48 protein-coding genes, 1 pseudogene and 1 other annotated feature (1 of these 50 running past the window's edge) are annotated in these 57,671 nt (G+C 42.8%); of the genes and pseudogenes, 28 read left to right on the top strand and 21 right to left on the bottom strand.

Translation table 11 applies throughout. The annotated features are described in order from the left end of the window. The 4 genes from PSI17_RS04355 to PSI17_RS04370 form a co-directional block, all read right to left on the bottom strand. Positions 1-955, bottom strand: a 955-nt coding sequence (locus tag PSI17_RS04355) for an ABC transporter substrate-binding protein (RefSeq protein WP_273550794.1), incomplete at its 3' end; no start/stop codon positions are given. Between the two features lie 107 nt (positions 956-1,062). After that, positions 1,063-2,697, bottom strand: a complete 1,635-nt coding sequence (locus PSI17_RS04360) for an ABC transporter substrate-binding protein (RefSeq protein WP_273550795.1) — start codon at positions 2,695-2,697, stop codon at positions 1,063-1,065. Between the two features lie 153 nt (positions 2,698-2,850). Continuing rightward, a complete protein-coding gene (locus tag PSI17_RS04365; RefSeq protein WP_273550796.1) occupies positions 2,851-4,485 on the bottom strand; it encodes an ABC transporter substrate-binding protein in 1,635 nt (544 codons plus the stop codon). A 290-nt stretch (positions 4,486-4,775) separates the two neighbouring features. Further along, positions 4,776-6,746, bottom strand: coding sequence for a bifunctional 2',3'-cyclic-nucleotide 2'-phosphodiesterase/3'-nucleotidase (locus PSI17_RS04370; protein WP_273550797.1), 1,971 nt, complete (start codon positions 6,744-6,746; stop codon positions 4,776-4,778). A gap of 450 nt (positions 6,747-7,196) precedes the next feature. Between PSI17_RS04370 and PSI17_RS04375 the strand changes: the two genes are divergently transcribed. Then, positions 7,197-7,949 carry a M48 family metallopeptidase gene (locus PSI17_RS04375; protein ID WP_273550798.1) on the top strand — a complete coding sequence of 251 codons (753 nt, stop codon included), beginning with the start codon at positions 7,197-7,199 and terminating at the stop codon, positions 7,947-7,949. 77 nt (positions 7,950-8,026) lie between these two features. On the opposite strand, the gene mak is transcribed toward PSI17_RS04375, so the two are convergent. Next, positions 8,027-8,935: a fructokinase gene (gene mak, locus PSI17_RS04380; protein ID WP_273550799.1), complete on the bottom strand. Its 909-nt coding sequence runs from the start codon at positions 8,933-8,935 to the stop codon at positions 8,027-8,029. 168 nt (positions 8,936-9,103) lie between these two features. On the opposite strand from mak, the gene rdgC reads away from it, so the two are divergent. Further along, positions 9,104-10,015, top strand: coding sequence for a recombination-associated protein RdgC (rdgC, locus tag PSI17_RS04385; protein WP_273550800.1), 912 nt, complete (start codon positions 9,104-9,106; stop codon positions 10,013-10,015). A gap of 116 nt (positions 10,016-10,131) precedes the next feature. Here rdgC and PSI17_RS04390 read toward each other — a convergent pair whose 3' ends face one another. Both PSI17_RS04390 and PSI17_RS04395 read right to left on the bottom strand, forming a co-directional pair. Continuing rightward, on the bottom strand, positions 10,132-11,280 hold the full coding sequence (locus tag PSI17_RS04390) for a porin (protein ID WP_273550801.1): 1,149 nt from the start codon (positions 11,278-11,280) through the stop codon (positions 10,132-10,134). Positions 11,281-11,889: 609 nt separating this feature from the next. Next, complete coding sequence (locus PSI17_RS04395; RefSeq protein ID WP_273550802.1) at positions 11,890-13,371, bottom strand: YadA-like family protein; 1,482 nt, start codon at positions 13,369-13,371, stop codon at positions 11,890-11,892. Between the two features lie 643 nt (positions 13,372-14,014). On the opposite strand from PSI17_RS04395, the pseudogene PSI17_RS17380 reads away from it, so the two are divergent. Next, a pseudogene (locus tag PSI17_RS17380) lies at positions 14,015-14,176 on the top strand (hypothetical protein); the annotation flags it as partial. Positions 14,177-14,356: 180 nt separating this feature from the next. Here PSI17_RS17380 and PSI17_RS04400 read toward each other — a convergent pair. Continuing rightward, on the bottom strand, positions 14,357-16,282 hold the full coding sequence (locus tag PSI17_RS04400) for a BglG family transcription antiterminator (RefSeq protein ID WP_337927202.1): 1,926 nt from the start codon (positions 16,280-16,282) through the stop codon (positions 14,357-14,359). Positions 16,283-16,449: 167 nt separating this feature from the next. Here PSI17_RS04400 and PSI17_RS04405 point away from each other — a divergent pair, with 167 nt between their 5' ends. The 7 genes from PSI17_RS04405 to PSI17_RS04435 all read left to right on the top strand — a co-directional run bounded on the left by PSI17_RS04405 (position 16,450) and on the right by PSI17_RS04435 (position 21,517). Further along, positions 16,450-16,764 (top strand): PTS sugar transporter subunit IIB, encoded by a 315-nt coding sequence (locus PSI17_RS04405; RefSeq protein WP_273550803.1) that lies wholly within the window; start codon positions 16,450-16,452, stop codon positions 16,762-16,764. Between the two features lie 64 nt (positions 16,765-16,828). Next, the gene (locus PSI17_RS04410; protein ID WP_273550804.1) at positions 16,829-18,073 is read left to right on the top strand and encodes a PTS transporter subunit EIIC; all 1,245 of its coding nucleotides are present in this window, start codon (positions 16,829-16,831) and stop codon (positions 18,071-18,073) included. 29 nt (positions 18,074-18,102) lie between these two features. Next, on the top strand, positions 18,103-18,444 hold the full coding sequence (locus PSI17_RS04415; RefSeq protein WP_273550805.1) for a PTS lactose/cellobiose transporter subunit IIA: 342 nt from the start codon (positions 18,103-18,105) through the stop codon (positions 18,442-18,444). A gap of 12 nt (positions 18,445-18,456) precedes the next feature. Continuing rightward, complete coding sequence (locus PSI17_RS04420; protein ID WP_273550806.1) at positions 18,457-19,896, top strand: glycoside hydrolase family 1 protein; 1,440 nt, start codon at positions 18,457-18,459, stop codon at positions 19,894-19,896. 27 nt (positions 19,897-19,923) lie between these two features. Then, on the top strand, positions 19,924-20,184 hold the full coding sequence (locus PSI17_RS04425; protein ID WP_273550807.1) for an HPr family phosphocarrier protein: 261 nt from the start codon (positions 19,924-19,926) through the stop codon (positions 20,182-20,184). Between the two features lie 147 nt (positions 20,185-20,331). Beyond that, positions 20,332-20,721, top strand: coding sequence for a cytidine deaminase family protein (locus PSI17_RS04430; RefSeq protein ID WP_273550808.1), 390 nt, complete (start codon positions 20,332-20,334; stop codon positions 20,719-20,721). A gap of 154 nt (positions 20,722-20,875) precedes the next feature. Beyond that, a complete protein-coding gene (locus tag PSI17_RS04435; protein WP_273550809.1) occupies positions 20,876-21,517 on the top strand; it encodes a hypothetical protein in 642 nt (213 codons plus the stop codon). Between the two features lie 118 nt (positions 21,518-21,635). On the opposite strand, the gene exbD is transcribed toward PSI17_RS04435, so the two are convergent. Both exbD and exbB read right to left on the bottom strand, forming a co-directional pair. Then, entirely contained in the window at positions 21,636-22,058 is a 423-nt protein-coding gene (gene exbD / locus PSI17_RS04440) for a TonB system transport protein ExbD (protein WP_273550810.1), read from the bottom strand. A 6-nt stretch (positions 22,059-22,064) separates the two neighbouring features. Continuing rightward, positions 22,065-23,072 (bottom strand): tonB-system energizer ExbB, encoded by a 1,008-nt coding sequence (gene exbB, locus PSI17_RS04445; protein ID WP_273550811.1) that lies wholly within the window; start codon positions 23,070-23,072, stop codon positions 22,065-22,067. Between the two features lie 341 nt (positions 23,073-23,413). On the opposite strand from exbB, the gene metC reads away from it, so the two are divergent. The 4 genes from metC to PSI17_RS04465 all read left to right on the top strand — a co-directional run bounded on the left by metC (position 23,414) and on the right by PSI17_RS04465 (position 26,988). Beyond that, positions 23,414-24,613: a cystathionine beta-lyase gene (gene metC, locus PSI17_RS04450; protein WP_273550812.1), complete on the top strand. Its 1,200-nt coding sequence runs from the start codon at positions 23,414-23,416 to the stop codon at positions 24,611-24,613. A gap of 44 nt (positions 24,614-24,657) precedes the next feature. After that, positions 24,658-25,329 (top strand): DedA family protein, encoded by a 672-nt coding sequence (locus PSI17_RS04455; RefSeq protein ID WP_273550813.1) that lies wholly within the window; start codon positions 24,658-24,660, stop codon positions 25,327-25,329. Positions 25,330-25,542: 213 nt separating this feature from the next. Further along, positions 25,543-26,373 carry a 2,5-didehydrogluconate reductase DkgA gene (dkgA, locus tag PSI17_RS04460; protein ID WP_273550814.1) on the top strand — a complete coding sequence of 277 codons (831 nt, stop codon included), beginning with the start codon at positions 25,543-25,545 and terminating at the stop codon, positions 26,371-26,373. 336 nt (positions 26,374-26,709) lie between these two features. Then, on the top strand, positions 26,710-26,988 hold the full coding sequence (locus PSI17_RS04465; protein WP_273550815.1) for a hypothetical protein: 279 nt from the start codon (positions 26,710-26,712) through the stop codon (positions 26,986-26,988). A 37-nt stretch (positions 26,989-27,025) separates the two neighbouring features. Here PSI17_RS04465 and PSI17_RS04470 read toward each other — a convergent pair whose 3' ends face one another. Further along, positions 27,026-27,694: a YtjB family periplasmic protein gene (locus tag PSI17_RS04470; protein WP_273550816.1), complete on the bottom strand. Its 669-nt coding sequence runs from the start codon at positions 27,692-27,694 to the stop codon at positions 27,026-27,028. A gap of 116 nt (positions 27,695-27,810) precedes the next feature. Between PSI17_RS04470 and serB the strand changes: the two genes are divergently transcribed. From serB to PSI17_RS04490, 4 genes are all read left to right on the top strand, one after another. Then, positions 27,811-28,788 carry a phosphoserine phosphatase gene (gene serB / locus PSI17_RS04475; RefSeq protein WP_273550817.1) on the top strand — a complete coding sequence of 326 codons (978 nt, stop codon included), beginning with the start codon at positions 27,811-27,813 and terminating at the stop codon, positions 28,786-28,788. A 39-nt stretch (positions 28,789-28,827) separates the two neighbouring features. Continuing rightward, positions 28,828-30,210 carry a DNA repair protein RadA gene (gene radA / locus PSI17_RS04480; RefSeq protein ID WP_273550818.1) on the top strand — a complete coding sequence of 461 codons (1,383 nt, stop codon included), beginning with the start codon at positions 28,828-28,830 and terminating at the stop codon, positions 30,208-30,210. A gap of 504 nt (positions 30,211-30,714) precedes the next feature. Beyond that, positions 30,715-31,941 (top strand): multifunctional transcriptional regulator/nicotinamide-nucleotide adenylyltransferase/ribosylnicotinamide kinase NadR, encoded by a 1,227-nt coding sequence (gene nadR, locus PSI17_RS04485; RefSeq protein ID WP_273550819.1) that lies wholly within the window; start codon positions 30,715-30,717, stop codon positions 31,939-31,941. Positions 31,942-32,617: 676 nt separating this feature from the next. Then, entirely contained in the window at positions 32,618-33,346 is a 729-nt protein-coding gene (locus PSI17_RS04490; RefSeq protein ID WP_273550820.1) for an ATP-binding cassette domain-containing protein, read from the top strand. Between the two features lie 94 nt (positions 33,347-33,440). Here PSI17_RS04490 and ettA read toward each other — a convergent pair whose 3' ends face one another. Further along, positions 33,441-35,108: an energy-dependent translational throttle protein EttA gene (gene ettA, locus PSI17_RS04495; protein WP_273550821.1), complete on the bottom strand. Its 1,668-nt coding sequence runs from the start codon at positions 35,106-35,108 to the stop codon at positions 33,441-33,443. 449 nt (positions 35,109-35,557) lie between these two features. On the opposite strand from ettA, the gene sltY reads away from it, so the two are divergent. Beyond that, complete coding sequence (gene sltY / locus PSI17_RS04500) at positions 35,558-37,477, top strand: murein transglycosylase (protein ID WP_273550822.1); 1,920 nt, start codon at positions 35,558-35,560, stop codon at positions 37,475-37,477. 57 nt (positions 37,478-37,534) lie between these two features. Continuing rightward, the gene (gene trpR, locus PSI17_RS04505; protein ID WP_273550823.1) at positions 37,535-37,858 is read left to right on the top strand and encodes a trp operon repressor; all 324 of its coding nucleotides are present in this window, start codon (positions 37,535-37,537) and stop codon (positions 37,856-37,858) included. Between the two features lie 96 nt (positions 37,859-37,954). On the opposite strand, the gene yjjX is transcribed toward trpR, so the two are convergent. After that, entirely contained in the window at positions 37,955-38,473 is a 519-nt protein-coding gene (gene yjjX, locus PSI17_RS04510) for an inosine/xanthosine triphosphatase (protein ID WP_273550824.1), read from the bottom strand. A 54-nt stretch (positions 38,474-38,527) separates the two neighbouring features. Between yjjX and gpmB the strand changes: the two genes are divergently transcribed. Next, positions 38,528-39,175: a 2,3-diphosphoglycerate-dependent phosphoglycerate mutase GpmB gene (gpmB, locus tag PSI17_RS04515; RefSeq protein WP_273550825.1), complete on the top strand. Its 648-nt coding sequence runs from the start codon at positions 38,528-38,530 to the stop codon at positions 39,173-39,175. On the opposite strand, the gene robA is transcribed toward gpmB, so the two are convergent. Both robA and PSI17_RS04525 read right to left on the bottom strand, forming a co-directional pair. Then, a complete protein-coding gene (robA, locus tag PSI17_RS04520) occupies positions 39,172-40,053 on the bottom strand; it encodes an MDR efflux pump AcrAB transcriptional activator RobA (protein WP_273550826.1) in 882 nt (293 codons plus the stop codon). The genes gpmB and robA overlap by 4 nt on opposite strands. A 77-nt stretch (positions 40,054-40,130) precedes the next feature. Then, a complete protein-coding gene (locus tag PSI17_RS04525) occupies positions 40,131-40,277 on the bottom strand; it encodes a hypothetical protein (protein WP_273550827.1) in 147 nt (48 codons plus the stop codon). 377 nt (positions 40,278-40,654) lie between these two features. On the opposite strand from PSI17_RS04525, the gene creA reads away from it, so the two are divergent. After that, positions 40,655-41,131 (top strand): protein CreA, encoded by a 477-nt coding sequence (gene creA, locus PSI17_RS04530; RefSeq protein ID WP_273550828.1) that lies wholly within the window; start codon positions 40,655-40,657, stop codon positions 41,129-41,131. 115 nt (positions 41,132-41,246) lie between these two features. Here the strand turns inward: creA and arcA are convergent, their stop codons facing one another. Both arcA and PSI17_RS04540 read right to left on the bottom strand, forming a co-directional pair. Then, positions 41,247-41,963, bottom strand: coding sequence for a two-component system response regulator ArcA (gene arcA, locus PSI17_RS04535; RefSeq protein WP_273550829.1), 717 nt, complete (start codon positions 41,961-41,963; stop codon positions 41,247-41,249). Between the two features lie 613 nt (positions 41,964-42,576). Then, positions 42,577-42,732, bottom strand: a complete 156-nt coding sequence (locus PSI17_RS04540; protein ID WP_273550830.1) for a hypothetical protein — start codon at positions 42,730-42,732, stop codon at positions 42,577-42,579. After that, positions 42,662-42,780 (top strand) — a sequence feature (Thr leader region). (Overlaps the previous gene by 71 nt.) 23 nt (positions 42,781-42,803) lie before the next feature. Here PSI17_RS04540 and thrA point away from each other — a divergent pair. From thrA to PSI17_RS04565, 5 genes are all read left to right on the top strand, one after another. Beyond that, a complete protein-coding gene (gene thrA / locus PSI17_RS04545; RefSeq protein WP_273550831.1) occupies positions 42,804-45,293 on the top strand; it encodes a bifunctional aspartate kinase/homoserine dehydrogenase I in 2,490 nt (829 codons plus the stop codon). After that, complete coding sequence (gene thrB, locus PSI17_RS04550) at positions 45,275-46,225, top strand: homoserine kinase (protein WP_273550832.1); 951 nt, start codon at positions 45,275-45,277, stop codon at positions 46,223-46,225. Before thrA ends, thrB begins: the two co-directional genes overlap by 19 nt. 2 nt (positions 46,226-46,227) lie before the next feature. Continuing rightward, positions 46,228-47,520 (top strand): threonine synthase, encoded by a 1,293-nt coding sequence (gene thrC, locus PSI17_RS04555; RefSeq protein WP_273550833.1) that lies wholly within the window; start codon positions 46,228-46,230, stop codon positions 47,518-47,520. 194 nt (positions 47,521-47,714) lie between these two features. Continuing rightward, on the top strand, positions 47,715-48,953 hold the full coding sequence (locus tag PSI17_RS04560) for a multidrug effflux MFS transporter (RefSeq protein ID WP_273550834.1): 1,239 nt from the start codon (positions 47,715-47,717) through the stop codon (positions 48,951-48,953). Positions 48,954-48,958: 5 nt separating this feature from the next. Continuing rightward, positions 48,959-51,217 carry an excinuclease ABC subunit UvrA gene (locus PSI17_RS04565; RefSeq protein WP_273550835.1) on the top strand — a complete coding sequence of 753 codons (2,259 nt, stop codon included), beginning with the start codon at positions 48,959-48,961 and terminating at the stop codon, positions 51,215-51,217. A gap of 96 nt (positions 51,218-51,313) precedes the next feature. On the opposite strand, the gene PSI17_RS04570 is transcribed toward PSI17_RS04565, so the two are convergent. The 4 genes from PSI17_RS04570 to PSI17_RS04585 are packed head-to-tail and all read right to left on the bottom strand — an operon-like array spanning position 51,314 to position 55,982. Beyond that, complete coding sequence (locus PSI17_RS04570; protein ID WP_273550836.1) at positions 51,314-53,323, bottom strand: chorismate-binding protein; 2,010 nt, start codon at positions 53,321-53,323, stop codon at positions 51,314-51,316. A gap of 50 nt (positions 53,324-53,373) precedes the next feature. Continuing rightward, positions 53,374-54,006 carry an isochorismatase family protein gene (locus PSI17_RS04575; RefSeq protein ID WP_273550837.1) on the bottom strand — a complete coding sequence of 211 codons (633 nt, stop codon included), beginning with the start codon at positions 54,004-54,006 and terminating at the stop codon, positions 53,374-53,376. Between the two features lie 24 nt (positions 54,007-54,030). After that, on the bottom strand, positions 54,031-54,816 hold the full coding sequence (locus PSI17_RS04580) for an SDR family NAD(P)-dependent oxidoreductase (protein ID WP_273550838.1): 786 nt from the start codon (positions 54,814-54,816) through the stop codon (positions 54,031-54,033). Next, positions 54,813-55,982, bottom strand: a complete 1,170-nt coding sequence (locus tag PSI17_RS04585) for a 3-deoxy-7-phosphoheptulonate synthase (RefSeq protein WP_273550839.1) — start codon at positions 55,980-55,982, stop codon at positions 54,813-54,815. The genes PSI17_RS04580 and PSI17_RS04585 overlap by 4 nt, the downstream gene beginning before the upstream one ends. A gap of 778 nt (positions 55,983-56,760) precedes the next feature. Here PSI17_RS04585 and PSI17_RS04590 point away from each other — a divergent pair. Then, a protein-coding gene (locus tag PSI17_RS04590; protein ID WP_273550840.1) for a non-ribosomal peptide synthetase crosses the window boundary here: on the top strand, positions 56,761-57,671 show its beginning. 931 nt of this gene lie beyond the right edge of the window; only the first 911 of its 1,842 coding nucleotides appear in the window; it begins with the start codon at positions 56,761-56,763; the stop codon falls past the right edge of the window.

Raw genomic sequence — 57,671 nt, forward strand, 5'->3', positions numbered from 1 at the left:
GCCTGACTCTGACATCATTAAAAGGTGGCTTTTTATTATTAAACTCATAGAAATAAACTGTTGCTTTGGGAGAAATACGTATCTGATCAGGCAATGATTTTTTTAATGATGGAAAAGATTCCGCTGCAATAGTATTGGTAATATCAATTTCCCCCGCCAGATAGCGGTTTAAATCCGCTTTTTCTGAAGACAAGGGAAGATAAGTGACTTTATTAATCACCGTATTCTTATCATCCCAATATTGAGGATTTCTGACACCGACGATCTTTTCATTGACCACCCATTCAGAGAGTTTAAACGGCCCACTGCCCACAAAGGTTTCCGGCCGGGTCCACTTATCGCCATACTTTTTGACTGCCTTTTCACTTATCGGAAACATAACAGGATGAACTAACATCTGTAGAAAATAGCCGATAGGTTTATCTAACTTCACCTCGACGGTAAAGTCATCCAGTGCTTTTACGCCAAGCTCTTGCGGTTTTTTCTTACCGGTCAATACGTCATTCGCATTCATCACAGCGGCATTTTCAAGATAACTGCCATAAGGTGAAATCGTATCGGGATCAATCAAACGCCGCCAACTGAATACCACATCATGAGCCGTAATCGGTGAACCATCTGACCATTTATTCTCTTTTTTCAAATGAAAAATCCATGTTTTATTATCAGAGGTTTCCCAACTCGTGGCTAATCGTGGTTCAATATTGCCCTGATGATTAACATGAATTAAACCTTCAAAAAAATCACTAATAATATTGAACTCGACATTACTGGAAACTTTATGCGTATCCAATGAAGCTGGCTCTGCACCATTATTGCGGACAATTTCTTGTTTAGCGGCCAATATTGTCCCCTCTGGAACCACCGCTGCATAAGAGAGTGAAATGTTTCCCCATATTAACGCGATGGCACAGGACAATAACTTTATTTTATTAGGGCTTGTTATTTTCAGCATATTCTAACCTTCCATAATTGTGTTTATTCTCGTCTGTTAAAATAATAACTTTATTAACTTAACGGCTTCTATATTCAGAGCCTGATAAAACAGGCTCTGATTTATTTTTAATGCTTGATAATATAGAGATCTTTGGTGGAAACATAATCCATTGGGCTAACATAAAACCCACCCACATAAGGTTTCACCATACGGTTAGTCACATAGTGATAAATAGGCATGACTGGCATATCGTTATTGAAAATAGCCATCGCTTTTTGGTAATACACCGTCTCATTCGTTTCACCCGCTTTAGTTACCATCTGGTCAAAATCACTATTGGCATATTGTGGGATATTATGGCTGCTTCCGGTCAGGAAAGTATTCAGAAAAGACATTGGGCTATTGTAATCCGCTGTCCATGCGTACCTGACAACATCAAATTTGTTCTGGTGCATATTATCCAACATCACTTTCCATTCCTGGTTTTGTAAGTTGGCCTGAACACCCAGATTCTGCTTCCACATAGATGTCACGGCAATGGCAATTTTTTTATGTGATTCTCTGGTGTTGTAAAGCAAGTAAAATTTAAGCGGATTTTTCTCGTTAAAACCGGCTTCGTGCAAAAGCACTTTGGCGTGTTCAATTCGCTGTGCTTGTGTCCATGACGCATATTCCGGCGGGGTTAATGTAAGCCCGCCAATATTGGGTGGCAGGATATCGTAAGCAGGCAGTTGCCCCATTCCCAATACCTTTTCAGCAATCACTTCCCTATCTATGGCTAAACTTAATGCCTTCCTGACTCTGACATCATCAAATGGTGGTTTTTGGGTATTAAAGACGTAATAATATGTGCTTAACATCGGATTAACATGAACTTGATCGCCCAAGGTTTTCTTTAATGAGGCGAAAGAATCCAAAGGAATGGAAAAAGTAATATCAATTTCCCCCGCCAGATAACGGTTTAAATCTGATTTTTCTGATGTGAGGGAAAGATAAGTGACTTTATTAATGACCGTGTTTTCATTGTCCCAATAAAGGGAGTTTCTGACACCAATGACGTTTTCATTCACTTTCCATTCGGATAATTTGAATGCGCCACTGCCAACAAAAGACGCTGGGTGCGTCCATTTATCGCCATATTTTTGGACAACCTTTTCATTGATTGGTACTAAAATCGGATGGGTTAACATCTGCAAGAAATAAGCAACGGGTTTATCCAGTTTTACTTCTAATGTGAGATCATCCAGTGCCTTAACACCGAGTTCTTCCGCTTTTTTCTTGCCCAGCGATATATCTTTTGCATTAATGACATGGGCACTGTCGAGATAACTGCCATAAGGTGATCCTATTTTTGGATCAAGCAGACGACGCCAGCTAAATACCACATCGTGGGCAGTAATCGGCGTGCCATCAGACCATTTCGCCCCTTTTCTGATATGAAAAATCCAGGTTTGGTTATCGCTGGTTTCCCAGCGCTCCGCCAGCCGGGGAATAATCTTACCCTCATTATCGGTGTAAACCAAACCATCAAAAAAATCATGGATAATATTCAGCTCAACGTTACTTTCTACTTTATGCACATCCAAAGAGGCTGGAAAAGAGCCATTATTCCGCACAATCTCTTGTTTGTCAGCCAATAGTGTGCCCGGCGGAACAACGGCAGCATGGGATGGGATAATATGGGTTAACAGTATTCCCAGCGAGCAGGTAAGAACTTGGGTGAGTTTATTTTCAATTAAACTCGCCATGATTTTTTTCATATTTTTACTCTCCATTAACGACTTGTTTTATTATTACATTGCGATACCATTTTCATTTAGATTATGAAGATCCCTTACTCTTCTCGGCGCGAAGAGTAAGGCAGTGATCGATAATTTTGGAATATCCTTTAACAGACTCAGATTATCGAAAACTCAATGTTTAATAACATAAAGATCTTTTGTCGGAAAATTTCCCATCGCATCAATGTGAAATCCGCCGATATAGGGTTTAACTAATTTTACCCGCACATAATCATAAACCGGAATGGCCGGTATTTCTTTATTGAGGATATCAATCGCCCGTTGATAATCGGCGGGATCGTTAGTTTCATCGGCTTTTAATGCCCATTGGTCAAATGCCTTATTTTGATATTTCGTGTAGTTATTGGTATTTCCCGACGTGAAAATGTCCAAGAAACTGGTCGGGCTATTATAATCCGCATTCCACGCATATCTTGTCAGCTCAAAGTCGCCTTGAGCCATACTATCATTCTGGGTTTTAGATTCCTGATTTTGCAAAACAACATCCACGCCCAGATTTTTTCTCCATGCTGAACTGGCAGCAATGGCAATTTTTTTATGGGCATCAGAGGTGTTATACAACAAAGTAAACTTGAGTGGGTTCTTTTCATTAAAACCCGCTTCACTCAATAACTTTTTGGCTTTAGCGACGCGCTGTTCCTGTGTCCATGAGCCATATTCAGGCGATTTTAAATAAATCCCCCCGGCTCCCGGAGAAACCACATCGTAAGCGGGTTTTTGACCATTCCCCAATACCTTGTCGGTGATAATGTTTCTGTCTAATGCCAAAGCCAGCGCTTGTCTGATCCGAACATCATCAAATGGCGGCTTTTGGGTATTAAACAGATAATAATAAACACTCATGACGGGCCTGACATGCAATTGATCACCATATTTTTTCTTCACCAGTGGCAGGAATTCCGATGGCCCACCGTTGGAGATATCAATTTCGCCTGTCAGGTAACGATTGAAGTCAGCTTTATAATCTGACAATGGCAAGTAAGTCACTTTATTAATGACGGTATTTTTATCATCCCAGTAATAGGGATTTCTGACACCGACAATTTTTTCATTGACTACCCATTCCGAGAGTTTAAACGGCCCATTGCTGACAAAATTTTGTGGCAGCGTCCATTTATTGCCATATTTTTTAATAACCTGTTCACTAACAGGAGATACCGCGGGATGTGCCAGCATTTGCAGAAAACCCGCTTTTGGCCTTGCCAGTACAATTTCTATCGTGGCGTCATCCAGCGCTTTGACACCCAATTCTGCCGGATTTTTCTTGCCTGAAAGAACATTCCCCGCATTCACAATCTGCGCTTGAATCAAATAGCTGCCATAGGGAGAAAGCGTATCAGGCGTGACCAATCGCCGGAAAGAAAAAACCACATCGTGGGCGGTAAGCGGTGTACCGTCAGACCATTTCACCCCTTTTCTTAAATGGAAGACCCAGATTTTATTATCTTTGGTTTCCCAACGTTCAGCCAAGGCAGGAATAATATTCTCCTCTTTATCCGTATCAACCAAACGCTCAAAAAAATCCCGCAAGATATCAAATTCACTGCTACCCTCAGATTTATGCGGATCTAAAGAACCCGGTTCAGAAAAATTATTACGGGTGATTTCTTGCTTATCCGCCAATTGAACATTGGGAGGAACAACAGCCGCATAAGAGAAAGTGACACTGCTTAGAATAAGACTAATAGAACAGATTAATATTTTGGGTAGTTTATTTTTTATTGTTCTTACCTGCATTTTCTGCATATTCGTGCTCTCCATAATTGTATTCATTATTAAATAATCATGGCATATATCACTATCACCTTATAACTATCACCTTATAACTATTACCAATATGAATATTACCGATATGAATATTACTGCATTGAGTTACATCTTCGATGTCATTAGAACGATTTGTTGGATTCACATAATTAAGTGCAACGCGTAATCATTAGCGTTGCACTTATGATTTGGATCAAACAACCATGACAGTATCTTTGATCTCTGGGTTTTATCTACGATGATCTACGTTATCTTTTATCCCCGTCACACTATTTTGCACCGCGATCACCCTCGGGGGTCAGATCAATTTGATAGACGGCAAAACCAACATCATCATTTTTCAGGTATTTCACGGGATACTGGGCGTGTTCTTTAATGAATTTTGCCGCTTTTTCTGACGGTGACGTTTCGAAACGGATATCTAATTTTTTATCTGTTTTGATTGGCAGGAATGACCAATTATTTTCAGCTTGGGTTGATACGACGCCTTTCTCTTTAGTGATCCGGGAAATGTAAGCCGCTAAAATAGTGCGGTTTTCATCCGGTGAAGCAAACGCAATATGATCTTCTCCGGTTCCGGCGAATTTGCCACTGTAACCACGGTAATTATTGGTGGCGATCAGGAAAGTGGCTTTCGGATCAATCGGCTTGCCCTGATAGGTGACGTCTTTGATGCGGTTCGCACCTTTATTGATAAGCTGGCAATCGGTGTCGTATTTTGCGGGTTGGGTCAGGTCTATCTGATAATTAACCCCCGTGATGGTATCGAAGTTATAAGTACGGAACCCATCCCAGTTCAGTAGTTTCTGCGGCTTGCTGGCGGTTGGGTCAACCTGGTTAAACATCCCTGCCGAACATTCCAGCCATTCCACCACATCCGCTCCCGTTGCTTTCACGACAACCAGGGTATTTGGGTAGAGATACAGATCGGCCGCGTTACGGAAAGTCAGATCCCCTTTTTCAACTTCCACAAAATCAGCCGGTGCATTTTTACGTCCGCCCACTTTGAAAGGTGCCGCCGCCGCCAAGACAGGCAGCCCATCCAGATTAGGATCACCCTGAATAAAGCGTTTGGTATAATCCACCTGCGCATCATTGACGATCTGGACGGTAGGATCACTCTGGATCAGGGCCAGATAGCTGTACATTTCGCCAGAGGCTTTACCAATGAATTTACCCACGAAATTTCGGGTTCCCTGATCCTCTTTTTCGATGATGGAGGCCAGCTTGCCATCGCGCGCAACCAGCGCTTTTTTATGCGCCTTGTCATAGATAGGGCGGGCTTCCGCTTTGGCGGATTCGACTTTCCATTTACCACTGTCGTTATTGATCACCATATCCACCACGCCCAGATGATCCCCCCATTGCCCCGGCATCACGGCAGGAATGCCATTAATCGTTCCGTTGGCGACATCAACGCCCTGAATGCCGGCATATTCTTTGTTTGGAAACACGCCGTGGGCATGACCAAACATAATGGCATTAATGCCGGGTACTTCGCTCAGGTAGTACACGGAGTTCTCTGCCATCGCTTTATAAGGCTCTTGGGAAAAACCTGAATGAGGAATGGCGATAATCAGGTCAGCGCCCTCTTTTTTCATTTGCGGAACGAATTTTTTCGCGGTCTCGGTGATATCATTGACAACCACTTTGCCCGCCAGATTAGCTTTATCCCAAATGCTGATTTGTGGGGGCACAAAACCGATATAGCCAACCTTAATGGTGTGCGTTTTACCTTCGCGATCTTTCACTGGCGTATCAACGATAATATAAGGCGTAAAGTAATTTTTGCCGGTTTTGGCATCCATGATATTGGCGTTGATATAAGGGAATTTGGCACCGGCAACGGCCTGTTTCAGAAAATCCAGCCCAAAGTTAAATTCATGATTACCAAAGTTACCGACGGTATAGCCCATCGTGTTCATCAGTTTATAGGCCGGATGAACCTCCCCCGATGCTAACCCCTTGGCCGCCATGTAATCCGCAAGCGGGCTGCCTTGAATCAAGTCACCGTTATCGATCAGGATTGCGTTGGTGGCTTCCGCTTTGGCGGCCTTAATTAAGGTTGCCGTCCGAACCAAACCAAATTGCTCAGTGGATTTATCTTTAAAGTAATCGAAATCCATCAAATTGCTGTGAATATCCGAGGTTTCCATTACCCGTAAATCAACGGTTGCCGCGTTCACATTGAATGCCACCAGCATTGCCAATGTTGACATTTTCCACACATTCTTCTTCATGCCCTGCCCCTTATAGAATCATGCAGGAGAACCCGAATAAGATCCCCCCGTGAAATTCGGATTATTGTACTTAAAAAACAACAGTACTTAAAAACCATAAAACGTTTGCATGAAAATCGTCGGAGGCAAGCGGATCAGAAAATTGGCGGAAAATATTTTGTCAACTAAATTTACCTTAAGTTAGCCTATTCCGCTTGCCCTTTGCTCTTTTTATTCAAGATGTTATCGAATTCACATGACCATCAATATTAGGGGTTTATTTCCATGACTATTTTTTGCAGAATTTGTCGTCTTTTAATGCCCTTAAAATCTTATATACCCTATAAATTTCAAGTCGCAGCTCACAAGACAAAAGCAACGCATTATCTCCCCGCTCAGCGGAGAGATACTCAATGCCTATTGACGTATAACAATTATAGTTGTGTGTATTGCAAAGGAAAAAATAACATTATGAAAATGAAAGCCCTTGTTGCAGTAGCTGTTTCTGCTGTGATCCTGACAGGTTGTAAAAATCTTGATCAAGGCATGCTGGCTCAATCCGGAATGCAATTATTCCAGGCGGCGACGCTGAATGATTCTGATGTCAAACAGTTTACTACCCAAGCATGTAAAAAGATGGATGAACAGAATAAAATTGCCCCTGCATCCAGCCAGTACACTAAGCGCCTGAACAAAATCGCCAAAGCATTAGGTAACGAAGTTGGCGGGACACCGGTTAACTATAAAGTTTACCTGACTAAAGATGTGAACGCATGGGCAATGGCTAACGGTTGTGTACGCGTATACAGCGGCCTGATGGACATAATGAACGACAATGAAGTCGAAGGCGTTCTGGGTCATGAAATGGGTCACGTTGCGCTGGGTCACAGCCGTAAAGCAATACAAGTTGCCTATGCTACGGTTGCTGCACGTACCGCCGTTGCCTCAGCCGGTGGTGTAGCAAAACAACTGGGCGACTCTCAATTGGCAGAGCTGGGCGAAAAACTGATCAACTCGCAATTCTCACAGCATCAGGAAAGTGAGGCAGATGACTTCTCTTATGATCGGCTGAAAAAACGCGGTATCAAAACAGAAGGTTTAGTCACCGGCTTCGAGAAACTGGCTAAACTGGGCAGTGATGAAAGCAGCATGTTTGATTCACACCCACCTTCACAAGAACGTGCCAAACACATTCGTGATCGTATCGCCACAGAACAGAAATAATCAGTTTTGTCATAGTCAGTTCTGTATAGATCGAAGCGGTGCCAATGACACCGCTTTTTTTATTTTTCAATACAGTGTTATTGCTGAGGCCATAACCAAGCCGCGCCACGCACACCACTGGAATCACCATGCACGGCCTTTCTGATTGGGGTTGCACACTCGCCACCAAACACCCACTCTTTGACCAAATCGGGTAATGTTTGGTAAAGGCGCTCAACGTTGCTCATGCCACCGCCAAGCACAATCACATCCGGGTCCAGTAAATTCATCACCTGTGCCAACGCTCGTGCCAAGCGTCTTTCATATCGGCGCATCGCCAATTCAGCGAACTTATCTCCCTGCGCCAAAGCCTCAATAATTTCATGGCCTTTTTTCTGCACGCCGCTCAAACGGAAATAATCCGTCATAAATCCGGTACCCGACACAAATGTCTCAGTGCAGCCCGGTTTGCCACAAAAACAGCGGACTTCTTCCTGATAAGCACGATCGTCTTCATCCATCCACGGTAATGGGTTATGTCCCCATTCCCCGGCTAATCCATTGCCGCCGGCATGCACCCGCCCCTCAAAGGCAATCCCTGAGCCACAACCCGTTCCGATGATAACGGCAAATACCATTGGCATGCCTTCACCGGCACCATCAATGGCTTCCGATACTGCCAGACAATTTGCATCGTTGGCGATACGGACTTCACGCCCCAACAACGCAGCGATATCCTTATCCAATCGTTGTCCATTCAACCAAACTGAGTTGGCATTTTTGACTTTTCCGGTAAAAGGCGAAATCACACCGGGAATGCCAACCCCCACGGTGCCTTGCTGTCCGGTTGCCTGTTCTGCATCACCAATCAGTCCAACAATGGCTGCCAATGTTTTCTGATAGTCATGTTGAGGCGTATCGACCCGTTTACGAAATAATTCTTCCCCCAGATCGCTCAATGCAATCACTTCAATCTTGGTGCCACCGAGATCAATGCCTATGCGCATAACTTACCTTTTCTATTTAACAGGATAACGCTTTTTATTATATGAGAATGAGAAAGTTATGATATGACACTGATGAAGTTCTAGGGCTTCGTCACATGATTCGTTATCATGCACCCTTATGTTTTAAGATAACCTTTGTCACGATGCGCAACAATATGGGGTAACCGCATGTTATGGTTTAAAAATTTAATGATTTACCGTTTAAACCGAGAGATCGCCCTTTCGGCGGATGAACTGGAAAAACAATTAAGTCCATTGGCATTCACCCCATGTGGCAGCCAGGATATGATGAAAACGGGCTGGGTTTCGCCAATGGATTCCCACGGTGAAGCACTGACCCACGCTTGTGGCAATCAGCTCCTTATCTGCGCACGCAAGGAAGAAAAAATGCTGCCTTCTCCTGTGATTAAGCAGGAATTACAGGCCAAAATAGCCCGTTTGGAAGGTGAACAACACCGCAAGCTGAAAAAGACTGAAAAAGATTCACTCAAAGATGAAGTGATCCACACGCTATTGCCGCGCGCATTCAGTCGTTTCAGCCAAACCTATATTTGGATCGATACGGTCAACCATTTGATCATCGTTGATGCTGCCAGCGCAAAACGTGCAGAAGATAATCTGGCGCTGCTGAGAAAAACATTGGGTTCACTGCCCGTTGTTCCCCTGACTTTCACCGATCCGATTGAATTGACGCTCACCAAATGGGTACGTTCAGGTGATCTTCCTGCCGGTTATGCCCTGATGGATGAAGCCGAACTAAAAGCCATTCTGGAAGAAGGTGGCGTGATCCGCTGTAAAAAGCAGGATTTGGTTTCAGACGAAATTGCCGCCCATATTGAATCCGGCAAATATGTCACTAAGCTGGCCTTGGATTGGGAAGAGCGCATTCAGTTTATGCTGTCAGATGATGGTGCTTTCAAGCGCATCAAATTCAGCGAAACCTTACGTGAGCAAAACGATGATATCGATCGCGAAGATGTTGCCCAACGATTCGATGCTGATTTTACCTTAATGACAGGTGAATTAAGTGCGCTAATCAAAAACACGATTGACGCACTGGGCGGCGAAGCCGAAAGATAGCCGCAGATGCAGTAATCACCGATGAACTGCCTCAACAGTGAGAACCATTGGGGCAGTTCGGCAAGAAAACACCCGCAGTTTTTCAGCCTGTGTCTCTCATTCAGTGACCATCTCAATTAAAAGCGGTAAACCAAGCCGACCCCAAAGACGTCATCAGTGTTAGTCTTCGTTGTCTTGGAAAAATCATTGTCTTTTAACAGGTTGAATTGATATTCAGCATAGGTGCCCATATTCTTGTTGAAATCATAGTAGGCACCGACGGAAACATATTTCACCAAATCTTCAGATCCCTTGCCAGCCAGTATGCCCTTGTCAGCCAGATCATTCCCCAAATCTTTACCCTTGGAATACACAAAAGCCAGCGATGGGCGTAAACCAAAATCAAACTGATACTGAGCCGTCAGCTCAATATTTTGGGTTTTATTGGCAAACATCGTGTAGTTGTCCACGGAACTACCAAATCGGGTCAAGTTACGGGTTTCACCATACATGGCTGCCAAATAGACGTTATTTTTGTCATACTTGGCAGAAACTATCCAAGCCTCGGCTTTATTCCCTTTCGCCAGAACCTTAGCGGAATCACTTCCCAGTTGCTGGGCTGAGGTACGGTTAGAATTGCCGTATGATGCAGCAACGCTGATACCATTACCAAAATCATAGCTACTGGAAAGACCAAACCCATCACCATTCTGCCTTGAAACATCGCTACGGCTATTTCTGGTGCCATTGTCATTTTTGGCTTGATATTGCAAGGCAAAATTCAGGCCATTCACCAAACCAAAAAAGTCCGTGTTACGGTAGGTTAATAACCCGGTTGAACGCCCCATCAGGAAGTTATCGGTTGCCGCCATGGAATCACCACCAAATACCGGCAATACGTCTGTCCATGCGTTGGCATCATAAACCACACCATAATTACGCCCGTAATCCAGCGAACCGTATTCGTCAGATTTTAACCCGGCGAAAGCCAGACGGGTTCGGGTATTTGCCCCACTCTCTACTTCTGTGCCATTGGCACCCATATTAAATTCCCAGCGTCCGAAGCCAGTCAGTTTATTCGTAATTTGGGTTGAACCCTTGATACCAATACGGCCAACAGAACCATCACCATCCTGACTATCAGCTTTGGAAAAGGTTCTTTGCACATCGGCCTTGCCATATAAATCTATTTTATTACCATCCCTATTATAAATCTCGGCAGCATTGGCTGCCCCCGTCATGAAAAGTACCGGAATTGCCATTGCTAATGCGTTGTGTTTTATCATTATCATCATCCTCATTCATCTTGTATTATTTAGCCACCACCAAGAGATCCCTATTTCAAGAACAACTTTCTCTGGAGTAATAAAGAATCGGGTAGGCAAAATATCTTACTCGCTTTAGTTAATCAGATGTTAAATTTGTAACAAGCAATGACAATATTAAGATCTAACAAAGCCTTTTGCTAACAAAAATTAGCGAAAAATGCCATCCTGTGAAGGATGTCACATTATAGAGATGTATCCCATAATCTAATTATATTAATTATGCTAATAATTTATTAAAAACAATAAGTTATAAATAATAAACGACGTAATAAAAAATGAAATTCCCATGAAGATAAGTTATTTTCTTATATCAATTTATATTTTTCGCCAATAATGGCCAAAAATTAAGTGATAGTCATGATTTGATATTATTGACAAGTATCTGCGAATTTTATAATCACGCCAGTACGGTACAAATATTACACCCCGCATTACTGCCGCGGTAACTTTGTTTAAGTATGAATTTGTAAAGGAATAGCCGTTATCAACAGCTGCTAAAAACAATATGTTTTTTATAATGATAAGGCTGAGAAATAGATTCCCAGCCTTTTGTGTTATATGACCCTATTACCACTCTATATTTACCGCTGTATTATACATTGCTTTTGAGGAGCCTGTTGTTGATACACCCACTTTAAAAGCAACGTTTTCATTAACCCGATACCCTGAGCCGACAGCTACAGCCTGATGATCGCCATATCCACCAAAAGCGACTGATATATTCGCTTTGCCGACGCCATAAGGCTGAAATAAGCCATTCATTGCCGCCGACATCGCTAAGCCCCTATTTACTTTTTTATCAATCTTGCCAAGTTCTTTATCTACAGCACTCATTTTGTTTTCCAGATTATCAATTCTGTTCGTATTATCATTAATCCAGCTCGTATTAGCATTAATCCTGCTTGTGTTAGCATTAATCCTGCTTGTGTTAGCATTAATTCCGCTTGTGTTAGCATTAATTCCGCTTGTGTTAGCATTAATTCCGCTTGTGTTATTATCAACTTTTTGATTTGTCGCGTAGAGTTGAGATCCTGTGACAACCTCTGTCGATGATTGGCTAACTTCGCCTTGTTTAACCCCAGTTATATTTTTATTTTCAAGGTTAAATGTTGTCGCATCGTCAGCAAGTTTACTGACCATAATTGTTTTATTATCCTCAGTGAGCTGAATAAGGCCGACTCCACTTTTCATGATATTTTTAAGCGACTTATCTTGTTCCGCGAATTTATCATCTGCGGCTTTCTTATTGGTGGTAATAGCAGTCGTGTTACTGTCGATAAATTTCTTGTGTTCCACGAAATTAGCATCCACGGTGTTCTTATTGTCGGTAATCACTTTATGTTGTGCTGTCAGGTTATCGTCAGCCTCCTTTTTGTTAGCCTCTATAGCCTTATCAAGAGTATCTCTAACTTTAAACAGTTGGGAACCATTGATAGCCTCGTTTGAGTCTGCCGCAAGAGCACCATCATCAAGATAAGTAATCTTCCGTTTTAAGTTGTCATTTCCGAGCGAAACAATATTGTCCTTATCTGCAACTGACTGACTACCTAACGCAACAGAATTTGCCTTATTTGCAACTGAATAACTACCTAACGCAACAGAATTTTTTGCTATTTTGTTAGGTTTGCCGGAGCTGCCGGCGGTTCCTACTTTAGCATTTGTTCCCAGTGCAATACCACCTTCTGCGTCACCGTATACAGCACTCTCAGCACCCACCGCAATAGAACGGTCAGCCCCTGATTCGTTGCCTGAAAATGTACCAATAACTATACTAAGTTGCGACTCAGCATCGGCTCTATAACCTATTGCCGTTGAACCATTATAACCATTGGCTGAAGCTCCTACTCCTATTCCCGCTACTTTTGATGGCTGCCCTGCGTCTCCATCAAATGTAACTGTAGCAGATGATACTTGAGGGGGGCCTGCATCATTAGGAGACATAGCAATAACCTGATCAAGAGTTAGTTGTGGTGGTGGTGTTGTTGCATATGAAACTATCGGCGTAAAAAGAATTAATGATATGGCAGTATAAAGATTGGTTCTATTCATTAATAATATCCTATTTATTGAGAAATTAACCACTGGGTTATAACTTCCTGACTTACTTATTTATGCAACTTATATAAAAACAGTAGTGGGTAGAAAGTCAGTAAAAAAAAGCACATTAATAAAATGTAATATATAAATTCTTTACTGCGATGAAATATTCCACCAAAGAATGCTCATTTATCGGGATTTTTATTCGTGATTTTTATATTATTGTTAATTTACAATTAGTTATTAATCATCATTATGGTTGCATTTTAAATAATAAGTTATTGTGATATTTTTCACCTCATGGTTTTTTATTTATGTAGCAGCAAACGTTGAATTTACCAGGGCGAGAGCGCGAACGTTTTTTGACCTTAATTTGTATGTAGCATAATCAATTATAGGGTGAATATCACTCAATTCGGTCTTGTTAAAGTATCAATCAGTATTTTATTTGCACGGATCGTTCAAAAAACAGGCTTTCATGCTCTCGCCCTGTTGAATTTACTCTTTAACCGATACCCATTATTGCGAATAACCAGATTTTATAATCCATTTCCGGATATTAATGCGCATTAAGCTCTGCGTTATGTATTAGATTGAATTAAATACCAACCATTTATTAGTAAGTATAAAATAGTTTGAACAAATAACACGCTGAGCAAATGCAGATCTTGTACAACAAGTCAGCAGATAACGCCTTCAAAGAGCAAAATCCGCTAACAGAGGTTATCTAAATCAAATTTTACCTAGAGAAATTGTCACACAAATCCAGTTAGCAATAATTAAATCTATAAATGCAAGTCAATTGCTATCAAAATAAAGTCTGCCTCTTGACCTTTCCGGTCAAATCGCAAATAAACTCGAACCGTAAAACATTCGGTTATTCAAAATAAGTTGTAATACATAACAAGACCATTATCATTTTCATTGAGTGAGGACATTATGAGTAAGGCTAACCAACACTTTAAATATATGACCAAAAAATCAAACATACCCTCATCTAACAGTATTTATATTCCGTCAAAATACCCCGGAACTTTTCAAAATCAGTGAGTTTACCGAGCGAACGAATAACACTATCGTGATGGAAGATATCCAACAAGGCATCATAACTCTCAGTAAAACAGGTTTTATCTACCCGATTTATTGCGCTCAAAAATATAACATGCACGCGTTCGTTTTTGCCCCAGCGTATACCTTTTGGGCTTATCACTACAGCGATACAGGTTTTTACCGCATCCAGTTTTATCGAATGAGGCAACGCTAAAATGCCAAAAGCGGTTGAAGAGGCATTCTCACGCTCATGGACATAATCGATAAAATCAGCTTCCACATAGCCCTTTGCTAACATCTGCTGACAAACTATTTCGATAAGTTCGTTCTGATCACGGAAATCGGGGTTAAAAAGAAAAAGATCGGGATCAAAGAATAAATCAATATTTCGTTTTAATGTTTCCCATTTCCGATTTGCTTTGGCAGTATCAATTTTGTCCATCAACTCCGAATGTTTATCCCTTAAATGGAAAGGCGAGATATAGACAGTTTCATAATCGCGCTCCGCAGAAATACTTATCGTCGTAATCAGTAGTTCAAACTCCATGCCTTCCAGTTCAGAAGGATGAGCAATCACACGAATAAAATTGATCTCTTCGCCAAAATCACGCAATAGCTGATGGTAAATTTTATTTTCAATTCCGCGATAACTCGGACACAGGAGCACCGCCTTAATTTTAGTGACATTGCTTTTCTGCCGTTCAAATTCCGCCCCAACATGTAATGCAATGAAAGAAATTTCGTCTTCATTCAATTTATTATTGAAAAACACATTGAGTTGCAAAGAAATAAAAATAGCAATATCAAAGATAATCCGGCATTCCTTTTTGATGGTTTCCAACATGGGGTTTTTCGTGTAGATCTTATATTTCAGCCTGGTTTGTAATCCCGATAAATGTAACGACAGTAAAGAAATAAAATCATCGGAGGCTAAGTCAATCAGATAATGTTCTTGCACGGACTGCGCAACTTGTCGCGTGAATTGGTAGAGTTCAGTACCAACTGAATCAATGACTTCATGATCTGCTTTATTAAAATTGGTGTTGGTTTTCAAAAACAGGTAACAAGATCTTCTTTCATTTTCAGGCACAAAAATACCAAAGCTGAATTGAAGTTGGTCGCATAATTCATCTGAGATTAATTTCAGATCACTATTTTCTATCGGTAATACCTGATCCTCCAGATATCTTCCCTGCTTTAATCGCTCAATCAGTATCAGGAAATGTAAAACCAAGTTAGTATAGGCAAAATCACTCAGATACCATTCCCATTGATCAAAAACGTTTGTAATGATTTCAGTTACCTCTTTGACTTGTTGACTTTCAAATGTTTTTTCCAATACTTTTAAGTCAATGAAACGATAACTTGTTTGCTCAAAGATGGTATAAGAAACCAATTTTCTGAGATCATGTTCAGCACCTAAGATTTCAATATGACTATTTTTACATAAAAAATTTACGTTGAAGCGTTGAAATGATGCGTTCATTTTATATACCAATGCCTTCAAGGTAGAATCACTGATACATAAATCGTTACTGAGATCATATATATTATTGCTTCTCTTAAATAACAAGATCGCTTTAATAATAAAGTGTGCCCTTTCTTGATAAGTTTTGGGTAAACTGTTTTTCTGGCAATGTAACTGCCTGACTATTTGTGTTGATAATAAATTGTGAGGTAATAAGTATCCCTGCCGGCCGGAAATAATAATCTTTTGTTCATGTCGTTCATTAATTTCCGCAACATAATTTTTTACAGATCTTATTGATACCGCTAAGACTTGAGATAATTTCAATGCTGAAACAGGCATATTCTGCGTGAGTAGATAATCTAATAATGCTTTCTGTTTAGTCCTTAGCATAATAACACCCATGAAATTCAAAATAACGTCACCATCATACTGTTAATATATTTATTTAAAAATAAAAACTTGCCCTCCATGAGTGCAAATCATCATTTGAATATGCAGTAAAAATAGGGGAGAGTGTATTTTTATCGAAAAAAATAAATTAATGAAAAACGTAACAATAAGAGGACAACATGAAGAAAACATTTATTATGCTATGCTGCGGGGCGGGTATTTCCAGTGGAATGCTGGCAACCAGAACCCGTCATGCGGCAAAAGATCAGGGTATCCCTGTTACCGTTGAAGCCAGAAGTGAAAGTGAGGTGGCAGACTATTTTTCTGTCATCGATATTTTATTCCTCGGGCCACACTATGCTTCACAACAGAAAGAATTCCAGAAACAAGCCGACCGTTATCATATTCCCGTCATGGTTGTACCACAAGAAATCTATGGGCGGCTAGATGGTAAAGCCTTACTTGAATTAGCCATCAATACCCTGAAAAATTAACCTGATCCTTTAAAATACAGTTACCCAGGAATTTTAGCGGAAAATAATTAAAGAGGGATACAAAATGCAAGCGTTTATGTCTTGGTTATCCGACTCATTTGCCCCTGCCATGCAGAATTTTACCAAACGACCTTGGGTAGCAGCCATTTCCGGGGCAATGCAAAAAAATATACCGTTTATTTTAGCCGGTTCACTTATCTTTTTTTATAACGTATTTCGTTCTTATTTTTTATTCCTGCCTGACCTTGGAAAAGTTGCCAATTATTCCTTCGGGATGCTCGGTTTGATTACGGCTTTTATGATCGCTAACCAAATGATGGAGAAGTTGTATCATTTTCGTTATACGCTGATCGCGGGGCTGACTTCGATTTGTGTTTACATGATGTTCATCAAGCCAGAATTTGCCGATGGCAATATGATCGTGAGTTTTGACCGTTTTGGCCCGGCAGGTATTTTATTAGGCATTGTTACAGGGCTGTTTGTTTCTTATCTCTTTCATTTATATACCAAGACAGGTTTTTTGAAAAAGAGTTCCCTGCCTGATTTCGTGGTCGGCTGGATACATGCGATTATTCCCATACTGATTTCCATCGGCCTCGGAACATTGCTGGTCTTTGCCTTTGATATTGATATTTTTTCCAAGCTGCTGTCGTTCTTTTCCCCCATTGCGGCGTTCGGGCAAACCCTGCCGGGCTTTATCCTCATGGCGCTCATTCCTGCAATCGCGATGTCGATGGGCATTTCCGTCTGGACGTTTACGGGGCTGCAAATGCCCATTTTCATGCTTGGGATCAGTGCCAATATTGCGCAGGTTGCTGCCGGACAACCACCGACCCATATTGTGACTTACGAAACCCTATTTACCGCGGCTTTGATCACGATGGGAGGAACAGGTGCCACGCTTGCCCTGAACCTTTTAATGCTGTTTTCAAAATCCCGGGAGCTGAAAACAACAGGCTATATCTGCATCGGCCCGTCTTTCTTCAATATTAATGAACCGCTGGTGTTTGGTACGCCGATTGTCCTCAACCCGCTCTTAATGCTGCCAATGTGGATCAATGCTATTACCAGCCCAATTATCGTCTGGATTTTCATGCGCTCAGACTGGCTGAATATACCGGCCAAAATGATCCAAGTGGGTCAGATACCGGCTCCGTTTTCCAGTGTCATTATTACGGAAGACTGGCGGGCGATTATTTGCTATGTGGTACTGATGGCTGTTTTCCTTATTACTTGGTATCCCTTCTTTAAGGTTTATGAAAAACAACGTATTGAGGAAGAAAATACCGCGACGAGCCAGCAGGATTAACTTGTTTAATATCATCAGGAAGTTTAAAAATGAACCGTGAGGACAATATTTTAACCCCCGTTGCTCTGGAAATCATTCTCAATGCAGGTAATGCCAGAGAAAAAAGTGAAGAAGCCATTCAATATGCCCATAGGGGGGATTTTGAAAATGCCCATTTATATCTTAAGCAAGCCAGAAAAATGATGCTCTCTGCTCATCATGCACAAACTGAGGTTATTCAAAAAGAAACGCAAGGTGAAAATTTCCATTTAGATCTTCTGTTTATTCATGCTCAGGATACATTAATGACGATACGCAGCGAGCTTAATTTAAGAAAAGAAATCATTAGCCTGTATGAACTTATTCATCATATGACCAATGCAAATCAATAAAAGGAAAGTATCATGACAAAAAATAACCCTTTATTTCCGGAGAATTTTCTTTGGGGAGCATCCACCAGTGCTTATCAGGTTGAAGGGGCGGCGGAAACATACGGTAAAAAACTTTCGCAACAAGATGTCATTAATAATAACCCCGGTTTTGCAGATACGCATATTACCAGCGATCATTATCATCGTTATAAAGAAGATATTGCATTAATGAAAGAGCTGGGTTTGAAATCTTATCGCTTTTCCATTGCATGGTCGCGTATTTTTCCAGACGGTATCGGGGAAGTAAATGATAAGGGCGTGGAATTTTATCATAATCTTATTGATGAATTGTTGGAAAATGACATAACGCCCATTCCGACACTGTACCATTATGATATGCCAATGGCACTGGTCGAAAAATATCATGGCTGGATCAATCGGCAAAGCGTAGAAGATTTTGCTTATTACGCCGAATTTGTGATCAAAGAATTTGGCAAGAAAGTGCAATATTGGCTGACCATCAATGAACAAAGTATTATTGTGCAATTCTGGACGAAAAAGTGTTTGATTCCAGATCACTACCTGCATGATGAACAGATCAAATATCAGATCAATCATCATATGAATCTTGCCCATGCCATTGCCTGCAAATTCGTTCATCAATGGGTTCCCAACGGGTTGGTCGGCGCTGCTTTAGGCTATTCCGCCATTTACCCGCTCACCAGCAAACCGGAAGATAATTTAGCGGCGCAAAATGCCAATGATCTGCGTAATTACTATTTCACCGATATCTATCTGAAAGGGCACTATAATCCATCCGCATTAATCTATCTGGAAAATCAGGGTCTGGCACCACGTATCGAAGCCGGTGATATGGCGTTAATCAAAGAAGGTTATTCTGATTTTCTGGCCATTAATTACTATTGCAGCCATGCGGCTGCCGCAGCGCCAAAAGGTGCTCAACGGCGGATGGATGGGTTTAATCCAACCGGGGTCAAAGGGCAAATAGATGGACATGAAATTCAACCGGATTTCTATCAAATCCATACAAACCCACATCTTGACACCACCGACTGGGATTGGACAATTGACCCCACGGGATTGGAATATCTGTTGCGTGATTTATATACCCGCTATCAGAAGCCATTGATGATCACCGAAAATGGCTTTGGTGCCGATGATCAATTGGAATCGGATGGTGCTATTCATGATGATTATCGCATTAACTATATTCAACAACATCTTCAGGCGATTAAGCGCGCGATGAATTATGGGGTTAAGGTTATTTCCTATAATCCGTGGAGTTTTATTGATGTGCTTTCCACCAGCAATGGTTATAAGAAAAGATACGGTTTTGTTTATGTCAATCGAACCGATAAAGAGATTAAAGATCTTGCCCGTTATAAAAAAGATTCGTTTTACTGGTATCAGGATGTTATTCAAACGCGCGGCGCTTCCTTAACAAAACACTAATCTTATTTTTATTGGCAGGTAAATTTTATGATTGAATATTCTGTTGTAGTGACGGCGCCATCAGGGTTACATACCCGCCCTTGTACTCAACTGTGTAATTTTGTCAAAAATTACTCTGGTAAAATTGAAATTATCCGGGGAGAGAAAAGCGCTAATCTAAAAAGCATGTTTAAGGTGATGTCAATGGGAATTAAAAATGGTATGGAGGTCATTATTCGGGTTGAAGGCGATAATGAGCAGGAGATGGCACAATCAGTTGTTGAGCTTATCCGTAATATAAAAGATTAAACCGTTTATATTCTATAAATTTCAAGTTGCAGCTCGCAAGACAAAAGCAATTTATTATCTCCCCATGGCGCGGGGAGATAATAAATTCATCTTGAAGTATGACGAGTATATTTATTATGTTGTTCAATCATCAGTAAGGAGTAGTTTGTGATTTCTTTCGACGAAATGGAACAGGTGGCACATCAATTAATATCGCCAACACAACTCAATAAATATATTAAATATGGTCATGTGGGTGCGGTTATTCAAAGCAAATCAGGTCATATTTATACAGGAATTAATATTGATACCGCTTGTTCCATGGGATTTTGTGCCGAACACGGTGCCATTGCGGAGATGATAAAACAGGGCGAAACCCAGATAATCAGGATTATTGCGGTTAACCGGCATGGCAATATCCTTCCTCCCTGTGGCCGTTGCCGGGAGTTTATCAGCCAAATACATCCGGACAATATCCATGCAGAAGTAAAAGTCACGCAAGAAAAAGTTTTGTTGCTCAGTGAGTTGTTACCTTTTGACTGGAAAAAGCAGTATTAGTCAGTTGCTGAAACTGCCCGATTAACTATTCGGGCAATACAATCAAAGAAGCAAGTTTTCTTGTTGAATTTAGGCTAGCTTAACCCTATTATTACCTCCAGTAATGAGTAAATATTAACCATCCACTTTAGGTCACCGGGTTTGAGGAGAGGATATGCCAAAGAGATTGGTCATTCCTGAAAAGATCAATGAAGTTTTCGCTCATTTGAACGAAAGCTCAGATAATCGCACCCTCTATGCCTCATTAATGGATGGGGAAGACATAGCGATCCATATAAAAGGATTATCCCTTGCTCCCGGCTATCGCATGGTTCGTGTTGATAATCGATTGGCTGATAAGATTAGTCAGTCTCATTTTGAGTTAGCTCTGATTAACGATATATCGAAAGAAGTTGCTTATTATAATCGAGTGGTTATACAGCCTGATATCGAGTTAAATTGCCGTCCTGTCACTCAAATTCTCGTTTGGCGTATTAGAACACCTCAACATCGAGCAGTTCTGCGTGACTTAGCGGGTAAGGTGTTCTTTGATTACTTGCTGGAGCACTATAGCGTAATAGTCTCTGACATGAACCAGACTAATGATGGCATGGCTTTTTGGCAGGATCGTATGTATGACGCTTTGGTGTATCATTTGCATGTTTACGCTTATGACATGATAACCTGCGAATTGCGCAAGATCCTAACCCAAGATGATGTTAGCCGGCAAGAGAGGTGGTTATGGGGAGATCCTGAACATCATCAAAATCGACTGGCAATCATTTCTAAAAACGAATTGCCAATACCGAAAGAATAAACAAGAACCCGCCCTGAACTGCTTGTTATCCATCTCCCCCCTAACGCTAAAAGCGCGTTTCACTCACAATTAGCATTCAGGAGGGAGAATTCCGCCGGTCTTGTTAAAAAAAGCGCTATTAAGCGGAAACGGACTCCATCCCCACCAATCCCACTTTGAGATAACCCGCTTTGCGTAAGGAATCCATTACGCTCATCAGGGTTTCATAATCCACCGTTTTATCCGCCTGAAAGAAAATCGTCGTATCTTTGTTGGATTGCGTGGTTTGATCCAAGACCAAAGACAAGTTTTTACGATCCACGACCTGTTCTCCCACATACAACTGCTTATCCGCTTTCACCGTCAAAAAGACCGGTTTTTCTGGGCGCGGTTGCGGTTTAGCGGTCGATGCCGGCAAATCAACTTTGATATCTACCGTTGCCAATGGCGCTGCTACCATGAAAATAATCAGCAGCACCAACATCACGTCAATAAATGGCGTAACGTTGATTTCATGCAATTCACCGTTATCGTCCAAATCTTCATTAAGACGTATTGCCATAATTGATTACCTTGCTTCTGCTTTTTCTGCTTTGCTTTCAGCCAGATCAAGATCACGCCCCAGCAACAGGACTGCCTTGGCTGCCATGTCGCCCACCTGACCACGGTATGATGAAATAACACGGGCAAAGACGTTATAAATCACGACCGCCGGGATCGCGGCCACCAGCCCCAGTGCTGTCGCCAACAGTGCTTCCGCAATACCCGGTGCAACAACGGCCAGGTTCGTGGTTTGTGAATGCGCGATACCGATAAAGCTGTTCATGATCCCCCAAACTGTACCAAACAGCCCCACAAATGGGGAGATTGCGCCGATGGTCGCCAGATAGCCGTTACCACGCCCCATATTGCGGCTGATGGCGGCAACGGCACGCTCCATGCGGAACGAAGTTCGCTCCTTGATGCCCGCTTTATCAATGCTGTCAACAGACAGGGCGCGCTCTGACTGCGCTTCCCCCAACAACAGGCGGCTAATGCTACGGTTGCCAAAATCTGCCGCGATTTCCGCTGCCGTATCCAGATTGGCAGCATCAACCAGCGCCAGTTGTTCCTTACGTAAACGGCGGCGAGCCATTAACAGCTCAAAGCCTTTGGAGAAAAGTAGCGCCCATGTGATAACAGAAGCAATGACCAGACCCACCATGACGATTTTTACAACGACGTCGGCGTTTTGGTACATGCCCCAAACAGACAGATCCGTTGCGAAACCACCGGACTCGCTGTCAGAGGCTTCTTCAACCGATGTGACAACCGTTTCTGTCGTCACGGTTTCTGGCGCGACAACATTTTCTGCGGTATCCGCTGCCACAGTTTGTGCGTCTGGAGTTGGGGAGGTATCCGTTTTCTGCATATCCGTGGTTGAACCAGCCGCTTGCGGCGCTGTGGAAGATGCCGGTGTTGCAGGGGCGGCGACTTGGGCAGCAGCCTGATTTTCTGGCGCGGCTGGCGCTGTGTCAGCCCATGCTGAACTTGTTAATCCGAGTGCCAATAGAATAGAAGCTGTCAAATTACGCATCAGTTAGCCTTACTCTCTTTCTTATAGATTCTGTTACTTAGCAGTGAATCACGTTTACTCATCTTGCTAATCCTAAATATTCCTGAGGAAAAATTCCGCTGTAAATGATATCAGACATTGGGCGATTTGATAGTAATTATCATTACTATTTAATAAAAAAGTACAACTTAATGCTGTTCTTTCGTTAATCGATTTTGGTCTACCCTCGGCAACTCACCTTGAATTTTCGTCAAGTTGCGCGAATCCCTTTGGCAAAACAGCGCCAAATCTTTTAACTTTCTAATCATTATTTGAGCGACATAATTGAGATTAGGCAGGAAATACACCTGAGGGGCAATGCGATGACAGAAAAAAAACGAGAAACCTTATTGGTCAGTGCAGGGAGAGACAAAAAATACACACATGGTGCCGTTAATCCCTTTATTCAACGGACTTCATCGGTCATTTTCGATACGGTTGAAGACTTAAAACATGCCTTGAAAAACTGTGACAAAGGGGAATTATTTTATGGACGCCGCGGTACACTGACTCATTTTTCCTTTCAGGCTGCGATGACTGAACTGGAAGGCGGTGCAGGCTGTGCACTCTATCCTTCCGGTACGGCAGCGGTTACCCATTCCATTCTGGCATTTGTAGAAACCGGTGATCATGTTTTAATGACCGGTACGGTCTATGAACCCACGCAAAAATTTTGCGATCACGTTCTGAAAAAAATAGGCATTTCTACCGATTATTTCGACCCCATGATCGGCGAAAATATTGCTGCGCTGATCCAACCCAATACCAAGGTTATCTTTCTGGAATCCCCCGGCTCCCTGACGATGGAAGTGCAAGATATTCCTGCTATCGTGCGTGCCATTCGGCAGGTCAACCCTGAGATTGTGATTATCATCGATAATACTTGGGCGGCTGGCATCCTGTTTAAGGCGCTGGAGTTTGGTATCGATATTTCCGTTCAATCCGCGACAAAATATATTATTGGTCATTCAGATGGCATGCTGGGTACAGCGGTTGCCAATGCCCGATGTTGGGATCAGCTCAGGGAAGGATCTTACCTGCTGGGGCAAATTGCCGATCCCGATACAGTCTATATGGCAAACCGGGGATTGCGCACGTTAGCAGTACGCTTAAAACAGCACGAAAAAAACAGTATCAAAATTGCTAAGTGGCTCGCACAGCGGCCGGAAGTCGCCGAAGTTTATCACCCTGCCTTGCCTTCTTGCCCGGGGCATCAGTTCTTTCAGCGTGATTTCACCGGTGCTTGCGGACTCTTTTCTTTTCTCCTGAATATCCAGCTTACACCTCAACAATTTGCTGATTATCTCGATAACCTGAACCATTTTAAGATGGCCTTTTCGTGGGGCGGCTTTGAGTCATTGATTTTGGGCACTCAGCCAGAAATGCTTCAGCGGCTGCGTCAGTATCCTTCGCCGCAGAAAACAGGCACCTTATTCCGTCTCCATATCGGGCTGGAGGATCCACAAGATTTGATTGATGATCTGGAAGCGGGTTTTAGCCGTTTGCGGTACACTGGGGGTTAATTTGTCTGTTAATTATTTTATTCGCAAAAACCACAGGATACACAATGGAAACGTTAAGCGAGATCATGCATGCACTTTGGCATCATGATTTTAACCAACTTGCCAATCCAGATGTCATCTGGATTATTTATGGCGTCCTCTTTGTCACGCTCGTGTTGGAAAACGGACTACTGCCAGCCGCCTTTTTACCCGGTGATACGTTATTGATACTTTCCGGTGCCCTAATTGCCAAAGGTGTCATGAGTTTCATCCCTACCGTGATCCTGCTTACCATCGCAGCAAGTCTGGGTTGTTGGTTAGGTTATTTGCAGGGGCGCTGGCTCGGTCATACCCGTATTGTCAAAAACTGGCTGGCTCAACTGCCCGTGCAATATCGCCAACGTGCCAATGTGTTATTCTCCAAACATGGTCTGTCTGCCCTGCTTATCGGACGCTTTTTGGCGTTTGTCCGTACTCTCCTGCCAACATTTGCCGGTATTTCTGGCCTGAATAATAAACGTTTCCAATTTTTTAACTGGTTGAGTGGCTTCTTGTGGGTCATTATTATCGTCGGCTTCGGCTATCTCTTGAACCAGATCCCTTTTGTTAAAGCCCATCAAGATATCGTCATGAATATTTTGGTTATTTTGCCTGTTATCCTGCTGATCAGCGGTCTGTCCGCATCCCTGCTGATGTATTGGCGTCACAAGAAAAGCTCGTCAAAGAAAAATCCGTAATGTACTTATCGTTTTAACGCGATCGCAAAAATCACTCTTTTTTCTATTTACTCGACTATCAATTTACTGGATTATCAATCTACTGAATTATCAATCCAAAGTTGAACAACAAGTGTCCATTCCGCCCTTTCCCTGAACGGGATGGACAACCTCATCAACCAACCAATATCGAAACCATCCCCACCAAGGTCATTTTGGCAGAAGGAGGTAAGAATGGGTCAGCAGACAATTATTAAACTCGTTGATGACAATCACATGCCACAGTTGGGGCTTGGAGTTTGGAAAGCGAGTAATGAACAGGTTGTTAAATCTATCCATACCGCGTTAGAAGTCGGTTATCGTTCCATTGATACGGCAGCAATGTTTCATAACGAAGAGGGCGTGGGGAAAGCCTTAAAGGAAAGTGATATCCCCCGCGAAGACATTTTCATCACCACCAAACTTTGGAATGATCGTCATCTGGATGCTCGTGCGGCATTACAAGAAAGCCTGGATAAACTACAGCTAGATTATGTTGATCTCTATCTTATTCAGTGGCCAGTGCCTGAACAGGGTCATTATGTTGATGCCTGGAGGCAACTGATTGAGCTAAAAGAAGCCGGTCTGACTCGCAGTATCGGCGTTTGTAATTTTCATATCGAACATTTACAAAAAGTGATACAGGAAACGGGGGTGGTTCCCGTCATCAACCAAATTGAATTGCATCCCTTGCTGCAACAGCGGCAACTTCATTCATGGAATGCCACCCATTATATTACGACCGAATCCTGGAGCCCGTTATCACGCGGCGGAAAAGGCGTATTTAATTCTTCACTGGTTGAACGTCTGGCGCTTAAATACGGTAAAACCCCTGCGCAAATTGTCATTCGCTGGCATCTTGATCGTGGCATGATTGCCATTCCTAAATCCGTTACACCTTCGCGCATTAAAGAAAATTTTGATGTGTTTGATTTCAAACTGGAAAAAGAAGACTTAACCGCCATCGCTGAATTGGACATTGGGAAACGGATAGGCCCGGATCCTGATACTTACAATCAATTTTAGCGGGGAAAACGCACAACATAGATTTAATTTATTCCGTTCATTCCATCCATCCCTACAGGCCTGAATTCTGTGTTTCAACGGAGTTCAGGTCATGTGCCTGAGCATTCATAACACGATACTCATAACACTCTATTCATAACACCATCATTGATTAACTAAATCAAAAATATTAATAATAACTATGTTTACTATTTATGTATGAATCATAATGTAGACTTTCTTCACAACGCTAAATAACTGCAATATTAAACAGATAACTGAAAAATTCGGCATGTTGACAGCATAAATCCACCTATTCACATTAACGTTTAAAACAGAAAACTTAAGGAAATGATAATGGTTTACATAGTTATTTCTTTATTAATGCTTATCCCTTTTTTCTTCACCTTAAAATGGTTCCTGCTGTCGCACCGGATCTACCATAATGCGGCGGGGATCTTGCTTGCAATAGCAGCAATGGCTTTTCATATGTATATCTTTCGTTTTGACCATATTCCCATTGTACATATTCAGGTTTCCCATCAGCCGATTGTGTTTTATGGGGCAGTCATGATTGCGCTTCTGCACGGTGTACTCTATTCCGTTTGTTTCAAGCGGTATTATGGGAATAAATAGGCAAATCATCCGGACAATAACCAACGGTAACATAACGTTACCGTTGGGGATTATCATCTTGATCTTTATTATCTGCTTCATCAGCAGGCTTAGTATTGGCCGTCAGCAAATAAGGGGATTGTTGCCAGCGGCTGGGCGACAATTTCAGTAAGTTATGAGCCAGAATAAACCCAATTGCCAAGGATAGCAGGAGCATTATCCTCAGTAAGTTCGTCGTGTTATCGACCTGCTCAGCCTCGGTTGACAATCGATGGGTATCCAGTGTCAGGCGAAGAAAACCTTGTGGATGATTTTTCCCCGGTATCGGCACCACGATTTGCCGATTAAAGTAACCACTGGATTTTTTGCCTTCCAGCGATAATCGTTCACGAACAGAAACCGGTTCACCACTTCGGGCTATCTGTGTTCCATTCTCCAGATAAACACTGACATCCAAAATGCGGCTGTTATTGCTCGTCAGGTAATCTAAATTAGCGACAATCTTTTTATTATTAAGATCTTTGCTACCATTCTCCATATAATCAGACAAACTGAATGCGACCTGTTTTGCCAATGTCTTCGCCAGATCTTCAAACTGCCCCATATGCGCCTGTTGTTGAGAACGGCTGAAATAGGAAACCCCCTGCATCAGCAGCACGAGCAGTGCTATACAGATTAATATTATCGCCGTCTTGTGCAGTCTAATTTTTAGCTTTGTTTTTATCATCGTTATCTCATCCTATGCCCAGAAAGCACATGTTGCCAGATGCCGTACTGATAGGATAGTTTGGGAAGCGTTTTTTGCCTGCACCGAATTATATGGAATTACAGGAGTCGATATTCATGTCTAATAATCTGGCCTATCGCTATTTACCGGATGAGATCCATAAATGGCCCGGATTACCCTTGTCCCTTAGTGGTGATGAAGTGATGCCACTGGATTACCGAGCAGGAGATAGTGGCTGGTTACTGTATGGCCGTGGTCTGGATAAACAGCGTATCAGCGATTTTCAACACCGATTGGGTGCCGCCATGGTGGTCGTCTCGTCATGGCGAATCGATGATTATCAGGTTGTCCGTATTGCCGGTAGCCTTTCGCCTCGCATTAAACGACTGGCAGACGAGTGTCGTTTGGATGTCGTTCCATTAGGGCAGATCCCTCGCCTTCGCGCACCGGGTTTATTGGTGATGGATATGGATTCTACTGCTATCCAGATTGAGTGTATTGATGAAATTGCCCGCCTGGCGGGAGTCGGTGATAAAGTGGCGGAAATCACAGAGCGGGCGATGCAGGGTGAACTGGATTTTTCAGACAGTCTGCGCGAACGCGTTGCCCAATTGGCCGGGGCTGACGTCTCAGTTTTGCAGCAAGTGATGGAAACACTTCCGCTGATGCCAGGGCTAACCAGTCTTGTTCGCAAGTTACAATCATTGGATTGGCATGTCGCGATTGCCTCCGGCGGTTTCACTTTCTTTGCCGATCATCTTCGCCAGCAGCTACGGCTTTTTGACGCAGTCGCCAATCAACTGGAGATCAAAGATGGCAAGCTGACCGGTAAGGTCAAAGGGCCGATTGTTGATGCAAAATACAAGGCAACCACCTTGATAAGGCTGGCAAAATCGCTGGATATTCCCCTGAGCCAAACTGTCGCCATTGGGGATGGTGCCAATGATCTGAAAATGATCCGCAAGGCAGGATTAGGCATCGCCTATCATGCTAAACCCAAGGTTTATACTCAGGCCAAAGTGGCTATCCGCCATGCAGATTTAATGGGCGTTTTGTGTGTGTTGAGCGGTGGTTTGAAACACGAAGAACGTTAAGGCCAACAGACAAAAATCATTATATTGAGGAAGTACACCGTGGCAAAAGCAGCAAAGCGGGCATTTGTCTGTAACGAGTGTGGCGCGGATTATCCCCGTTGGCAGGGGCAATGTACCGCGTGCCACGCATGGAATACGATTACAGAAATACGTTTGGCCGCAGCTTCATCATCCCGCAATGAACGTTTCAGTGGCTATGCCGGAGATGCAGGGATCAGTAAAGTACAAAAATTATCTGATATCAATCTGGAAGAGTTGCCCCGTTTTTCAACCGGGTTTAAAGAGTTTGACCGTGTTCTCGGCGGTGGTGTGGTTCCCGGCAGCGCTATTTTGATTGGCGGTAATCCCGGCGCGGGGAAAAGTACCCTGCTTTTACAAACCATGTGCCAATTATCGACCCAAATGAAAACCCTGTATGTGACAGGGGAAGAGTCATTGCAGCAAGTGGCGATGCGAGCGCATCGGTTAGGTTTGCCGACAGATAAACTGAATATGCTGTCGGAAACCAGCATTGAGCAGATCTGTCTGATTGCCGAGCAAGAACAGCCCAAACTTATGGTGATCGATTCAATTCAGGTCATGCACATGGCCGACATTCAATCGTCGCCGGGCAGTGTTGCACAGGTCAGGGAAACCGCAGCCTACCTGACACGGTTTGCCAAAACTCGTGACGTTGCCATTATCATGGTTGGGCATGTGACAAAAGATGGAACTTTGGCTGGCCCCAAAGTGCTCGAACATTGCATAGACTGTTCTGTCATGTTGGATGGTGAAACCGATTCCCGTTTCCGTACTTTGCGCAGCCATAAAAACCGCTTCGGTGCGGTTAATGAGCTGGGCGTGTTCGCGATGACCGAACAGGGGCTGCGCGAGGTCAATAATCCTTCCGCCATTTTCCTCAGCCGTGGTGATGAAATTACCTCAGGCAGTTCGGTCATGATTGTCTGGGAAGGCACCCGCCCGTTGCTCGTAGAAATTCAGGCATTGGTCGATCACTCCATGATGTCAAATCCACGCCGCGTCGCCGTCGGGCTGGAACAAAACAGGCTGGCGATTCTGCTTGCTGTCCTGCACCGACACGGCGGGTTGCAAATGGCTGATCAAGATGTTTTTGTGAACGTTGTTGGTGGGGTCAAAGTCACAGAAACCAGTGCTGATCTGGCGTTATTGCTCTCTTTGGTTTCCAGTTTCCGCGATCGACCGCTGCCCCGTGATGTAGTGGTATTTGGTGAAGTGGGATTAGCCGGGGAAATTCGCCCCGTTCCCAGTGGGCAGGAGCGTATTTCAGAAGCCGCTAAACACGGTTTTAAACGGGCCATCGTTCCTCATGCCAACATGCCGAAAAAATCACCGCCTGAGATGAAAGTATTTGGGGTCAAAAAGCTGGCTGATGCGTTAGCGGTTCTGGATGATCTGGATTAAGACACCATCCTTTATTCCTTTTCGATCTCTATAACCAATAGATTTCAAGTGATCGCTTGAAATCTATTGGTAAAATCGATAGAACACAATCTAAGTCATTTTCCTAATTAGAGGGAATATTTTTTGCCCGCCATCACATCTCCAATGAGATATTGAAAAATGTTATTCTCAACGTGAAAATTCGGATTTTTCCGAATTAAGATAACATGTCCGAAAAATATTTTTATTCATTTCACTTAAATAAAAAATCAATTAATTAATCACCATATTATTTCAATTTTTTCTATTTTTACCCTACGCTGTTATTTATTGATGTCAGCATATTGGTTAAATTTAAACCACAAATAGTGATGTAAGCATTTACACAGCGAATAAAGCCAAGCAATCTAATTAATAAAAATTCAACCAGCACCATAGCCGTTTATTTTAAACAATCAATTTTGCTTTTACCTTTCACAACAAGCATGCTATTTTGTTTAATATACTAAACAATAAGGAGGTTTTATGGGGCAATTTGACTATTTGAAAGAAGCGATCAAACAGGCAGGTTACACGTTACAGCAAGTTGCTGATGCCAGTGGAATGACAAAAGGCTACCTAAGCCAACTGATTAATGACAAGATAAAAAGTCCCAGTGCACAAAAACTCGCTTCTCTTCATCAATATCTAGGATTGGCGTATCCCATGGAAAAGAAAACCGTCGGCGTCGTGTTTGGTAAATTTTACCCATTACATACCGGACACATTTATTTGATTCAACGGGCAGCCAGTCAAGTGGATGAGTTACACGTTATTCTTGGTTATGACGAAGTGCGTGATCGTGAATTGTTCATCAACAGTTCGATGTCTCAGCAGCCTACTGTCAGTGACCGCCTGAGATGGTTGCTGCAAACGTTCAAGTATCAAAAAAATATTCATATTCATACACTTGATGAACAAGGACTGGAGCCTTATCCAAATGGTTGGGAAGCGTGGAGTAAAACTGTTAAGTCGTTTCTGGCAGCAAAAAACATCAACCCTAAATATATCTACTCCAGCGAAGCACAGGATGTTGCTCGTTATAAAGAATATTTCGGTATCGAAACGGCGCTTATCGACCCACAACGCTCATTCATGAATATCAGCGGTAGCCAAATCCGTCAGGCTCCTTTCCGCTATTGGGAATATATCCCTACTGAAGTTAAGCCATTTTTTGTGCGTACCGTGGCCATTCTTGGCGGAGAATCCAGTGGAAAATCGACATTAGTCAATAAACTGGCTAACACATTTAACACCACCAGTGCATGGGAATATGGGCGCGAATACGTATTTTCCCATCTGGGAGGCGATGAAATGGCTTTGCAATACTCAGATTACGATAAGATTGCATTGGGTCATGCTCAATATATTGATTTTTCAGTTAAATATGCCAATAAAGTGGCATTTATTGATACTGATTTCGTGACAACACAGGCATTCTGCAAACGCTATGAAGGTAAAGAACACCCTTTTGTTCAGGCGATGATTGATGAATATCGCTTTGATTTAGTTATCCTTTTAGAAAACAATACCCCGTGGGTTGCGGATGGTTTGAGAAGTTTGGGCAGCGATCGGGATCGCAAAGAATTTCAACATTTAATTGAAAATTTGTTGAAGAAAAATAATATCGATTATGTCTGTGTCAATTCACCGGATTATGATCAACGCTTCCTGCGTTGTGTTGAACTGGTTCAACACATGTTAATGGAGTAACTCACTGTTATCGGTAAAATAGATTACACTTATATTGTTATCATGATTTATTAATAGTAATTTATTATTCAGTGTAATCTTTATCGTTTTATATTTATCCCATTTAAACAGTGAGTTAAATGTTTAGCTAAGTTATTTTCACTATGGTAATAAAATAAATTGTGATAATAATATTTTTTGATACTTTAACTTTACTGTTTTGACTTGAATTACAGGGAAATACGTCATTTAATGAACAGGCCTATTGATTTATAAATATAAAATTTATTAACAACTAACAATTCCACAAATATTCTAGGTGTTTTTATCAAGAACGGAGGTAATGAAAGTAGTATTAGAACATTAACGATATATAAAATGGCCTTTTTCCTTATTATAAAAATGGAATAAAAATAGACAGATTTATGCTATTTTTATTTAGTTTGATCGCTGTTTTAAGCATAATTATTTAATATTCTTGATTTTTTATTCCAAGACTAAGAAACATCTCATTTATTAGATAGTCATTGTAAATAATAATTGACATAAGATGAGCATATCCTTGGTGAAGATGTTTCACATATAGACTATTTTTATTCGTACAATACCATAAGGATATCAGTGTTATTGCGAATTAATTTAGACAGCATATGTTAAGGAAAAAGCATTAACCTTTTAACCTAATTGTGTTGAGAATATGAACTTGAATCAATTTAAATCGATTGAGGTTATCAATATTTCATATGGTTTAACTGGTGCTACAGTTAATCATGAAATGATTTCAGATATCACATTTTCTATTATACCAGGTGAAATTACTTTGATAACAGGGCCGAAGGCATCGACTAACCGTACAGTGTTGTCGATTGCATCGGGTATGTTACAACCAGATCAAGGAGATGTATTAATTAATAATAACAAGTTAAAACTGATGGATGATGTAGCATTAGGAAAGTTTCATCATGAAAATAGTGGGTTTATTTTTCAGGATTTCAACTTATTCAGTGAACTGACTCTATTAGATAACTTATTATTATCAACATCTTATGGATTATCGCTTTCTCGCGAGCAAGCAGAAAAAATCGCTCAGAAGTCATTGGATATTGTGAAATTAGGCGATAAAAGCCGCTATTATCCGGGTGAACTGTCTGAAAACGAGAAACAACTGGCTGCAATGGCGAAAGCCATCGTCAGAAGGCCTGAATATTTATTTGCAGATGACCCAACACGCAATTTAGATCATCAGGCATTTCAGACATTCATTAATATCTTTAAATTTATTGCCCATGAGCAGAAAGGTACGGTTGTCATTGCTTCTCAAGACAGACGCCTGATGCAACATGCAGATAGCGTGATCACTTTAACCAGTGGGAAAGCAGTTAAGACTTATGAGTCCATGCTGAATCAACGCGTTTTGGCGTCGTAATGGTGTAGTCATCGCATAGTAACGACAAAACGTCATGACAGTGAGTGACTGTCAGTAAAAAAACGGCCTGCCAGCAGGCCGTTTTTTATCAGGCTTACTTGCTGATTTTTTTATATTTAATACGGTGAGGCTCTAATGCTTCAGCCCCCATCGTCCGCTTCTTGTAATCTTCGTATTCGCTAAAGTTCCCTTCAAAGAAGGAGACTTTACCTTCATCCTGATAATCAATGATGTGTGTCGCGATACGGTCAAGGAACCAACGGTCATGGGAAATAACCATCGCACAGCCGGGGAATTCCAACAGGGCGTTTTCCAATGCGCGCAAGGTTTCGATATCCAAATCGTTGGTGGGTTCATCAAGCAGTAACATGTTGCCGCCCACTTGCAACAGCTTGGCTAAATGCAGGCGACCCCGCTCACCACCAGACAATTCACCAACACGCTTGCCTTGATCTACGCCTTTGAAGTTAAAGCGACCAACATAAGCACGACTTGGAATTTCAAAGTTGCCGATACGCATGATGTCTTGACCGCCAGAAACTTCTTCCCAAACAGTTTTGCTGTCATTCATGTCATCGCGGAACTGATCAACAGAAGCCAATTTAACGGTTTCACCCAGTGTAATGGAGCCAGAATCTGGCTGCTCTTGACCGGACAACATACGGAACAACGTCGATTTACCTGCACCGTTCGGCCCGATGATCCCAACAATCGCACCTTTTGGCAGAGAGAAACTTAAATTGTCGATCAGAACGCGATCACCGTATGACTTGGCTAGATTAGCCACTTCCAGTACTTTGTCACCCAAACGCGGGCCAGGTGGAATGAACAATTCACTGGTTTCATTACGCTTCTGGTATTCGACGTTATTGAGTTCTTCAAAGCGAGCCAGACGTGCCTTACCTTTTGCCTGACGTCCTTTCGGATTTTGACGCACCCACTCAAGCTCTTTCTCAATGGATTTACGACGAGCCGCTTCTGACGCTGCTTCCTGTGCCAGACGCGCGTCTTTTTGTTCCAGCCATGACGAGTAATTGCCTTCCCACGGAATACCTTCACCACGGTCAAGCTCCAAGATCCAGCCAGCAACATTATCAAGGAAGTAACGGTCGTGGGTGATCGCCACCACGGTTCCTTCGTAATCGTGCAGGAAGCGCTCCAGCCATGCGACAGATTCCGCATCAAGGTGGTTAGTCGGTTCGTCGAGTAGCAGCATGTCTGGTTTTTCCAGCAACAGGCGACAAAGTGCCACACGACGCCGTTCACCACCGGACAAGTGTTCAATCTTGGCATCCCATGCCGGCAGACGCAGGGCATCAGCCGCTCGCTCAAGCTGATTTTCCAGATTGTGACCGTCATGAGATTGGATAATCGCTTCCAGCTCACCTTGCTCTTTTGCCAGCTTATCGAAATCCGCATCCGGATCAGCATAAGCAGCATAGACTTCATCAAGGCGAATCAGGGCATGTTTGACTTCGCGAACCGCTTCTTCCACAGCTTCACGAACAGTATGTTCAGGATTGAGTTTAGGTTCCTGCGGCAGATAGCCGATTTTAATACCCGGTTGCGGACGCGCTTCTCCCTCAATATCTTTATCAATACCCGCCATGATGCGCAGTAAAGTCGATTTACCGGCACCATTCAGGCCGAGCACACCGATTTTTGCTCCGGGGAAAAAACTCAGAGAAATATTTTTCAGAATATGCCTTTTCGGGGGAACGATTTTTCCCACCCGATGCATGCTATAAACAAATTGAGCCAATGTAGTTTACCTTTTGATTAATAAGTAAATTTTTAAAATCGTTTGCGTTTATAGATCTTGGATGGCGTATTTTACCCTAAATTTTACCTACCGTGTTTTTATGTATCATGCTACTACCTGATTAGGGTTAAATTCAGCCACTCCGTGGCGGCAAACGGTAAAGATTATCTGAGTGGAATGTCGGTCTGTTTATGGGGAGTCTCGCAATGGATAGTCTCGTAACGGATAGTCTCGTAACGGATAGTCTCACCATTCCAGTTTGCTGATTGTATTCAACACAGAGGAGAAAACAAATGGAATTGCAGATGCTCTGATAAGATAACGCTTTTCCAATGTTTCCTTTTAGCATTCACCGATTGTAATAACTCATATCAATAATATGATTATAATTACATGCTTTTTAATAATGCACTTGGGCACTAGATCGTCTTCTGGAGGGGTATGTGGCAATGAGTAAGTGGCAGCATTTCGCAATGGCTGTAAGTATGGTTTCGATTGTTGCCGGAGCGGCACATGCTGATTCCCTGGATGCCCAGCGTCAGCGATATCAAGCAATAAAGCAGGCATGGGATGCAAAAAATGGGGCGGAAGTAGCACGTCTGATGCCAACGTTAAAAGATTACCCACTGTATCCTTATCTCGAATATCGTCAGTTATCTCAGGATCTGGCAATAGCCACACCTCAGCAAGTTCAGCACTTTATTAATACTCACCCTACCCTGCCACCGGCGCGCTCGCTGACATCCCGATTTATCAATGTACTGGCAAATAATGGTGACTGGCACGGTATCCTGACATTGAGTCCCAACCCTCCACGTACAGTGGCAGAGCGTTGTGATTATTACTTTGCGCAGTGGGCCACGGGGCACCAACAAGCTGCCTGGAAAGGGGCACAAGAAATTTGGCTCAACGGCAGCGCATTACCTGATAGTTGCGATAAGCTATTCAGCGGCTGGGAGCAGGCTGGATACCTCTCTGCAAATTTAATTTTGCAGCGTATCGAATTGGCCATGAAAGCCGGTAACAGCACACTGGTTACCTATCTTGCCAAGCGTTTGCCATTACGTTATCAGGGCTTGGGTGCAAGTTTGCTGAAGCTACAACATGATCCTGCATTCATTGAACAATTTGCCACAACGACCACACCAACCGATTTTACCCGCTCGGTTATCATAACGACCTTTTCCCGATTTGCCCGTACAAAGGCCGAACTTGCCAGAGTCAGCATTCCCACACTTGTCCGCTCACAAAAGATGAATGACGACGAACGCCAGCAATTAAAAGATATCGTTGCATGGCAATTGATGGGAGACATCACGCCGGAGCAGGCAAAATGGCGGGATAATACTATTCGCGATTCACATTCTATCAAATTGATTGAAAGACGCACTCGTTTGGCATTGCGGGATGGCGATCATTCTGGGCTGGAAGATTGGATTGCCTTACTGCCCCAAAAAACCTTGCAACAAGATGAATGGCAATATTGGCGTGCCATGATCCTGCTCAAGCACGGGAAAACCGCAGAAAGCAATGTCATATTACGTAACCTGACCAAGCATCGTGGTTTTTATCCTATGGTGGCAGCCCAAAAATTACAGATCGCTTATCCCCTGACCCTCCATAAAGCAGAAAAACCCGATAGCACCGTTGCCACTATGCCGGCCATTAAGCGTGTCCGAGAGTTGCTGTATTGGAATATGGATGATTTGGCACGCTCCGAATGGGTGCTCTTGGTTTCTTCACAAGATCGCGTGAAGCAAGAACAACTGGCCCGTTATGCGTTTGAGCAACACTGGCCCGCTTTCAGTGTACAAGCGACCATTACGGGAAAAATGTGGGATCATCTTGAAGAGCGTTTCCCATTGGCGTGGCGAAACGAGTTTGCCAACTTCACGTCAAATAAAAATATTTCACAAAGTTATGCAATGGCCATTGCCCGTCAGGAAAGTGCCTGGAATCCACTGGCTCGTTCTGCCAAAGGTGCCAGTGGGTTAATGCAGATCATGCCCAAAACCGCCGAGCATACTGTGAAGAGCCAGAAAATTCAGGGTTATGCCGGCAGCAGCCAATTAATGAACCCGATTACGAATATTAAAATTGGCACGGCTTATCTGGACTCGGTCTATCAGCGTTTTGACAATAACCGTATTCTTGCCAGTGCCGCTTATAATGCCGGCCCGACAAATGTTGAGCGTTGGTTGGCCAATACCGCCGGCAACATCGACCCCATCGCCTTTATTGAGAGTATTCCGTTTGCTGAAACGCGCTCTTATGTCAAAAATGTTCTTGCCTACGATGTGTTCTATCATCATTTTATGGGGAAAATGCCGAACGTGCTGACGCATGCCGAATGGAAAAGACGTTATTAATTTCAGAAGATAACTATGATATGCTGCTGTACTAGTTAAATAGTATGGTAGTTAATTATGGCACAAAATCATTTGATTGATCCGGCTCTCTCCCCGGAAGATGGAGATAACTGGTTCGCTTTTGTCGAGCTGTTACAAATAGCATTTGAACAAAATTTGCAACATTCTATTTTGCAGCTATTATTGACTCCCGATGAACGTACCGCTTTATCAACCCGGGTTCGGATTATTCAGGAGTTGATGCGTGGGCAAATGAGCCAGCGCGAGCTGAAAAATGAGCTGGGTGTTGGTATTGCGACGATTACTCGTGGCTCCAACAGCTTAAAGAACGCACCGGCCCATGTTAAGAAATGGCTGGAGACTCAGTTATTAACTGATTAAAAAGGGCCACTATAAAATAACGGTTTAAATAATTCCGTGGGGGCCGTCCAATCGTGCCCCCAAATTTAAGTCGTCGTACCGTTAAGATTGATTATTTCACTCTTTGTAAACTTCATGATGGATAGGCACAAGAGCCAATATCAGAGCTTGATGATAAACGCTGGTACGCGTCAAAATACCGTTGGTAAAAAAGCCGATTGCACCACCTTTTTGCTTGATATTATCAATGCCAGCAACATCAGCCATTTCATGGCCAAGTTCGCGTCCCTGACGAATACCTTCCAGCACTTTTTCAGGCAGCATCAGGCTGGCAGAACGCGATTCTCCCCGAATTTGTTTATGTTCAACAACCATCCAGGCAAACGTCATGTCATCTTCAATTCCTGCTTCAACCCCAACCCAGAAATCAGCTTCTGGCCGGACTTGACGAGCAGCCATAACGCGATGACGAGCCCCTGTACGGGTTTCTGTATTCCCGATAGGTTGTTGAGGTACGCTGCTATCTACATTGACATCTTCTATGTGGTAAGTGCCCGGACCAAAAACATCATCGAATGCAAGGCTAATCGCTTTTATTTTCGCAGGGTTCGTTGTTGCTGCAATAACGTGGTACATATAAATAAATTATCCTTTGAATTATTTCATGATGCAGTATAACGGAAAATAACTATGTTACAGGTCTATCTTGTTCGTCATGGCGAAACCGAATGGAACGTGGCTCGTCGTATTCAGGGGCAATCTGACAGTCCTTTGACTGACGCTGGCCGGCGTCAAGCTCATTTGGTCGCCCAAAGAGTCAAATCAGAAAACATTACCCATGTTATCACCAGTGATCTTGGCCGGACACGCCAAACAGCAGAAATCATCGCTAAAGCCTGTGGTTGCGACGTCATACTGGAACCACGCCTGCGAGAGTTACATATGGGCGTACTGGAAAATCGCGAACTCAACTCCCTTACACCAGAAGAGGAGTCTTGGCGTAAAAGCCTTGTCGATGGTACACCAAATGGACGGATCCCAGAAGGCGAATCGATGCATGACGTGTCTACCCGTATGCGTGCCGCCCTGGACAGTTGCCTCAATCTGCCTGCGGGTAGCCGCCCACTGTTAGTCAGTCATGGAATAGCACTCGTCAGTTTGATCGGCTCTGTTCTGGGGCTTCCCGCTAACTCAGAACGCCGCCTGCGATTGAGAAACTGTTCCATTTCACGGGTGGATTATCAGGATAGCCCATGGCTGGCCTCAGGCTGGATAGTTGAAACAACGGGCGATATCACTCATTTGGATATGCCCGCCTTGGATGAATTACAAGGTTAACGTTCAATCGGGATGAGATACTCAAATTCCACAACATGATTTTGGGACTCATCCCCAAGATTTCTCCATTCAAGGTTAGTGAGGTAATACCGCTCGACATCGTATCCTTTTCTGCGCGTGACGTTTAATGTAGGCAGACAGACACCATAAACGGTAAAGAGAAACTCTTGTAACTGTTCTTTATCACCAAAATAACTGAATGAAATATAATCCCCACCGGGCAAAACAACCGGGTGGCTTTCTTGGGTATCAAAGGTCGCATATTCCGGCTCTATGGCCGTGGTATAGAACACCGTCTGTTCATCTTCATGCTCCATACTGAGGGTTGTATGGTGTAACCCATAAAGTCTCGGCGGTAATACCTCTGCATCCTGTAGATAGTTAATCCAAAAGTCATGGCGCATATTCTTGCAAGCCTCTGACCACTGTTCGAGAATATAACTGCAAGTGTGCTCAGTGCCGATAAGTAACTTATCTTCCAATGTGACATATTTGTGTTCTGGCAGGGGCTTATTGTCCAGCAAGATAGGAGGGCATATTCCCTTTGCGCACCACTCTTCACTTCGACGATAAGCGGCTGGCGTCCGGTCAAATTGTTTCTTGAAAGCTCTCGTGAAAGTTTGCTGAGAATCAAAGCGATATTGTAAGGCAATGTCCAAAATAGGACGGCTGGTTAAACGCAATGCAACGGCGGCTCGGGATAATCTTCTCGCACGAATGTAAGAGCCGATTGCCTGACCTGTGACATCCTTAAACATGCGCTGCAAGTGCCATTTGGAGTAACCTGCTTTTGCTGCAACGTTATCAAGAGACAATGGACGATCCAGATTGTTATCCACCCAATGCAGCAAGTCTCGAATGATGTTGGTTTGATCCATACATCTCCCTAAGTCATTAAGACAAAAAGAAAATCATATAAATATAAAACAACTGATTAGCCTGAAAACAAAAAAATTCAAACAGATATTATGCAATTTTCTCGATAATCAACACGATATTTTCCCCTAAAGCTTTCCCTAAAAATTCCCATAAAACTTTCTTTAAAAATTTCTTTAAAGCTTTCTCTAAAACAAACCCCAAGTTCAATTTCTCTGAGTGTCATGGCAATACGCCTATTCCAGCAATTGATTACTAAATCTTACTATAACTGGCGGGTATTTATTCAATGGGTGTAATAACGCCAAAATCTGGTATATTGACTGTTACATTTGTGTGATAAACAAACTATCAACAAAATTAAACAAGATTTGGCTTGGAATAAATTATTGGTAGATTTGATAATATGTCAAGCATTGTCTTTATCAATAAGCCAATGACATGAATTCAGCGACTCATCTTGGATGCATATTCAGCTATAATACCCTGATTTTTCATCACAAAGACATTCACAGTAAAAATGCTTTGATTAAATTCATTGGGTTGCATTATATGTGAATGATAGATATTTTCACTGTATTATTTAATTCAAGTGGACTCAATATGGTAACAATGAAGAAAGTAGTCATAGCAGCTACCTTACTCTTTTCTCCCGTGGTTCTGCATGCTGAAGAGATCGGTTCTGTCGATACGGTGTTCAAACTTTTTGGCCCTGATAACAAGATAATCATAGAAGCCTTTGATGATCCCGACGTGAAAAATGTCACCTGTTATTTAAGCAGAGCCAAGACCGGGGGAATTAAGGGCGGGTTAGGATTGGCAGAAGATACCTCGGATGCAGCCATATCCTGCCAGCAAGTTGGCCCGATTGAATTATCAGATAAGGTAAAGAAATCCCCCAAGAAAGGGCAAGTGGTCTTCCAGAAACGGACATCTTTGGTGTTTAAAAAATTGCAGGTGGTGCGCTTTTATGACCAAAATCGCAATTCACTGGTCTATTTGACTTATTCTGACAAAGTGATCGACGGTTCTCCTAAAAATGCGATCAGTGCCGTGCCGATTATGCCGTGGAAAGCGTGAGCCACTCACTAAAGCGAGCACTCACTCAACACTCACCCAAAAAAAAGAAAAGCCCTGATGCCATAGGACATACGGGGCTTTGCCGGATAGAAATAGACGAATGAAAAAGTCTTACTTAGTCTTCTAAATCACCACAGAAACGATAACCTTCGCCATGAATGGTTGCAATGATTTCTGGCGTATCGGGTGTCGACTCGAAATGTTTACGAATACGGCGAATAGTCACATCAACTGTACGATCGTGAGGTTTCAGTTCACGACCCGTCATTTTTTTCAACAATTCTGCACGGGTCTGGATTTTTCCCGGATTTTCACAGAAATGAAGCATCGCACGGAATTCGCTACGTGGCAGTTTGTAGTGATCTCCCATCGGGCTAACCAAAGAGCGGCTATTGATATCCAGCTCCCATCCATTGAATTTATAACTTTCAACCTGACGGCGCTCTTCACCTGAATGACTCAGGTTCATTGTCCGCGAAAGTAAATTGCGCGCACGGATGGTTAATTCACGTGGGTTAAATGGCTTAGTTATATAATCATCAGCACCGATTTCGAGACCGAGGATTTTGTCCACTTCATTGTCACGGCCCGTTAAGAACATCAACGCGACATTTGCCTGCTCACGTAATTCACGGGCAAGTAATAGTCCATTTTTACCTGGCAGATTGATATCCATAATGACTAAATTGATATCGTTATCTGACAGAATGTTGTGCATTTCTGAACCGTCAGTGGCTTCGTAAACAATATACCCTTCGGCTTCAAAAATGCTTTTAAGGGTATTGCGTGTGACAATTTCGTCTTCAACAATCAAAATGTGCGGGGTTTGCATGGTTGCTACCTAAAATCGCTAAAAAAAACAGAATCTGTATGGCATAAGCTGTTATTATTAAAAGAAAATATGCTGATCTTGTTCTGTGTTACAGAAAACCAGCTTATGCCCAAAATAAACGTTTTGATATGTTTTACGCTAAAAGCCAGCGTCGCTTTCCTAGAGGGTACATACCCGAAAAAACCCGATTCAAACGAGGCTTCTATATTAGTCTATTAACAGCAATATAACAGCTAGTAATGTATTCGCCGTCTAAAAAAACTAACTTTTGTTGATACATATCAAAATCAATTGTAGCACGTTAACATTAATTGTAATTGTTAATTTTAATTTAGGTCATTTGTTATTAACTTGAATAAATTATGTTAATGAGTATCAAGATGTCACGAATACTTGAAGCGATTGGTTCGATACTAAAATATCCGGACAGCATGTTTTTATCATAAAGATAAAATAATTACAAAATATGTTTTTTGTAAAATTAAATGCTAATAAATAACCTGACTAGCCAGATAATGATTTGTTCATTTTGTTATATTTTGAATAATTCCGATACGGGAAATGCCGGTTTTTTCTTCTTTTTACCTAAAAAATATTTGACATTGACCACAATTTAATTTAACCAATAGGGGGTCGGATAAATCGAATAGACAGACAGGAAACTATGCAGCACATCAGCCCGAAAAAAATGGTTCTCACAAATACCACGACAATCACCACTACGATTACCACCGGAACCCTGAGTTACGGTGCGGGCTGACGCATACATACAAAACAATCACAAGCCCGTATCCCACAAGATACGGGCTTTTTTTTGGACAGAAATCAGGAGAAAAGTTAATGCGAGTATTGAAATTCGGAGGAACCTCAGTTGCGAATCACCAGCGTGTACTGAGCGTCGCAGATATCGCCGGGAACGAGTTATCCCTTGGGCAAGTGGCCTTGGTTCTCTCTGCTCCCGCGAAGATCACCAACCATCTGGTGGCGATGATTGAAAAAACGGTTGCCGGGCAGGATATTGTTTCCAATATGCGCGATGCCAGCCAAATCTTTGCTGATTTACTGTCAGGATTGAAAGAGCAACAAACAGGGTTTGATTATGAGCACCTGAAAGGCGTTGTTGAGCGTGAACTCGCCAGCCTGAAACAGACCCTGCACGGCATTTCCCTGTTGAAACAATGTCCAGATAGCATTAACGCCTCCCTGATCTGTCGTGGCGAAAAGCTGTCGATTGCCATCATGGAAGCGGTGCTACAGGCACGTGGGCATAAAGTGACTGTCATTGATCCCGTCAAAAACCTTTGTGCACATGGGCATTATCTCGAATCTACCGTCGATATCCATGAATCTGCCAGACGCATTGCCGGGCTTCACATCCCTGCTGACCACATTATCCTGATGGCAGGCTTCACGGCGGGTAATGAAAATGGCGAACTGGTCGTGTTGGGACGCAACGGCTCTGACTATTCAGCCGCGGTACTGGCGGCCTGTCTGCGGGCTGACTGTTGTGAAATCTGGACGGATGTCGACGGTGTTTATACTTGTGATCCAAGGGCGGTTAAAGATGCCCGCTTACTGAACAGCCTGTCATACCAAGAAGCAATGGAATTGTCTTATTTCGGCGCGAAAGTGCTTCATCCCCGGACTATCGCCCCTATCGCCCAGTTTCAAATTCCTTGCCTGATAAAAAACACCGCCAACCCCGATGCACCCGGGACGTTTATTGGTGATAAGCTTATTGATGGTGCCCTGATTGATCATGAACAAAAAAATCAGAACATGCCGATTAAAGGCATTACCAATCTGAATCATATGGCAATGTTCAACGTTTCCGGCCCCGGCATGAAAGGAATGGTCGGAATGGCGGCACGGGTCTTCTCCGTGATGTCGCGCAAAGGGATTTCTGTCGTGTTAATCACACAGTCCTCGTCAGAATACAGCATCAGTTTCTGTGTACCGCAAAAGGAATTGGTCAACGCGCAGAAAGCACTGACAGAAGAATTTTATCTGGAGCTAAAAGATGGTGTGCTTGATCCCATTGACGTGATCGACAACCTGGCCATTATTTCCGTTGTTGGGGATGGCATGCGCACCCAGAAAGGCACTTCTGCCCGCTTTTTCTCCGCATTGACACGCGCCAATATCAACATTATTGCCATTGCGCAAGGCTCTTCTGAACGCTCCATTTCTGCCGTCATTGACAATGATGCAGCGACCACGGCGGTTCGTCTCTGCCACCAAATGCTGTTTAACACCGCTCAAGTGGTTGAAGTCTTCGTTGTCGGTGTGGGAGGCGTAGGCAGTGCTTTAATCGAACAAATTCGCCGCCAGCAAACTTGGCTCAAACAGAAACATATCGATCTGCGCGTCTGTGGTATTGCCAATTCCCGTGCTTTGTTGACGGATATGCAGGGCATCTGTCTGGATAACTGGCAACAGGCGCTTTCAGAAGCCACTGAGCCTTTCAGCCTGAGTCGTCTGATCCGCCTTGAAAAAGAGTACCATCTCCTGAATCCGGTTATTGTGGACTGTACGTCTAATCAGTCGATTGCGGAACAATATGCCAGCTTCCTCGGCGACGGCTTTAACGTTGTCACCCCCAATAAAAAAGCCAATACTTTATCAATGGCTTATTACCGCCAGATCCGTCAGGCAGCAGAAAAATCGAAACGCAAATTCCTGTATGACACGAACGTCGGGGCGGGCTTGCCGGTTATCGAAAACTTACAAAATCTGCTTCATGCCGGTGATGAATTAGTCCGGTTCAGTGGTATCTTGTCGGGTTCACTCTCCTACATTTTCGGGATGCTGGATGAAGGCATGACGCTCTCACAAGCGACTCTGCTGGCAAAAGAGAAAGGCTTTACGGAACCCGATCCACGGGATGATCTCTTTGGCATGGACGTTGCCCGGAAACTGTTGATTCTGGCACGCGAGGCGGGACATGAGTTCGAACTGGAAGATATCCATGTGGAGCCTGTTTTACCCCTCTCGTTCGACGCCAGTGGGGATATTGACAGCTTCCTGCAACGTTTGCCGCAACTGGATCAGGAATTTAGCCGACGTGCAAAACAGGCCGCAGAACAAGAAAAAGTGTTACGTTATGTTGGGTTGATTGAACAAGGCCGTTGTACAGTGAAAATGGTTTCTGTTGACGGCAACGATCCACTTTATAAAGTCAAGAATGGCGAAAACGCGCTGGCTTTCTATACCCGTTATTATCAACCCATTCCACTGGTACTGCGTGGTTATGGCGCAGGAAATGATGTCACGGCCGCCGGCGTTTTTGCTGATATATTACGCACTCTATCATGGAAATTGGGGGTTTAATGGTTGTCAAGGTTTATGCGCCTGCCTCTATCGGGAACGTTGGCGTCGGATTTGATGTGCTTGGCGCAGCGGTTTCTCCTGTTGATGGCTCGTTGCTTGGAGATTGTGTCTCCGTCAGTGAAGCTGAAAGTTTCAGCCTGAATAATAAAGGGCGATTTGTCGGCAAATTACCGGCTGATCCCGAACAAAATATTGTCTACCAATGCTGGCAGCTTTTTTGTCAACGGTTAGGGAAAGTACTGCCCGTGACCATGACATTAGAGAAAAACATGCCCATTGGTTCCGGCTTAGGTTCCAGTGCCTGTTCTGTGGTGGCGGGTCTGGTGGCATTGAATGAATATGCCGGCCGTCCATTTAATCAACACCAATTGCTGGAGATGATGGGTGAATTAGAAGGGCGCGTTTCCGGTAGTGTTCATTATGATAATGTCGCCCCCTGCTATCTGGGCGGATTGCAATTGATATTATCTCAGGAAGATACCGCCTGCCTGCCAGTGCCCACGTTTGATGATTGGCTATGGGTCATGGCTTATCCCGGCATTAAAGTTTCGACATCAGAAGCCCGTGCAATCCTGCCAACACACTATGCCCGTAAGGACATTATTGAGCATGGACGTTACTTTGCCGGCTTTATTCACGCCTGCCATACCCGGCAACCGGAACTGGCGGCCAACTTAATGAAAGACGTGGTGGCAGAGCCTTACCGCACACAACTGTTACCCGGATTTGCCAACGCCCGTGGTGCGGTTAAAAAATTAGGCGCACTGGCGTGCAGCATTTCCGGCTCCGGTCCAACACTTTTTGCCATTTGTCATCAAATGGCGGTAGCCGAAAAGGTTGCACACTGGCTGCAACAACATTACGTACAGAATGATGAAGGCTTTGTACATATTTGCCGTCTGGATCTCGCAGGCGCACGACAGGTAAAGTAACCATGAAATTATATAACTTAAAAGACAACAGCGAGCAGGTCAGTTTTGCACAGGCAGTAAAACAGGGATTGGGCAGACAACAGGGGCTATTTTTTCCACAGGCGTTGCCGGCATTCAGCCGTGATGAAATTGATGACTTATTGCAATTGGATTTTGTCAGCCGCAGCCAACGCATTCTCTCGGCGTTTATTGGCGATGAAATTCCCGCCGAGCCATTAGCCGCCCGCGTGAAAAATGCCTTTGCCTTCCCTGCCCCTGTCGTCACTGTCGAAGATGACATCGCTTCACTGGAACTTTACCATGGCCCGACACTGGCCTTTAAAGACTTCGGCGGTCGTTTTATGGCGCAAATCCTGGCGCAGGTCGCCGGAGAAAAACCCGTCACTATTTTGACCGCGACCTCCGGTGATACCGGCGCCGCCGTTGCCCATGCCTTCTATGGTTTACATAATGTACAGGTTGTGATCCTTTATCCCGAAGGCAAGATCAGCCCATTGCAGGAAAAACTCTTTTGCACGCTGGGCGGTAATATCCATACCGTCGCTATCGAGGGCGATTTCGATGCTTGTCAGGCACTGGTCAAACAGGCTTTTGATGACGAAGCGTTGAAGCAGGCTTTGCATCTCAATTCAGCCAACTCCATCAATATCAGCCGCCTGCTGGCACAAATCTGTTATTACTTTGAAGCGGTTGCGCAGATCCCGACAGAAAAACGTGAACAGTTGGTGATTTCCGTCCCAAGTGGCAATTTCGGCAATTTAACCGCCGGGCTACTGGCAAAATCACTGGGGCTGCCGGTAAAACGTTTTATCGCGGCAACCAATGTCAATGACACCGTTCCGCGCTATTTAGCCGAAGGTCAATGGCTGCCACAGAAAACCATTCCAACGCTGTCCAATGCCATGGATGTCAGCCAGCCCAATAACTGGCCGCGCATCGAAGAGCTGTTCAAACGCAAAGGCTGGGCGCTGAGTGAACTGGCAAATGGCGTGGTGGATGACGCAACCACCCAAGACACCCTGCGCGAACTGGCGGCAAAAGGCTATATTGCCGAACCCCATGCTGCCGTCGCTTATCGCGTCTTGCGTGATCAATTACAGGCCGGGGAATATGGCTTATTCTTGGGCACGGCGCATCCCGCCAAATTCAAGGAAAGTGTCGAAGCCACCCTCGGCCAGCCATTACCTTTGCCAAAAGCCTTAGCTGAACGCGCGGATCTGGATTTGTTATCCCACTTTATGCCGGCTGATTTCGCCACATTGCGTGAATTTCTGATGGAACGCGCGCCGAAATAATCCGGCATTGATCACTCCACTGCTTGGAGGTGGAGTGATCCCATGCTGGGCTTTATTGATTTTAGCGACAACTGACTTGAAAAACAGCGGTAATTACAGCGCCATCAATCAAATAAAAAAATGATTGCAAAATAGAAATCATTTTTCTGCGGTGTTATAGTCTTCATATTATTCATATTATGAGACGAATAACCGTGGAAAAATCAGAAAATAGACTCATTGATAGTGACTTAAAGCAACGTGTTTCACCTGAGCAAAAAGGTGAACTGGGATTCAAACTTGTACTGGTTCTGGGAATGTTGAGTGCCATTGGCGCGCTTTCAACTGACATGTACCTTCCTCTGTTTCCCAGCATGTCACACGCACTAATCACAACCCAGGCTGGTATTCAATTGAGCCTGACCTCATTTATGGCTGGCCTTGCGTTTGGGCAATTAATCATTGGTCCTTGGTCGGATGTTATTGGCAGGAGAAACCTTTTATTAGGTGGCATGATTTTGCTGACTGCCGCATCAATTGCTTGTGCACTCTCTTCAAATATTGACATGCTGATCATTAGCCGCTTTTTTCAAGGTGCTGGTGGTGCATCAGGTATTGTTCTGACACGAGCCATTGTTTCCGATCTCAGTTTTGGAAATAAATCCGCTTACTATTTCAACCTGATGCTGGCGATACAAGGTGCAGCACCGATAGTTGCTCCATTGATGGGAGGAATGGCTGCTCATTTTCCGTGGCAAGTCATATTTGTCTTTATGGCGGTTATTTCACTGATACTTACCATCTTAACGTTTATTTATGTGCCGGAAAGTTTGCCGGGTAAATCAGCATCTGGTGGGAGTAAGGGGAGTTTGGTTAAGCAGTTTTTAACACTGTTCAAAAACCGAGTTTATATGGGATATACGTTAGTCTTTTCTGCCACTTTTGGGGCACTGTTTGCTTACATTTCAGCATCACCTTTTATATACCAATCCATGTTTAAATTTACCCCCGGATTTTTTTCTATCTTGTTTGCAATTAATGCCGGAATTATGCTGATTAGCAGCATACTGAGCGCCAAGTGGGTTGAGCGGATCGGTGCCAAAACACTCGTCATAATCGGGGTTATAACAACCTTCGTCTTAGTTTGTCTGCTACTGGTTGTAAATTATCTCAGCCTCTATCGGCTTGAGTTAACAACAGCCATTTTCATGCTGCTTATGTTTGCGATGGCATTAGTTTTTGGTAATGCAGCGAGTTTGGCATTAACAGCAGTTCCCAATATAAGAGGGGCAGGTTCTGCTGTCCTTGGCGCTCTTCAGTTTGGAGTCGCTTCTTTGACCGCATTTTTAACGGGTCTTGGTAAATCTGTGTCTCTGTTTCCTGTATCTATTGTCTTAATCGGATGTGGGATTATCACTCTCTTTTCCCTGATGTTAGTGCGCGTAAGGAGATAAAAGAAATGAGAAGTCTTGAACAAAATGCGATTGAAATTCGTGGTGCGAGGCAAAATAACCTTAAAGGAATTGATTTACGTATTCCTAAGAATGTCATTACTGTATTCACCGGTGTTTCTGGCTCAGGTAAAAGTTCCCTTGTATTCGGTACAATTGCAGCGGAATCCCAAAGACAACTCAATGATACTTTTCCTCCTTATATCCGACATCGTTTGCCCTATTATGGTCAGCCAGATGTGGATGAGATAAATAACCTGACTACCGCGATTATTATTAACCAAAAGCGTATTGGTGAAAATGTGCGCTCAACGGTAGGTACAGCATCAGACATTTACACCTTGCTGCGCCTCTTATTTTCCCGCATGGGCAAGCCTTTTGTGGGATTCTCCAATATTTTCTCTTTCAACCACCCATCAGGGATGTGTTCCCATTGTGAAGGGCTGGGCATTGCCAGCACAATAGATGTGAAAAAACTGGTGAATGAAGACAAGTCGCTGAATGATGGGGCAATTGAGTACCCGACATTTGCTCCGGGAACCTGGCGGTGGCGTCGGTATGCCCACTCTGGTTTGTTTGATAATAATAAGAAAATTTCTGATTACTCCGCAGAAGAACGTCAGCTTTTACTTTACGCGGATAACATCGTGCCAGCGAATCCATCCCCTGACTGGCCTAAATCGGCTCGATTTGAAGGGATCATACCCAGATTCACGCGCAGTTATCTTGTAAAAAACAACAAAGAGTACAAGAGTGAAGAATTCAAGGACATTGTTTCAATGAAACAGTGTCCTATCTGTCATGGACAGAGGCTTAATAAACAGATCCTGTCATGTCTGATTCAAGGCAAAAGTATCGGAGATTGTGTCGATATGCCGATTGTCGAACTGAACCAGTTCATGGCAACACTGGCTGAACCTTCAGTGAGTACACTTATTAATGCGTTAAAAGAACGTCTGGCATCAATGTGTTCTGTCGGTCTGGGCTATCTCAATCTTAATCGTCCAACCACAACATTATCAGGGGGAGAGGCACAACGGTTAAAAATGGTGCGGCACTTAGGCAGCAGCCTCACCGGGATGACTTATATCATTGACGAACCCAGTACGGGGTTACATCCGGCCGATATCACTAAACTTAATACACTGATCCAACAATTACGTGACAAAGGTAATACTATCTTGATGGTCGAACATGACCCGGATGTCATTAAAATCGCAGATCATGTCATTGACCTGGGTCCGGAAGCAGGCGATAACGGCGGAACGATCACTTATCAGGGTGATCTGGATGGATTACGTACATCTGGGACATTAACCGGCAAATACCTGTTTCAAACAACCCGCCTTAATCGAACTCCCAAAAAGCCGATTGGTTATCTCCCTGTCAGGAACGCAACGCTGCATAATCTTAAAGAAATATCTATCGATATCCCGTTGGGTATCATGCTTGCGGTCAGTGGTGTGGCAGGTTCAGGAAAAAGCTCCATGATGGGAGAAGTTGTTCCTTTATGTGCCAATGCTATTGTTATCGACCAGAAACCCATTCACACCTCGAAACGCTCTCATATTGCATCATGGAGTGGGATTTTTGATCACATCCGGGAGCGCTTTGCATTGGTTAACCATGTGGATAAATCATGGTTTTCGCCAAATGCCAAGGGGGGGTGTCCGGAATGTAAAGGGTTAGGTGTGATTGAAACCGATTTGGCCTTTATGGATTCAATCTCCCTGCCTTGCGAAGCCTGTCAGGGGCAAAGATTCAATCAGAAAGCCTTAAATTATAAATACAAAGGAAAAACGATTGTTGATCTCATGAATCTGAGTATTACTCAGGCCACCGATTTTTTTGCAGGGGACAGCCAAATTCACCCAACGTTAGTGAGCATTCAAGATGTTGGCTTGGGTTATATGCGCCTTGGAGAGTCGCTTGCACATTTATCCGGTGGGGAATGCCAAAGACTGAAACTTGCCTCTTACCTTAACAATAAAGGTAATGTGTATGTCTTTGATGAACCGACAACCGGACTTCATCCTTCCGATGTGACAATACTTATTACGTTATTTCACCGCCTTGTCGAACAGGGAAATTCTGTCATGATTATTGAACACAATATGGAAGTTATTGCAGAGGCAGATTGGGTAATTGATTTAGGTGAAGGAGCGGGAACGGCGGGTGGTCAAATAATGTTTAGCGGTACACCACAGGCGATGTTTGAAACGGGTAATTCTTTAACCGCTGATTATTTACGTCAGCACTGCCGCTAAATAATAAAATAGCAATTAGTTAAGCGGGACAACCCAGTGTATTATTCAGCATGTTACTACATAGGTTGTCCCAACGAGATTCTACGACATATTATTTTATAATTCTTTACCTGCGTAACCTATAGCATTATCAATCATCCAGTTATAAATAGGAAATGCATCGGTAGTTAAAAAAGATTCGTTATGAAATTGTATTGACGCCACGTTATTAGATTTCAATGCAATAATTTCACTCTTATCTAATCGTTCAAGATAAACCAATCGATTGTATTTTGACGCAAACCAATGTGGTAATTTGTGCATCGCTGCAAAACTATTATAAAACCCAGCATTACAGGTTATATGCTCAATGGCTATTTTATATTGAGTTCCTTGACGTGTTTTTGGCAGCCGTTTGATGGGCAAACCAAATTCAGCACAAATGAGTTGATGCCCAAGACAGGTTCCAATTAGTGGTAAATTCTGTTTTAAACGATTTGTGATCAGTGCGCGTCCCGCTGCCATTTTGTCATGATTGACAGCGTTTGGGTCTCCTGGCCCTGGACCAATAAACAGAATATCTGTTTTACCTGAATTCATTAATTGTGGCAAACACACGCCAGACTCAAGCCATGAAACAATCGTCACATCATGCCCGATATAACGCAGTTGGTGGGCAATCATCTCCGTAAATGAGTCCTCCATATCAATGAGCGTAATAGAGGGGAGAAAATTGGACGCCAATGCTATTTTTTTAGACTTTCCTAACCAGAAAGATGAAGCTTTATGATTACGCTGCCGTAATATTGCAGTGATATTACTCAACACATGTTCAGATAATTGGGTATTATTGGTTGAATGAATGTCTTTTTTCTCATCAAAAAAAGAACTCATTAAACCACTCAATTTTGCTTTGGTTTCTTCAGCTTCATTTTCCGGGATCGAATCACGAACAATTGTTGCCCCTGATGTCAATCGGAAATGCCCATTTTTTGTAATATCAGCAGCCCGGATTAAGATAGCGGAATCCAGATAACGTTGGTTATTCTTAACTCCAATCATGCCAATAACACCACTGTAATACCCACGACCTCGATTTTCCCTGCGCTTAATAACCTGAGACGCATTTTCCACCGGGCTTCCAGTCACGGTTGGTGCGAACAAGGACTCTTTCAGGATAGTTTGAATTGTCTGTGATGTTGAACCGTGGATAAAATATTCCGTATGTGCAACCCGAGACATCATCTTTAACTGAGGACCGACTACCGTAATATCACTGTCACATATCCGGCTCATCATTTTCAATTCCTCATCAACGACCATGAAGAGTTCATTCTGTTCCTTTTTGTTGTTAATGAAGTGGTATAAAGCCTGTTCTACCTCTTTTTCCGGATATTTTAACGTGCCACTTATTGGGTTCATGGCAACCTCTTTACCATCCACTTGGATATGTTGCTCCGGGCTGCTGCCGATAAAATAGCGGTCACCAGTATAAACAATCCATGTCCAATAGGAACCGCATTCATTTATCAGTAATCGATTAAATAGTGAGAGCGCATCCTCCAATGAAAAGTTTTCAATATCACCTTCTAAACTTCTCGACATAACGAAATTACTGCCCTCTCCGGCACTAATCTCATCGTTGATAACATGTTCTACCATCTGAATGTAATTTTTGTCTGTGATATCAAAAAATATATTATCCGCTTTTATCTGCTTGCTATTCTCAATAAATCCCCATTTGCTTATTTGATAACAAACCTGTGTTTCGATGCTCATGATAATAACTGGCTCATTATCGTTATGGCATACAAACCCTTTTTCGGCAATTTGATTGAATGGAATGATAATTAATTGAGTAGCACTCAGCTCTTCAGGAGATATCACCCCCATTGTATCGAAACTGTCTGATGTTAATGGAGGAGTTGGTTCCAACGAAATTAGCTCTAGTGCTGAGAGTGAATGGCTGTATGTTATTTTCCCCTCAAGTAATAAAAAAGAATCTTTAGTATCAGATAATGGGCGATAAATACATGCAAAAGGTTTATTCGCCTTCACTAAACGGCTAAAGAGATTTTTTGCATCATCTGATTGCAGTTCTCCCTGTGGTAATTCTTTCTGCAACATGATTTCCCCTTATAATCTGTCATATCAGGTTTTTTAGCTTTCCCAACGTATCATTTTCTTAGATTTGCAATGACTTGTTCCGTCGATGCCACTACAGCGCATATTTCTGCCGCCATTTTCAATGCCATGTGGTGTTTTTCCTCTGAAAAGTCTGCCATGGCATCTGATACAAAGAAGGTTTCAATATCATGTGAATAAGCATCAATAGCGGTGGACAAGCATCCTATATGGGCATACACGCCACAAATGATCAGTTGACTACGGTTCAAATCCCTTAAATGGTTTAGCAGATTAGATTTAAAGAACGCACTATAACGCCATTTCGTCAGCACGGTTTCATCTTTAATGGGGGTCAGGAACGGGATAACTTCCCGATGCTCATCTATTGATTTCATGCCTTCACCCCATATATCTTTTAATAATCCGCGTTGTTCTGGGGTCATACTGCCGGGTTGAGCGGTATAAAACACGGGAATATTAAAATTTCTGGCAATATTCAATAGCATATAGATGTTGCTGATGACACCATTTATCGGGCTTGTTTCAGTTTCAAAAAAATCCACAAAATATTTTTGCATATCATGGATCAGCAAAGCTGTGCGATGCCGATCTGGGAACCAATTTGCTGTCGATTTGGGTAAATCAGCATATCCGGGCAATGGGTACGATAATATCTTTTTCATGTTGTATCTCTTGCTTGCTATGTACTAACAGCTACCTAATGCAGCCCCACCATCCACCAACAAAGTCGACAACGTCGTTTGACTAGATTCTTCACTTAGATAGAAACAAACAGCTGCGGCAATTTCGTTTGATGTGGCAACCTTACGTAATGGAATACCAATACGGAATTGCTCTGGATTACCGTCCAATGTGAAGCTTTTATCGTTTTCATTTTTCCACATACCGCGTAGCATTGGTGTATCTGTTGAGCCGGGAGCGACGACATTACACCGGATTCCAAATGGAGCCACCTCCAACCCAAGTGCATATGTAAAAGCTTGAGCAGCCGCTTTTGAGGCACAATATGCTGCCATCATTGCCCGGGGGACTCGTGCAGCATTTGAAGCAACAGTCACGATGCTGCCTTTTTTTTGCTCCGTCATATAACTGGCTGCGGCTTTGCTGACGTTGAATACCCCCGTCGCATTCACAGCAAAGATACGGTTCCATGCATCAATATCTGTGTTTTCAACAGAATCATGGTGTAACACACCAGCACCATTAACCAAATAACCGATGGGTCCAAGTTGATTTCTGATTGCAAGAAATGCGCTAACAACTTGTTGAGGTTCGGCAACGTCCACTGGAAGACTGATAATAGATTGAGAATATTCATGGCTAAGTCTAGTCACCAGAGATTGCAACGCATCTGCCTGTTTATCAATAAGTGCTAAGGTTATTCCTTCCCTCGCCAATTGTCTGGCGGTGGCTTCTCCGATACCACCACATGCACCGGTAATCACTGCAACATACTTTTTGTCAAATGTCATAATGCCTCCTGATTCATTGCCCATTGTTTAATGAGTTCAATTGCCTGTATTTTATTCAATCGTGGGTCACATACGATGTTTGATAATTCGGATTCTTTAGGATTAAATCCGCAGCCAAAACACTCAGCGATATCTTCGACAGTCGTTTCTAAATGAATACCTGCACAGCAAGCATGACGTTCGGCTAACTGGGTTTGAAAACGGGTAACTTCATCCACCATCTCTTCAAAAATTCGTCGCTTATTTCCATTCTCTGTTTTTGTTGTATTCCCATGCATGGGATCACACATCCAAAGCACGGGGATACCTGTCTCCAATACAGCATCAATGAGAGGGCTGAGTTTATGAATATGCTTGTGGCCAAAACGGGTGATAAATGTCAGCCTTCCGGGGATTTTGTGCGGGTTGAGTTTTTTGCATAGCCCAGTGATTAAATCAGGAGAAACTTGATCGCTGATTTTACATGCTACTGGGTTATCTATATTTGATAACATCTCAACATGGGGACTATTTAAATCAAGGGTACGAATACCGATCCAAGGCCAGTGGGTACTACCAAGATATTTCCGCCTATCAGATGTGGTTCTCAACTGAGAATGTTCGTAGTCCAATAGTAGGGCTTCATGGCTTGTCCAAACTTGTAAATTCATATCGAGTCTACTTCGAATATAATCATCAATCGTAGACAGAGTTTGTGAAGCCGCGTGATAACTGATTAACATCCGTTTGGGATCATTTATTCTGGCTTCCGGGACAGGTTCCGGGCTATTTACACAATCGCCGCGCCATACAGGTAATGTAGTATTCTGGTATTTTTCAATTGCATTAGAACGGGGTTTTGCATATTGACCCGCAATGCGGCCAACTGTGATCACAGGCTTATTCAGTAAAATAGAAAAAATGCCTGATAATTTATGTAAAAAATCAATTTTCGGAACAACCGATTGTCGATCACATTCAATGACCCGTTCGGCACAATCACCCATTTGAATTATTACTTCTTTGCCTAACCAAACTTTTTCCAATTGATTATAAAAATGCGCCAAATCTTTATGGTGAATTAATGGCGGCAATTTCAATAATTCGTTCTTTATGACAGATAATGTTTCCAAATTGTTCCAATTTGGTTGCTGCCATGGAGAGTTAATAATTTCTAATTCATTCATCTGACTCATACTCAGGGCGCGAGCATACTTTGATTAATATTTGAACTTAAAATGTCACTCTTGTTCTTTAATTCTTTAGTTTTCTATAAAAGTCTAAAGAATTGCCTGTGTGATTAAATTTCACTCGATAAAAACACTATTAAAACCGAATATTAAGAGATAATCATCTTCAAAACGCAGCTAAAATAGTGTGCTCGCGCCCTGACTCATACTCTACTTCTAATGAAGGGTGAATTAATAATTTAATCGAGAACATATTCCCTGTTAATAAGCAAGGAAACCGAATGAATGTTTTTCAAAAAAAAACCAAAAGTGAAATAAATACTTTCTTAGGCTGTATTTAAATCAAAATGATAAATTTTTTGCATAAAAATAGCGTATCAATCACTTGGATTGAACGATATTTACTCATCCATACGATTTTCCTGTATTAATAAGAATGGTGATCCTACATGAAACCAGATGAAATTAATCATCCATAATACACACACATACTGTCAACTATTAAAATTAAATTATCATTTAATAAAAATTAACATATTGTTTTTAAAGGGTTTAAATTAAACGAAAATGCAATTTCCAAAAATATGATTTTCTTTTGGAAATCATTTGACTGAATTCAGGGTTACATTGTAGACTTTGTCTCATCAGTATTTTAGGCTACAGAAACAAATCAAAATGAACAAAACCACCCTATAACATTACCGTAACATATCTTAAAGATTATTTAATATACATTCACATATTTAATTCACATTAAATATGGGGGGCTTCCCGCATGATTGAAAAACAAGTTGGACAGTTACGTACTATACCCAATATTTTGAGTGAAGTAGTAAATAAATACCCTAATAAACCAGCGTTAATATTTTACTCGAAAACATTATCATATCGTGATCTTTGGGAGCAATCGTCCCAGATAGCATTTGCTTTACAAAAAATAGAAATAAAAAAAGGGGATAAGGTAGCAATTGATATAACTCGCAGCCTTGAATTATATCTGGTAATGATAGCGGCAATTAGACTAGGGGCTATTATTGTTCCGTTAAGCAATACGTTTAATAATAACAGCCCTAAACAATATATGGCAGATTATATCAAGTCTGTTGATATCAGTTTACTGATTTCAGATGCTGATTACCCTGAATCATCTGAATTCAAAAAAAACAGTCTGAACTTAATCAATTCACAAATAAATTATCCGGTTATCTCCGTAGAAAACCTTTTTTCTCAAGCCCGCAATGTAGATTACATACCAACAGGATTTGAATGCGTATCCGAAGCGTTAGTTGCGACAGACCCTGTGATGATGTTGTTGACATCCGGCTCAACAGGTAACCCCAAGTGTGTGATTATACGTCATTGTGGGCTAACTCGCCTGGCAATCCCTGTCAGCCAGTTGGGTAATACAGACAATGACCGCTATTTACAACTTGCAGAGCCATCATTTGCTGCAAGTGCTAATGAAATCTGGATAAGCCTCCTGACCGGAGCCACACTTGTTATTTATCCCAAAAATGTTCCTGATTTAGCTGAAATCGATGACATCATTAATCATCAGCGTATTTCTGTTCTTTTCTTGTCTGGTGGGCTATTCCGGTTATTTGCAGAAGTTTCTCCTGATACTTTACATAAACCTGATTGTGTCATTGTTTCAGGTGATTTTGTTAACCCAAAACTGTTCTCAAT

The sequence above is a fragment of the Xenorhabdus sp. IM139775 genome (assembly GCF_028598745.1).
Classification (GTDB): Bacteria; Pseudomonadota; Gammaproteobacteria; order Enterobacterales; family Enterobacteriaceae; genus Xenorhabdus.

Excerpts from the sequence above, each read along its gene's own strand:
- PSI17_RS04360 (WP_273550795.1), bottom strand. The coding sequence starts at position 2,697 with ATGAAAAAAATCATGGCGAGTTTAATTGAAAATAAACTCACCCAAGTT.
- PSI17_RS04365 (WP_273550796.1), bottom strand. The coding sequence starts at position 4,485 with ATGCAGAAAATGCAGGTAAGAACAATAAAAAATAAACTACCCAAAATA.
- PSI17_RS04370 (WP_273550797.1), bottom strand. The coding sequence starts at position 6,746 with ATGAAGAAGAATGTGTGGAAAATGTCAACATTGGCAATGCTGGTGGCA.
- PSI17_RS04375 (WP_273550798.1), top strand. The coding sequence starts at position 7,197 with ATGAAAATGAAAGCCCTTGTTGCAGTAGCTGTTTCTGCTGTGATCCTG.
- mak (WP_273550799.1), bottom strand. The coding sequence starts at position 8,935 with ATGCGCATAGGCATTGATCTCGGTGGCACCAAGATTGAAGTGATTGCA.
- rdgC (WP_273550800.1), top strand. The coding sequence starts at position 9,104 with ATGTTATGGTTTAAAAATTTAATGATTTACCGTTTAAACCGAGAGATC.
- PSI17_RS04390 (WP_273550801.1), bottom strand. The coding sequence starts at position 11,280 with ATGATAAAACACAACGCATTAGCAATGGCAATTCCGGTACTTTTCATG.
- PSI17_RS04395 (WP_273550802.1), bottom strand. The coding sequence starts at position 13,371 with ATGAATAGAACCAATCTTTATACTGCCATATCATTAATTCTTTTTACG.
- PSI17_RS04400 (WP_337927202.1), bottom strand. The coding sequence starts at position 16,282 with ATGGGTGTTATTATGCTAAGGACTAAACAGAAAGCATTATTAGATTAT.
- PSI17_RS04405 (WP_273550803.1), top strand. The coding sequence starts at position 16,450 with ATGAAGAAAACATTTATTATGCTATGCTGCGGGGCGGGTATTTCCAGT.
- PSI17_RS04410 (WP_273550804.1), top strand. The coding sequence starts at position 16,829 with ATGCAAGCGTTTATGTCTTGGTTATCCGACTCATTTGCCCCTGCCATG.
- PSI17_RS04415 (WP_273550805.1), top strand. The coding sequence starts at position 18,103 with ATGAACCGTGAGGACAATATTTTAACCCCCGTTGCTCTGGAAATCATT.
- PSI17_RS04420 (WP_273550806.1), top strand. The coding sequence starts at position 18,457 with ATGACAAAAAATAACCCTTTATTTCCGGAGAATTTTCTTTGGGGAGCA.
- PSI17_RS04425 (WP_273550807.1), top strand. The coding sequence starts at position 19,924 with ATGATTGAATATTCTGTTGTAGTGACGGCGCCATCAGGGTTACATACC.
- PSI17_RS04435 (WP_273550809.1), top strand. The coding sequence starts at position 20,876 with ATGCCAAAGAGATTGGTCATTCCTGAAAAGATCAATGAAGTTTTCGCT.
- exbD (WP_273550810.1), bottom strand. The coding sequence starts at position 22,058 with ATGGCAATACGTCTTAATGAAGATTTGGACGATAACGGTGAATTGCAT.
- exbB (WP_273550811.1), bottom strand. The coding sequence starts at position 23,072 with ATGCGTAATTTGACAGCTTCTATTCTATTGGCACTCGGATTAACAAGT.
- metC (WP_273550812.1), top strand. The coding sequence starts at position 23,414 with ATGACAGAAAAAAAACGAGAAACCTTATTGGTCAGTGCAGGGAGAGAC.
- PSI17_RS04455 (WP_273550813.1), top strand. The coding sequence starts at position 24,658 with ATGGAAACGTTAAGCGAGATCATGCATGCACTTTGGCATCATGATTTT.
- dkgA (WP_273550814.1), top strand. The coding sequence starts at position 25,543 with ATGGGTCAGCAGACAATTATTAAACTCGTTGATGACAATCACATGCCA.
- PSI17_RS04465 (WP_273550815.1), top strand. The coding sequence starts at position 26,710 with ATGGTTTACATAGTTATTTCTTTATTAATGCTTATCCCTTTTTTCTTC.
- PSI17_RS04470 (WP_273550816.1), bottom strand. The coding sequence starts at position 27,694 with ATGATAAAAACAAAGCTAAAAATTAGACTGCACAAGACGGCGATAATA.
- serB (WP_273550817.1), top strand. The coding sequence starts at position 27,811 with ATGTCTAATAATCTGGCCTATCGCTATTTACCGGATGAGATCCATAAA.
- nadR (WP_273550819.1), top strand. The coding sequence starts at position 30,715 with ATGGGGCAATTTGACTATTTGAAAGAAGCGATCAAACAGGCAGGTTAC.
- PSI17_RS04490 (WP_273550820.1), top strand. The coding sequence starts at position 32,618 with ATGAACTTGAATCAATTTAAATCGATTGAGGTTATCAATATTTCATAT.
- sltY (WP_273550822.1), top strand. The coding sequence starts at position 35,558 with ATGAGTAAGTGGCAGCATTTCGCAATGGCTGTAAGTATGGTTTCGATT.
- trpR (WP_273550823.1), top strand. The coding sequence starts at position 37,535 with ATGGCACAAAATCATTTGATTGATCCGGCTCTCTCCCCGGAAGATGGA.
- yjjX (WP_273550824.1), bottom strand. The coding sequence starts at position 38,473 with ATGTACCACGTTATTGCAGCAACAACGAACCCTGCGAAAATAAAAGCG.
- gpmB (WP_273550825.1), top strand. The coding sequence starts at position 38,528 with ATGTTACAGGTCTATCTTGTTCGTCATGGCGAAACCGAATGGAACGTG.
- robA (WP_273550826.1), bottom strand. The coding sequence starts at position 40,053 with ATGGATCAAACCAACATCATTCGAGACTTGCTGCATTGGGTGGATAAC.
- PSI17_RS04525 (WP_273550827.1), bottom strand. The coding sequence starts at position 40,277 with ATGACACTCAGAGAAATTGAACTTGGGGTTTGTTTTAGAGAAAGCTTT.
- creA (WP_273550828.1), top strand. The coding sequence starts at position 40,655 with ATGGTAACAATGAAGAAAGTAGTCATAGCAGCTACCTTACTCTTTTCT.
- arcA (WP_273550829.1), bottom strand. The coding sequence starts at position 41,963 with ATGCAAACCCCGCACATTTTGATTGTTGAAGACGAAATTGTCACACGC.
- PSI17_RS04540 (WP_273550830.1), bottom strand. The coding sequence starts at position 42,732 with ATGTATGCGTCAGCCCGCACCGTAACTCAGGGTTCCGGTGGTAATCGT.
- thrA (WP_273550831.1), top strand. The coding sequence starts at position 42,804 with ATGCGAGTATTGAAATTCGGAGGAACCTCAGTTGCGAATCACCAGCGT.
- thrB (WP_273550832.1), top strand. The coding sequence starts at position 45,275 with ATGGAAATTGGGGGTTTAATGGTTGTCAAGGTTTATGCGCCTGCCTCT.
- thrC (WP_273550833.1), top strand. The coding sequence starts at position 46,228 with ATGAAATTATATAACTTAAAAGACAACAGCGAGCAGGTCAGTTTTGCA.
- PSI17_RS04565 (WP_273550835.1), top strand. The coding sequence starts at position 48,959 with ATGAGAAGTCTTGAACAAAATGCGATTGAAATTCGTGGTGCGAGGCAA.
- PSI17_RS04570 (WP_273550836.1), bottom strand. The coding sequence starts at position 53,323 with ATGTTGCAGAAAGAATTACCACAGGGAGAACTGCAATCAGATGATGCA.
- PSI17_RS04575 (WP_273550837.1), bottom strand. The coding sequence starts at position 54,006 with ATGAAAAAGATATTATCGTACCCATTGCCCGGATATGCTGATTTACCC.
- PSI17_RS04580 (WP_273550838.1), bottom strand. The coding sequence starts at position 54,816 with ATGACATTTGACAAAAAGTATGTTGCAGTGATTACCGGTGCATGTGGT.
- PSI17_RS04585 (WP_273550839.1), bottom strand. The coding sequence starts at position 55,982 with ATGAATGAATTAGAAATTATTAACTCTCCATGGCAGCAACCAAATTGG.